The organism is Christiangramia portivictoriae DSM 23547 (assembly GCF_000423045.1).
GTDB classification, from domain to species: Bacteria; Bacteroidota; Bacteroidia; order Flavobacteriales; family Flavobacteriaceae; genus Christiangramia; species Christiangramia portivictoriae.
The window spans coordinates 288,356-346,026 of the sequence record NZ_AUHF01000007.1; the positions used below are offsets into that span (position 1 = coordinate 288,356).

48 protein-coding genes and 1 tRNA gene (2 of these 49 running past the window's edge) are annotated in these 57,671 nt (G+C 40.7%); 17 read left to right on the forward strand and 32 right to left on the reverse strand.

The window, feature by feature from the left end; translation table 11 throughout:
• Positions 1 to 786 carry the 5' portion of a DUF5689 domain-containing protein gene (locus G529_RS0106390; protein WP_026914755.1) on the reverse strand. 594 nt of this gene lie to the left of the window's left edge, so 786 of the gene's 1,380 nt are visible here — the first part of the coding sequence; it begins with the start codon at positions 784 to 786; its stop codon lies beyond the left edge, outside the window.
• Positions 787 to 789: 3 nt separating this feature from the next.
• On the reverse strand, positions 790 to 3,573 hold the full coding sequence (locus G529_RS0106395; RefSeq protein WP_026914756.1) for a TonB-dependent receptor plug domain-containing protein: 2,784 nt from the start codon (positions 3,571 to 3,573) through the stop codon (positions 790 to 792).
• A gap of 97 nt (positions 3,574 to 3,670) precedes the next feature.
• On the opposite strand from G529_RS0106395, the gene G529_RS0106400 reads away from it, so the two are divergent.
• Positions 3,671 to 4,726: an endonuclease/exonuclease/phosphatase family protein gene (locus tag G529_RS0106400; RefSeq protein ID WP_026914757.1), complete on the forward strand. Its 1,056-nt coding sequence runs from the start codon at positions 3,671 to 3,673 to the stop codon at positions 4,724 to 4,726.
• A 47-nt stretch (positions 4,727 to 4,773) separates the two neighbouring features.
• On the opposite strand, the gene G529_RS0106405 is transcribed toward G529_RS0106400, so the two are convergent.
• From G529_RS0106405 to uvrC, 12 genes are all read right to left on the reverse strand, one after another.
• Positions 4,774 to 5,208, reverse strand: a complete 435-nt coding sequence (locus G529_RS0106405) for a 50S ribosomal protein L27 (protein WP_026914758.1) — start codon at positions 5,206 to 5,208, stop codon at positions 4,774 to 4,776.
• Positions 5,209 to 5,240: 32 nt separating this feature from the next.
• Positions 5,241 to 6,878, reverse strand: coding sequence for an Ig-like domain-containing protein (locus G529_RS0106410; protein WP_035695692.1), 1,638 nt, complete (start codon positions 6,876 to 6,878; stop codon positions 5,241 to 5,243).
• A gap of 95 nt (positions 6,879 to 6,973) precedes the next feature.
• The gene (locus G529_RS0106415; RefSeq protein ID WP_026914760.1) at positions 6,974 to 8,692 is read right to left on the reverse strand and encodes a hypothetical protein; all 1,719 of its coding nucleotides are present in this window, start codon (positions 8,690 to 8,692) and stop codon (positions 6,974 to 6,976) included.
• Between the two features lie 10 nt (positions 8,693 to 8,702).
• On the reverse strand, positions 8,703 to 11,237 hold the full coding sequence (locus G529_RS0106420; RefSeq protein WP_026914761.1) for a TonB-dependent receptor: 2,535 nt from the start codon (positions 11,235 to 11,237) through the stop codon (positions 8,703 to 8,705).
• 434 nt (positions 11,238 to 11,671) lie between these two features.
• On the reverse strand, positions 11,672 to 13,303 hold the full coding sequence (gene pgi, locus G529_RS0106425) for a glucose-6-phosphate isomerase (protein ID WP_026914762.1): 1,632 nt from the start codon (positions 13,301 to 13,303) through the stop codon (positions 11,672 to 11,674).
• Complete coding sequence (locus G529_RS0106430; RefSeq protein ID WP_026914763.1) at positions 13,304 to 14,536, reverse strand: peptidoglycan DD-metalloendopeptidase family protein; 1,233 nt, start codon at positions 14,534 to 14,536, stop codon at positions 13,304 to 13,306.
• Between the two features lie 4 nt (positions 14,537 to 14,540).
• On the reverse strand, positions 14,541 to 15,509 hold the full coding sequence (locus tag G529_RS0106435; protein WP_026914764.1) for a tryptophan 2,3-dioxygenase family protein: 969 nt from the start codon (positions 15,507 to 15,509) through the stop codon (positions 14,541 to 14,543).
• A gap of 2 nt (positions 15,510 to 15,511) precedes the next feature.
• Positions 15,512 to 16,288, reverse strand: a complete 777-nt coding sequence (locus G529_RS0106440) for a DUF3108 domain-containing protein (protein WP_026914765.1) — start codon at positions 16,286 to 16,288, stop codon at positions 15,512 to 15,514.
• A 294-nt stretch (positions 16,289 to 16,582) separates the two neighbouring features.
• Positions 16,583 to 17,725: a 4-hydroxyphenylpyruvate dioxygenase gene (hppD, locus tag G529_RS0106445; RefSeq protein ID WP_026914766.1), complete on the reverse strand. Its 1,143-nt coding sequence runs from the start codon at positions 17,723 to 17,725 to the stop codon at positions 16,583 to 16,585.
• A gap of 103 nt (positions 17,726 to 17,828) precedes the next feature.
• Positions 17,829 to 18,995, reverse strand: a complete 1,167-nt coding sequence (locus G529_RS0106450; protein WP_026914767.1) for a homogentisate 1,2-dioxygenase — start codon at positions 18,993 to 18,995, stop codon at positions 17,829 to 17,831.
• Between the two features lie 169 nt (positions 18,996 to 19,164).
• Positions 19,165 to 21,393, reverse strand: coding sequence for a patatin-like phospholipase family protein (locus G529_RS0106460; RefSeq protein ID WP_026914768.1), 2,229 nt, complete (start codon positions 21,391 to 21,393; stop codon positions 19,165 to 19,167).
• Positions 21,386 to 23,185 carry an excinuclease ABC subunit UvrC gene (gene uvrC, locus G529_RS0106465; protein ID WP_026914769.1) on the reverse strand — a complete coding sequence of 600 codons (1,800 nt, stop codon included), beginning with the start codon at positions 23,183 to 23,185 and terminating at the stop codon, positions 21,386 to 21,388. Before uvrC ends, G529_RS0106460 begins: the two co-directional genes overlap by 8 nt.
• A gap of 153 nt (positions 23,186 to 23,338) precedes the next feature.
• Between uvrC and G529_RS0106470 the strand changes: the two genes are divergently transcribed.
• From G529_RS0106470 to G529_RS0106495, 6 genes are read left to right on the forward strand one after another with little or no spacing between them, the layout of a single operon-like run.
• On the forward strand, positions 23,339 to 23,770 hold the full coding sequence (locus tag G529_RS0106470) for an ATP-dependent zinc protease family protein (protein ID WP_026914770.1): 432 nt from the start codon (positions 23,339 to 23,341) through the stop codon (positions 23,768 to 23,770).
• Complete coding sequence (gene rimK / locus G529_RS0106475; protein WP_026914771.1) at positions 23,760 to 24,632, forward strand: 30S ribosomal protein S6--L-glutamate ligase; 873 nt, start codon at positions 23,760 to 23,762, stop codon at positions 24,630 to 24,632. Before G529_RS0106470 ends, rimK begins: the two co-directional genes overlap by 11 nt.
• A gap of 3 nt (positions 24,633 to 24,635) precedes the next feature.
• Complete coding sequence (locus G529_RS0106480) at positions 24,636 to 25,631, forward strand: succinylglutamate desuccinylase/aspartoacylase family protein (RefSeq protein WP_026914772.1); 996 nt, start codon at positions 24,636 to 24,638, stop codon at positions 25,629 to 25,631.
• A complete protein-coding gene (locus tag G529_RS0106485; RefSeq protein ID WP_026914773.1) occupies positions 25,618 to 26,190 on the forward strand; it encodes a 5-formyltetrahydrofolate cyclo-ligase in 573 nt (190 codons plus the stop codon). The genes G529_RS0106480 and G529_RS0106485 overlap by 14 nt, the downstream gene beginning before the upstream one ends.
• A gap of 53 nt (positions 26,191 to 26,243) precedes the next feature.
• Positions 26,244 to 27,698, forward strand: coding sequence for a sensor histidine kinase (locus G529_RS0106490; protein WP_026914774.1), 1,455 nt, complete (start codon positions 26,244 to 26,246; stop codon positions 27,696 to 27,698).
• Between the two features lie 9 nt (positions 27,699 to 27,707).
• Positions 27,708 to 28,124, forward strand: a complete 417-nt coding sequence (locus G529_RS0106495; protein WP_026914775.1) for a response regulator — start codon at positions 27,708 to 27,710, stop codon at positions 28,122 to 28,124.
• Positions 28,125 to 28,126: 2 nt separating this feature from the next.
• Here the strand turns inward: G529_RS0106495 and G529_RS0106500 are convergent, their stop codons facing one another.
• The 7 genes from G529_RS0106500 to gdhA all read right to left on the reverse strand — a co-directional run bounded on the left by G529_RS0106500 (position 28,127) and on the right by gdhA (position 37,909).
• Positions 28,127 to 28,735 (reverse strand): lipoprotein signal peptidase, encoded by a 609-nt coding sequence (locus G529_RS0106500; RefSeq protein WP_026914776.1) that lies wholly within the window; start codon positions 28,733 to 28,735, stop codon positions 28,127 to 28,129.
• 38 nt (positions 28,736 to 28,773) lie between these two features.
• On the reverse strand, positions 28,774 to 29,397 hold the full coding sequence (locus G529_RS0106505) for a DUF4097 family beta strand repeat-containing protein (protein WP_026914777.1): 624 nt from the start codon (positions 29,395 to 29,397) through the stop codon (positions 28,774 to 28,776).
• Between the two features lie 57 nt (positions 29,398 to 29,454).
• The gene (locus G529_RS0106510) at positions 29,455 to 29,838 is read right to left on the reverse strand and encodes a TraR/DksA family transcriptional regulator (RefSeq protein ID WP_026914778.1); all 384 of its coding nucleotides are present in this window, start codon (positions 29,836 to 29,838) and stop codon (positions 29,455 to 29,457) included.
• A 3-nt stretch (positions 29,839 to 29,841) separates the two neighbouring features.
• The gene (gene ileS / locus G529_RS0106515) at positions 29,842 to 33,243 is read right to left on the reverse strand and encodes an isoleucine--tRNA ligase (RefSeq protein WP_026914779.1); all 3,402 of its coding nucleotides are present in this window, start codon (positions 33,241 to 33,243) and stop codon (positions 29,842 to 29,844) included.
• A 124-nt stretch (positions 33,244 to 33,367) separates the two neighbouring features.
• Positions 33,368 to 35,770 carry a TonB-dependent receptor gene (locus G529_RS0106520; RefSeq protein ID WP_026914780.1) on the reverse strand — a complete coding sequence of 801 codons (2,403 nt, stop codon included), beginning with the start codon at positions 35,768 to 35,770 and terminating at the stop codon, positions 33,368 to 33,370.
• Positions 35,771 to 36,490 carry a DNA repair protein RecO gene (recO, locus tag G529_RS0106525; RefSeq protein ID WP_026914781.1) on the reverse strand — a complete coding sequence of 240 codons (720 nt, stop codon included), beginning with the start codon at positions 36,488 to 36,490 and terminating at the stop codon, positions 35,771 to 35,773.
• Between the two features lie 75 nt (positions 36,491 to 36,565).
• Positions 36,566 to 37,909, reverse strand: coding sequence for an NADP-specific glutamate dehydrogenase (gene gdhA, locus G529_RS0106530; RefSeq protein WP_026914782.1), 1,344 nt, complete (start codon positions 37,907 to 37,909; stop codon positions 36,566 to 36,568).
• A 201-nt stretch (positions 37,910 to 38,110) separates the two neighbouring features.
• Here gdhA and G529_RS0106535 point away from each other — a divergent pair, with 201 nt between their 5' ends.
• Positions 38,111 to 38,887, forward strand: coding sequence for a THC0290_0291 family protein (locus G529_RS0106535; protein WP_026914783.1), 777 nt, complete (start codon positions 38,111 to 38,113; stop codon positions 38,885 to 38,887).
• Here G529_RS0106535 and pncA read toward each other — a convergent pair.
• The 7 genes from pncA to rseP all read right to left on the reverse strand — a co-directional run bounded on the left by pncA (position 38,884) and on the right by rseP (position 47,334).
• Positions 38,884 to 39,495, reverse strand: a complete 612-nt coding sequence (pncA, locus tag G529_RS0106540) for a bifunctional nicotinamidase/pyrazinamidase (RefSeq protein WP_026914784.1) — start codon at positions 39,493 to 39,495, stop codon at positions 38,884 to 38,886. The two genes, G529_RS0106535 and pncA, sit on opposite strands and share 4 nt — an antisense overlap.
• Positions 39,495 to 40,904 carry a nicotinate phosphoribosyltransferase gene (locus G529_RS0106545; protein ID WP_026914785.1) on the reverse strand — a complete coding sequence of 470 codons (1,410 nt, stop codon included), beginning with the start codon at positions 40,902 to 40,904 and terminating at the stop codon, positions 39,495 to 39,497. Before G529_RS0106545 ends, pncA begins: the two co-directional genes overlap by 1 nt.
• A gap of 124 nt (positions 40,905 to 41,028) precedes the next feature.
• Positions 41,029 to 41,523, reverse strand: a complete 495-nt coding sequence (locus tag G529_RS0106550) for a hypothetical protein (protein ID WP_026914786.1) — start codon at positions 41,521 to 41,523, stop codon at positions 41,029 to 41,031.
• A 354-nt stretch (positions 41,524 to 41,877) separates the two neighbouring features.
• Positions 41,878 to 44,121, reverse strand: a complete 2,244-nt coding sequence (locus tag G529_RS0106555) for an inorganic phosphate transporter (RefSeq protein WP_026914787.1) — start codon at positions 44,119 to 44,121, stop codon at positions 41,878 to 41,880.
• A 70-nt stretch (positions 44,122 to 44,191) separates the two neighbouring features.
• On the reverse strand, positions 44,192 to 45,397 hold the full coding sequence (locus G529_RS0106560; protein WP_026914788.1) for a porin: 1,206 nt from the start codon (positions 45,395 to 45,397) through the stop codon (positions 44,192 to 44,194).
• Between the two features lie 313 nt (positions 45,398 to 45,710).
• Positions 45,711 to 45,784: transfer RNA gene (locus G529_RS0106565), tRNA-Asn, on the reverse strand.
• Positions 45,785 to 46,017: 233 nt separating this feature from the next.
• The gene (gene rseP, locus G529_RS0106575) at positions 46,018 to 47,334 is read right to left on the reverse strand and encodes an RIP metalloprotease RseP (protein WP_026914790.1); all 1,317 of its coding nucleotides are present in this window, start codon (positions 47,332 to 47,334) and stop codon (positions 46,018 to 46,020) included.
• Between the two features lie 150 nt (positions 47,335 to 47,484).
• Between rseP and G529_RS0106580 the strand changes: the two genes are divergently transcribed.
• The 4 genes from G529_RS0106580 to G529_RS16610 all read left to right on the forward strand — a co-directional run bounded on the left by G529_RS0106580 (position 47,485) and on the right by G529_RS16610 (position 50,754).
• Positions 47,485 to 48,156, forward strand: a complete 672-nt coding sequence (locus tag G529_RS0106580) for an SCO family protein (RefSeq protein WP_026914791.1) — start codon at positions 47,485 to 47,487, stop codon at positions 48,154 to 48,156.
• 73 nt (positions 48,157 to 48,229) lie between these two features.
• On the forward strand, positions 48,230 to 48,460 hold the full coding sequence (locus G529_RS0106585; protein ID WP_026914792.1) for a FeoA family protein: 231 nt from the start codon (positions 48,230 to 48,232) through the stop codon (positions 48,458 to 48,460).
• Position 48,461: 1 nt separating this feature from the next.
• A complete protein-coding gene (gene feoB, locus G529_RS0106590) occupies positions 48,462 to 50,564 on the forward strand; it encodes a ferrous iron transport protein B (protein WP_026914793.1) in 2,103 nt (700 codons plus the stop codon).
• Positions 50,565 to 50,598: 34 nt separating this feature from the next.
• A complete protein-coding gene (locus G529_RS16610) occupies positions 50,599 to 50,754 on the forward strand; it encodes a hypothetical protein (RefSeq protein WP_169513782.1) in 156 nt (51 codons plus the stop codon).
• On the opposite strand, the gene G529_RS0106600 is transcribed toward G529_RS16610, so the two are convergent.
• Genes G529_RS0106600 through G529_RS0106610 form a run of 3 tightly spaced genes read right to left on the reverse strand, consistent with a single transcriptional unit; the run spans position 50,755 to position 52,729 of the window.
• Positions 50,755 to 51,201: a hypothetical protein gene (locus G529_RS0106600; RefSeq protein WP_026914794.1), complete on the reverse strand. Its 447-nt coding sequence runs from the start codon at positions 51,199 to 51,201 to the stop codon at positions 50,755 to 50,757.
• A gap of 48 nt (positions 51,202 to 51,249) precedes the next feature.
• A complete protein-coding gene (locus G529_RS0106605; RefSeq protein WP_026914795.1) occupies positions 51,250 to 52,071 on the reverse strand; it encodes a ZIP family metal transporter in 822 nt (273 codons plus the stop codon).
• Between the two features lies 1 nt (position 52,072).
• Positions 52,073 to 52,729 (reverse strand): metal-dependent transcriptional regulator, encoded by a 657-nt coding sequence (locus G529_RS0106610; RefSeq protein ID WP_026914796.1) that lies wholly within the window; start codon positions 52,727 to 52,729, stop codon positions 52,073 to 52,075.
• 101 nt (positions 52,730 to 52,830) lie between these two features.
• On the opposite strand from G529_RS0106610, the gene G529_RS0106615 reads away from it, so the two are divergent.
• The gene (locus G529_RS0106615) at positions 52,831 to 55,128 is read left to right on the forward strand and encodes a TonB-dependent receptor (protein WP_026914797.1); all 2,298 of its coding nucleotides are present in this window, start codon (positions 52,831 to 52,833) and stop codon (positions 55,126 to 55,128) included.
• 1 nt (position 55,129) lies between these two features.
• On the forward strand, positions 55,130 to 55,603 hold the full coding sequence (locus G529_RS0106620) for a thioredoxin family protein (protein WP_026914798.1): 474 nt from the start codon (positions 55,130 to 55,132) through the stop codon (positions 55,601 to 55,603).
• Here G529_RS0106620 and G529_RS0106625 read toward each other — a convergent pair.
• On the reverse strand, positions 55,600 to 56,334 hold the full coding sequence (locus G529_RS0106625) for a TerB family tellurite resistance protein (protein WP_026914799.1): 735 nt from the start codon (positions 56,332 to 56,334) through the stop codon (positions 55,600 to 55,602). The two genes, G529_RS0106620 and G529_RS0106625, sit on opposite strands and share 4 nt — an antisense overlap.
• Before the next feature lie 182 nt (positions 56,335 to 56,516).
• On the opposite strand from G529_RS0106625, the gene G529_RS0106630 reads away from it, so the two are divergent.
• The 3 genes from G529_RS0106630 to G529_RS0106640 all read left to right on the forward strand — a co-directional run.
• Positions 56,517 to 56,927, forward strand: a complete 411-nt coding sequence (locus tag G529_RS0106630) for a BrxA/BrxB family bacilliredoxin (RefSeq protein WP_026914800.1) — start codon at positions 56,517 to 56,519, stop codon at positions 56,925 to 56,927.
• 93 nt (positions 56,928 to 57,020) lie between these two features.
• Positions 57,021 to 57,407: a hypothetical protein gene (locus G529_RS0106635; protein WP_026914801.1), complete on the forward strand. Its 387-nt coding sequence runs from the start codon at positions 57,021 to 57,023 to the stop codon at positions 57,405 to 57,407.
• A 50-nt stretch (positions 57,408 to 57,457) separates the two neighbouring features.
• Positions 57,458 to 57,671: the 5' end (the start) of a lysophospholipid acyltransferase family protein gene (locus G529_RS0106640; protein WP_026914802.1), read on the forward strand. The gene runs 518 nt beyond the window's last position; the window shows 214 of its 732 coding nt (coding positions 1–214); it begins with the start codon at positions 57,458 to 57,460; its stop codon lies off the right edge, out of view.

The following is a 57,671-nucleotide window of genomic DNA, read 5'->3' on the forward strand; positions in this document are numbered from 1 at the left end:
AAGCACAAAATGTTCATCATAATAATTGCGACTAAGAACCCCCTGAATTTTACCGGAGCCTGTGGGTAGCAATAAAGATCTAAAGTTTGCATAGGTACTTGTACTCAAAAATAGGGTCTCACCGCTTGTACAGCTTTCCAATTGTCTCTCACCATCATATTCATCATACCTGTGTGATGCAAATGAAAAGTTTTCTGTTTCTCTCACCAGATTAATATCGAATTGAATATCGTTCACTTCCACATATAAATTCTTGGTTTCTTCTGAGAATTCTGAAATGGCTAATCTCTTCGGAACAATTTCAGACGTTATTTCAGATCTAATGATAAAATCGTCGATCATAGAAGAGGGTATTGCCACCACATCTCCTCTATTCTGAATCCCTAGTTGCAAAACACCGTTATTAAATCCCAAACTGAGTCCGTCAAGCTTTACATAGACTTTTCTTCCGAAGTTATATGTCTGGTGCAGGGAATTATCGTCCACCAGAATTTGAATCCCAGCCTGAGGATTTTGAGGTTTATCCTGTACTACGAGCTTTTTGTAAAAATTTCCTCCAGCATCATCACTAATGACAAAAGCTTCAAACCAGGTATCGGTATCCCTGAAGTTATGAATTTCACCGGTTTCCATTTTGTAATTGCCTTTTACCGCCGCAATACTGGTAAAACTTCCATCTACAACGACAGGTTCTTCCAATAAACCGGGGATCTCGAAGTCATCTGTAGGCACGCAGGAAAGTAGACTAATAGTAAGAAGATAACTAAGAAAAAATGTTCTGTTCATCGATCAAAATCTAAGGTTTAAGTTTACAAAATAGCTGGTGCCGTTTCCATACCAGTATTTATTGCCGAAAATTGGAATCTCGCGATCCCTATCTTCCTTTAAAGTTCTATAATTGGCATTTCTAGCCTGTTCAAAACCACCGGTCCTGAAAGTAGTGTTCAAAGCATTATTGATACTAGCGAAGAAACCAAGATACTTGTCTCTAATTCTCCAGCTTTTACCTCCAATAATGTTGGTAAGAAAATAGGGATCAAACTGTTCCTGTTCCAGCAATTGCCTTGCGATCGTTGCGTCATATTCCACGAGCTCCAGACCGTCGTAGTCTTTTTGAAAGTTTGATGTTCTGGTTAATGGGCTCACATCTATGAATGCACCGGTAAAATAGTTTTGCGAAATCCCAAACCACCAGTATGCTGGATCTCTGTATTCAAAACCAAGCTGAAAAGCAGATTGTGAACCACCCGGCAAGCGATATCCTTTAAGAAAGGATCTTTCATAATCCAAATTATCGAAAGCGCCGGAGTAAAGACTTAGCGCCGGGTTGTTTTTATAAATAAACTGTCCGCTTCCACCAGCGAGCTTTACTTTAATAGTGGAAGTAACCTGGTATTCTGAACTTAATTCGACGCCAAGCAATTGTTTGTCAATATCTGAAAGCACTTCCTGAACAAATGCAGTGGAATTTTCTCTGCCAAGACCGGAAAGTCCATCGGTATAATAAAAAGAAACTTCGGTACTATTCGCAATTCGCTGAGCATAACCTGTGATCCTAAGGTTAAAAAGATTGGTGCGATAACGGTAACTAAGATCTGAAGCTTTAATAATCTCTTCGGAGATGCCTGGAGCAAGCAAATTATTCTGCCTTGGATTGATAAAGGTGTTTTTAAGGTGTGGTGCTTTGGAATAAGCGGCCAGGTTTAATTCCAGGCTTTGACGTCCTGAAAATTTGTGCAGCAAATGAGTTTTAAAGCCTGAAGTTAAAAAATCAACGTTCTGTGAGCTTCCGAATGAACTTACTGGAAACGCTTCATTCTGATAGTTTCCGAAACGTTGGTAGCCTGAGGCCGAGGCCTGTCCCGAAATACTCAGTTCCCAGCTTCGCCATTGCTTCTGTAGCTGAGCAAATACTTCAGCCTTTTGCGCAGTTAGATCATAATTATACTTATAGTCCTGTCCTTCAAAAACTTTTCGATCAGGATTTCTGAGGTCATTCTGAGAAAATCCAGTAAAAACTTCAACATCCAGGAAGCTGGATGCACCAAAAAGATCTTCGATCCTGGCGAAGTTCTGACTGTTCAGCGAAGAAATTTTGAAACTACTAATGAGCTGCAGACTGGAATCCAGTTGTAAGTTCAAAATACTACTCGCCACAAAATTTCGGTCTCTATTAACGTCTGCCGCGAGAGCGTACAATGCATCCGGACTAGTATTAGCTTTATAAATATCTGTCCAGTTAAGTTGTCCTTTATCAACTAATTCCTTTTCAGACAGATAAGCTTTCTGAAAATCTTCAAGGCCCTCAAATCTCAGGAAATATCCCGGCAACTTCTGGTAATAAACCGGATCTGGATTTGATGCTCCTCCAAGATAGGTACGTTGTGATTCAAAATCAACAAAACTAGTACCTCCATAATCTATGCGGGTATTCGAAACTTCACCGAACTGGTAGGAAAGGTTGGTATTCAAATGCAAATTTTTAGATGGATTCCAGAAATGGCTGAGCATGAAGATGGGTTCTTGAATGTTCTTCAACCGGCTATTCCGTATCTCATTCCCCTGCAATCCCCAGTATGGATTGTAACGACTTCCTTTAATTTCAACAACCTCTTGCGTAAGGGGAGCAGATTTTCCACGAAGCGTAGGCGTGTAGATCGCGGTTACATTTAATGAATGAGCAGGACTTATGATCTTTTCAAGTCCCAGGTAAACAGAATTTGCATCGAAAGGAGTTCCTTCCATATAGCCTTCCGTGGCATAACGGCGTCCTATGGAAAATGCGTAAAACCAGCCATTATTCTGTTCTCCGCTAGCATAGGTTGCCATTAATCTTCCAGTATAACTACGGTTGGAACCTGAGGCTGTTATTCTACCACCGCTGGCAAACCGTGAAGCTCGCATTATAATATTCGTCGTACCGCCAAGACCTCCAAAATCATATTCAGATGGAGAGATACCCGACGTAAACACCTGGTTTCTCTGGACATCGTTAAGGCCTCCCCAGTTGCTCCACTGAGGTCTGCCATTATAGGCCTTATTCATTTCAACACCGTTGATCATTAATGTTCCATATTCTGAACCGAGCCCACGCACTCTGTAAAACGTCTGACTAAAATCAAATGCGGCAGCGCTGAAATATGCATCACGGGTGGACTGAAGAATTCCTGAAATATTATCAAAACCAGCTTCGTCATCCACCATATCCTCTTCTGAAAGGCTTATGGTATTCTGAAATGATAGATCCTGGCTTGAATCTGGACTAAGCAAAATGGAGGAAAGGTCCAGTTCATCAACCCCAGTTAAATTAACGGATATTCTCTTCCCAAGATATCCCGATCTGCTGATGTGCAGAATAACCTCTTTAGATATAATACCATCAATCTCCAAAGAAAACTTTCCTTCAGGATCTGAGAATGTCTCTTCAAAAGAATTCTCTTTTGCAATTTTAACCTGGGGTAAGGGCACCTGGGTAATTGCATCTATAATCCGACCACTTATGATCGGAGTTTGGGCATATAAACTTTGATATAGCAAAGAAAACAGACACGCCCAAAAACAGGTTTTATTCATGCAGTGCCTCGTAGTCGAAATATGGGATAATTTTAAATCATTTTTCTGTAATATTCAAAAAACCAGTACTTTAATTGCGGTCTAAAATGATAAAAATTTGAAGAAATATATTACAGCGATTTATTTGGTAATTGGGCTATATCTGACGACTTCAGAAAACCTATATTGTCAGAATATGAGAGATTACCACATTGAAACCATTGCCTTCTACAATGTAGAGAACCTGTTCGACACCGTAGATGACACCCTCACGTTTGATGATGACAGGACTGCTCTAGGTAAAGACAACTGGACCGAGGAACGATATGCTGTCAAAATAGCCAATATTTCCCGCGTTCTCTCTGAGATAGGAACCCTGGAATCTAAAAAACCACCTTTGGTGATCGGTCTTTGTGAGATTGAAAATAAGAAGGTTTTAGAAGATTTGATCGGCCACCCTAACCTTGCGAAATTCAATTACAAGATCGTGCATTACGACTCTCCAGATGAGCGAGGTATTGATGTCGCCCTGCTGTATCGTTCGCAGTCTTTCGTAGTTACGAATTCACAGGCTCGTAAATTAATGATCTACGATAACGATAAGCGGGATTACACCCGGGATCAACTTGTCGTGAGCGGTATGGCCATGGGACAGGAAACTCATTTTATAGTAAACCACTGGCCTTCCAGGTCTGGTGGTGAAGCTAAAAGCAGTTACAAACGTGAAAAGGCGGCCATGCTAAATAAACGTATCATTGATTCTATTTACCAGGAAGACCCAAAGGCAAGAATTATAGGAATGGGAGATTTTAACGACGATCCTACTAATAAAAGCTTTAAAAAGTTCCTACAAACCAAAGCTGAAATCAAGAATTTGAAGGAAGGAGACCTGTATAATCCTATGGAAAACATGCTCAAAAGAGGTCGCGGAACACTGGCATATCGTGATTCCTGGAACCTGTTCGATCAATTTTATCTTTCTGAAAGCTTACTGAGTAGAACTTCTGAAGGATTTCAATACTATAAAGCAGGAATTTTCAATGCGCCCTACCTCATCACTCAGAGCGGGCAGTACCGTGGCTATCCTATGCGTACATATGGCAGCTCTGGCTACCAGCCTGGCTACAGCGATCATTTTCCTGTATATCTTTATTTGATTAAAGCTGTAGAATAAAAAAAGCCTGGTCTAATACCAGGCTTTTTTAACAGGATGTTCTTCTTCTAGAACCATGCGCTCCACGGAATTCTGGATAATACTACCAGAAAAGCGATTCCGTAGAAAATAGCCAGCATCTTGAATTTTGGCTTTGAAGTAAGTTTCTTTTTATGTTTGGAGTAACCAATAGTGATCAATGCGATCGCGATGATCATCATTAATGGATGCTCCACCAGGTACAGTCGGGTAGTATCGTTACCCATAACTTCTCCCATACCACCTTCCCATCTCGCCATATTACCAGAGGTAAAGTAAAGTACAATTCCTATAAGCAATTGTATATGCGAAACGATTAGCGTAAATAAGGCTATTCTAAAATTAGTTGCACTGTATTCCTTGTTCGCCGCAAAACCAATGATTGCATTAAAAGTTGCAATCAAGAGCATTATAAGAACCAGATAGGCCCAGTAAGAGTGTATAAATTGAACTGTTTGATACATATAATCTTTATATAAATGTTATAAGTTAAAGGCTATTCCCAACGATTTTCCGCAGCATCACCACCCCAGATTAGTGTAGCGAGGAATGGATTATCTATGAACGGGTTTCGATTTCCCTGAGCTGCTTCTATCACATCATTTCGCTGTAATTCGAAGGCTGAAACCGGATCTTCCCGATTCCATTTCAGAAAAAGTTCAAGATTCCCAACTTCGTCAAAGGAGTCTCCGTAGCTAAGGTTTACATACATTACCATTCTGGCAACATCACCTTTCCATTCATCTCCAGGAAACCAGCTATCACCGCCTACAAGCTTATATTCTCCACTTCCATCGGTAAATGGGTAATTAAGCCTTTCAGAATTAACATCTACATCTGCAACCCTCAGTAAATGCAGGTCACTTACAGATTCCTCAGTATTTAAAAGGGATTGGGGATAAATGTGTTCTGTATTAAAACTTTCATCTCCATCCAGGTCACCTAACTGGAATTCATCATCTGGTCTAAGTTCACCAGAATAAACCAGTACAACCATAGACTCGTCATCAAGAGCAGCATCGGCATCATATAAATAATCATGACGATCTGTGTAAGTCAGTCGGTTCGTATGTTGCGCATTCGTAAGATCTGAAAGCTCTGAATACAACAAGTCTGGATCTACCGTAAAGCTGGCATCTTGATAATACGATTTAAGATCATCAGGAACATTGAATTTAACAGCTTCTACGATGTTCACTGTGACTGTCGCAGTAGAACAAGTGGCATCTGCATCATCATCACAAATGGTGTAAGTGAAGCTATCCTCACCTAGAAAACCGGCCTGTGGAGTATAGGTTACAGTCCCATCATTATTCAAAACTATGCCTGCGTTACTTCCCGAATCATCTATGGAAGTTATGGTGGCATCATCAGTAAGATCATCATTATCCAGAAGTTTTGTGATCACTTCTTCGGAAGTTCCAATTTCTATAACCACGGTATCATCTGAAGCTACCGGTGAACCTTCATCTTCCACGGTCATGGTAACAGTAGCAGTAGAGCAATTTGGTGTATCATCATCATCACATAAGGTATACGTGAATGTATCCTGACCAGAAAAACTGGATTCTGGCACATAAAGAATGCTTCCGTCGTCCTGAAGTGTTACACTGGCGTTACCACTCGTGCTTTCTACTGAAGTGACTTGCGCATTATCTACCACCTGGTCATTATCAAGATGGTTGCTTATGGTGTAGGTCTTTCCTTCCTGGGTGGTATAGCTGTCATCGGCTGCTATTGGTTCCCCGGCATCACCTACGATAATGGTAACTACAGCACTGGAACACCTGTCTGAATCTCCAGGTACACAAATCGTATACGAGAAGGTATCATTTCCAGTAAAATCTAATGCAGGCTCATAGGTGTAGGTTTGATCACGATTATCTGTGATCGTTCCGCCTGCTTCAGTTTCAGCATCAATACTGGTGATGATCGCGTTATCCACGAGTTCATCGTTTTCCAGCAACATCGCTCTGTTGAAAGTGTAGGTTTCATTTTGAACAGCAGATAGTTCATCTGCCGTTGCTACTGGATTTTCTTCTTCAACTGGAGGAACGGGAGTTGGTGTAGCATCATCATCACCTGAACAACCCAACATGAGCGCCAGCAAAAAAAGTCCGGTATATTTTTTCATAATTGTAAATTATAGTTGCAAATATCTGACAATTTAAGTCAAAAAAAAACCTCTTATCGTGAAGATAAGAGGTTTATATAGATTGAGTTCTGAACCTACTGGTTTACTACCCACATTCCACCTTCTTTGATAAGGCTTAGGCTTTCTGTAGTATTCGATCCATTATAGATATCGAAAGTAAGTAAGTACTTCTGTCCTTCTTCAGCATTTGGAGCGATCTCATTTAAAAGCGCCTGCATTGCAAGAAGTAAGTTGGCATCATTCCAGTAAGCGCTGGCTCCCGGACGACGGTCAAAGTTACCGTAACGATCTACACTTGCAAGTTGCGTTGAAAGTTCAGCATTTCCTGATAAAGCATCGGCAATGATCGAGTAATCTGCAGAAGTAAGTGTATAGTTAATCGTGTTATCAGGCACCCACATTCCGTCTTCAAATCCAAACTGAAGAGCATCTGAAATTACACTAGGAATAGCCATCCATTTACCATTTTCGAAAGTAAAGTTAGCATACTCAGTCACAGTCGCTTCACCGTTATAGAAACGATATGCTACAGCTTTATATTCACCTTCTTCAGCATAAGGAAATTCTCTACCTAAGAAGATCGCGATTTTAGCAAGAGCTTCATCCTCGTCTCCAAAGTTGCTGAAACGCTGACCGAATTCTTCAGTATAAGAATTTTCAGGAAGCATGTAAGGCTCGTCCCAGTCTCCGTTAGTGTAAGCGAAAACTTTAGTTTCTTCAATAGTTGAAACTGAAGCATCCTCATCGATAGTGACAGCACCACCGTCAAGAACAAGGTTTACCACGATTGTAGCTACAGAACCATTATAAACTCTGTAAGTCAATACAAACTGGTCTCCATCCTGAGCTGCAGGAAATTGTTCGTTGATCACAAAAGCAAAAGCTTCTAAAAGCATAGCTTCGCTCCAGTAGTTGTCGCTGGTTTCTCTAACATCAAAACTTCCAAACTGAGCAGCATTTCCAGCTGGTCCAGGATATGCAGCAGCGAATTCATCACCAATTGCATCATAATCTTCACTGGAAATTTCGTAAGAAGTACCACCAACGGCTACATAGGTATTACCATCGAACTGAACAGTCATACTTTCAGTTCCAGAGCTACCATCATAGATTGCGTAAGTTACGTTGTATTGCTGACCGGCGATGTCACCAAATTCTTCTGAAATGGCCACACCAAGAGCTTCCACGATCATATCATTGCTCCAGTAAGCATCTCTGTCTGATCTTCTATCGAAGTTGCTGTATTGCGCAGCGCTAGATGCAGCATCTGGATATTTATCTCCAAGTTCGTCTCCAATTACATCAAAATCATCTGCAGTAAGCTCGTAAGCAATCTCTTCAGCAAGGATGTTGTAAGTAAGTCTAACATACTCTCCATCCTCTGCCTGTGGATACTTTGCGTCAAGGAAATCTGCAACATCACCCATTCCAGAGAAATAGTTTGTTGAAAGATCGATCATCCCGTAGTCTGAAGCAGATACTGAATAGTCCTGAACTCTAAGCGGATCGAAAAGATCAAATCCTACATTGATAATAGAACCTGCACCATAAGTTGGGTAAAGGTCTGAAAGTAAAGAAGGAATTAAAGTTCTTGCATCTTCTACTGAACCGAAGTTTGGAAAGCTCTGTCCAAGTTCCTCGTAATCATCTTCAGTAAGTACATAATCTCTCTCAGCAACAGCAAGCTGGCTATCCAGGTCGTTGTCGATCTCATCATGAATGTCTTCCATTGGCTCACAGCTCGTTAAAGCCAGACCTACAAAAGCCATTAGTACATAAAATGTCTTTTTCATCGTGTTGTGTTTAGAAGTTTAGTTTAGCTCCTACAGTGTAAGTTCTTCCGAAACCGTACCATACAAGTGCAGTACGTGCGTTGTTCTGAAGACCATTCTGTGCGTTAGCAATATATTCTGTATCTGTAATGTTATAAACGTTCGCATTCAAAGCAGCATCAAAACCAGCTACAGAGAAATCGTAAGATAGACCTACATCAAGTGTTCCGAAATCTGGAAGCTTCCAAGTTTCACCAGCATCAGGATTCGTACGGCTTACCGGATCAAAATCTGACCAGAAGTCACCAAAGTAGTTATAGTTAGCTCTTAATCTCATATCTGTTAGGAACTCATAGTCTACTCCAAGACCGGCAGTAGTTTGTGGCGTACCACCAACTTTAGTATCCTCAATGAAAAGGTTGATCTCATCAATTAGATTCTGCTCTTCGTCAAAGATCTGTACTCCTGTTACATCATCTTCCCATCTAAAATCACCAAAAGAAGCGAAACCTGTGATAGAAAGTTCCTCGAAAGGACGGTATTCAAAATCAAGTTCAAGACCCTGGTGAATTGCATTTACACCCAAGATGTTTGCAACTCCAAGAGATCCATCAGGATTGTTGTATGAGTAGATCAAAGATCTGTCTCTCCAGTTCGTTCTGTAAACGTTTACGTTAGCTCTCAATACAGAGCTTCTGTAAGTATATCCAAGTTCAGTACTAAAGATCTTTTGATTTTCAGCATCTGGGTTAAGGTCATTTACAAAGTTTAAGAATACAGCATCAAAGAAAGGTGCTCTTTCAAAGTACCCGATGTTTGCGAATACACCACTAGTTCTGGTGAAGTTATAGTTCGCTCCACCTTTCAGCTGGTATCCAAAGAAGTGTGCATAATCAGATTCCTGGTTAGGATCTGAATCAAGGTTGTTGAAATAATCAACACGCTTGTAAGAAGTGTTCGAAGCTGCAAGAGAAACGAAGATATCAAGATCATCTTTAGAATATTCTCCCTGAAGGAATCCACCTTCCCAAAGAACGATACCGTCGTTGTTGTAGCTAATCTTGTCTCCAACCTTTGCAAGGTTTACAGGATTGTTTACGTTAGAATCATCAAAGTAGTACTGTCCACCAAGAAGATCTGTAACTTCCTGGAAGTGCTCTCCTTTATAGTATCTTAAATCGATCCCTGCAAGAAGTTCGATATCATCTGTAAGATCTGTAGATAAAGTAGAAAGTGCTCCATACCAGTTGTGGTCGTTTCTGGAAGCTCTCAAGATAGTTTCTGAACCATCAGCTCCTCTTTCAATGTTCTCATCTACGATAAGATCAAGGTTTACCGGTTGAAGGTAACCATCTCTGTATTTAGAATCAAGACCAAACTTATTAGTTCCGGCCCATCCACCACCTCCGCCAGTTCCAAAGGAAGCGTAAAGTGCAGTAGATAATTCAGTATTCTCATTGATATCCCAGTAGTGATTCAGGGACATTTGTGGCTTATGGTAGAAGTTATCCTCGATATGAGTAACCTGACCATTTAAGTAACCCCAGTCTCCGTTAAATTTGATACCTCTCTCACTTTCTCTATAAGTTTCGATAGTGTATCTGTTTTGGCGTTGCCCGTGTCTTTGTGGCGCTCCAAAAGCAGTGAAAGAAAGTTCGTGATCTTCACCAAGTTCTTTTGCGATGTTTACGAAGTAGTTGTACCCAATAAATTCAGTACCGTCTACATAACCATCTCCAACTGTTCTGGAAGCAGATACTGTTGCAGCAAGTCCATTTTCAGACTTTCCAGTAGAAACTGTAGCACCAAATTTTGTGTAACCATCGTTACCAGTAGCCGCGTAGATATTTCCACCTTTCTCAGCATCTGTAGTTTTAGTTACGATGTTTACCGTACCAGCGATAGATGGAACAGCTACTTTAGCAGCACCCAAACCTCTTTGAGTTTGCATAGTTCTTGTAACATCAGAAAGACCAGCCCAGTTACTCCAGTAAACACGACCATTTTCCATGTCGTTTACAGGAACACCGTTAATCATTACTGCGATGTTTTCTCCTTCAAAACCTCTCATTCTAAGCTCAGCATCACCAAAACCACCACCGGCTTTGTTAGCGTATACACCAGGAGTAGATTTTAGCACTTCAGGAAATTCCTGGTTACCAATCTTGGTTTCGATCTCTGCAGCACTAATAGTTGAAACAGCTACTGGTGTTTTTCTGTCGATAGCAAGTGAGAAACTTGTTACCACGATCTCATCCAATGCGTTATCATCTGCACCCAATACGATCTGTCCAAGATCCTGAGTATCACCAGTTACATTGAATTTTACTTCCTTGGAAGTATAACCTACGAAGGTAATTTTGATAGTACCTTCAGAATCTGCAACGTTCAAAGTGAAGTTACCATCGAAATCTGTCATTGTACCATTGTTAGTACCAACTACCATCACATTAGCTCCTGGAAGTGGACCTGATGTTTGGGAATCCATTACCACACCGGTAACAGTTCCTTGAGCAAAAATCGTAGCAGACGTTAAGAACATCGCTAAGAGTAATAATTTCCTCATTTTTTTGTGTGTTTGAGTTTTGTTTAAAATTCGATGCAAAAGAAAACTAATTGTTCTTCTCTAACATTATCTCAATGTTAAAATATTTAACGTACAGAAGTTTAACATTTCAACAAATTTCGGCGCAATATACTGCTAATTAGAGTAAAACAAAATATTATGTTAAATGGAATGATTCAAAATAAGCTCCAACAATGTTAAAGACGTTAAATCGGGCAATAAATAGGAGATAAAATTTCAGATATATTAATTTTTACACCTATAAGAACAGATTTTTGTGGTATTCCTAATTGGGAATTATTAGCACTTCCATAGAATATATTTTTAGGTGGGCCGTAATTAATCATCAAACCAGGGAGCGGTTGAAATTTCCAAATAAAAAAGCCTGAAATGCAATACTCCAGGCTTTTTTTAATATATAACTCGTAAAGTTCTTAGCTCATATAAAACTTCAGCAGATTTTCTGTTGAAGAATCGTGACCTTCAGAGTTTTTAGCATCAAAATCTGAAAGAATTTTGTTTGCCAGTTGTTTTCCCAATTCGACTCCCCATTGATCATAACTAAAAATATTCCAGATTACACCCTGTACAAATATTTTATGCTCGTACATCGCGATTAGTTTACCAAGGCTTTCCGGAGTTAATTTTTGAACCAGTAAGGTATTCGTTGGATTGTTACCTTCAAATACTTTAAATGATTTGATCCTGTCAATTTCTTCCTGGTTAAACCTCATGGAGCGCAATTCCTCTTCCACTACTTCTTCAGTTTTACCATTAAGAAGAGCTTCAGTCTGAGCAAAATAATTCGCCATCAATTTATCGTGATGTCCCTGGTCTCCAAACAAACTTTCCTTAAAACCGATAAAATCTGCCGGGATAAGTTTGGTACCCTGGTGAATCAACTGGAAGAATGCATGTTGTGAATTCGTACCTGGCTCTCCCCAGATAATAGTACCGGTCTGGTAATTAACTTTCTCACCATTACGATCCACACTTTTCCCATTGCTTTCCATGATTGCCTGTTGCAGGTAAGATGGAAATTTATCCAGGTATTGAGAATAAGGGATCACCGCTTCACTTTCAGCACCAAAGAAATTATTATACCATATACTTATAAGTGCCAGCTGCACCGGAATATTCTTTTCAAAATCTGTACTTCTGAAATGATCATCCATTTTACGGGCTCCTTCCAGAAGAGATTCGAAATTGCTGTACCCAATTCCAAGTGCTACTGAAAGCCCTACAGCGCTCCATAATGAAAATCTACCGCCAACCCAGTCCCACATTGGGAAGATATTGTCGGGATCTATTCCGAAGCTTTTTACCTTTTCCAGATTGGTAGAAACTGCTACAAAATGCTTTGAAACTTCATCTTCTGAAGCCTTTTTCAAAAACCAGTTTCGCACCGTCGTGGCATTGCTTATGGTCTCCATCGTCGTAAACGTTTTGGAAACAATCACGAACAGGGTTGTTTCTGGATTCAGATCCTGAATAATATCATGTACATGATCTCCATCTACATTGGAAATAAAATGTAAATTCAGATGATTCTGATAGAATTTAAGACTATCCGCAACCATCACCGGTCCAAGATCAGACCCTCCAATCCCTATATTCACGATATCGGTAAAGTTCTTTCCGGTAAAACCTTTGCGCTTCCCTTCAATTACCTCATCAGTAAATGTCCTGATCTTTTCTTTTACTTCCTGTACTTCAGGAATTACGTTTTCGCCATGCACCTCAACATTGGCTGTTGTAGCAGCTCGTAAAGCAGTATGTAAAACCGGTCTTCCTTCTGTCTGGTTGATGGCCTCTCCCTGGAAATATGCATCCATGGCTTCTTTTAAACCACATTCCGCAGCAAGATTATTCAGAAGTTTTCCGGTAGTTTCATTCATCCTGTTCTTACTGTAATCAAGGTAAAAATCCTCCCATCTAATGGTGAATTTCTCAGCTCTTTCCTTATCATTATTGAACATATTCTTCATATGCTCAACCTGGATTTCTTTGAAATGATCTTCTAACTCCTTCCAGGCTTTGGTCGTGGTTGGATTGATATTTTTCATTTAAATTTCTTTATATGGAATTTGATCCAGTTCTGCCCGGATCGGTTCTATATGATTTAAATAATCGTCTTTTAGATTGTCGGTAATATGTTCTGCTGAAGGAAGATTCTGGCGGAAAGGATCCACCTGCTTGCCATTAACCCAAAAGCGGTAGCATACATGAGGTCCTGTGGCAAGACCCGTACTACCAACATAACCAATTACGTCTCCCTGCTTAACACTTTGCCCGTTTCTTACTGCGCGTTTACTCATGTGAAGATACTGCGTGGTATACTTTCCATTATGTCTCACTTTCACATAATTTCCGTTTCCAGAGGTATAGCTCGATGCGATTACCGTACCGTTGGCTGTACTTACGATGGGCGTGCCATGTGGAGCAGCATAATCTGTCCCCAGGTGTGCCTTCCATCTTTTTTGTACTGGATGAAAACGCCTTTTAGTGAACCGTGAAGAAATCCTGGAATAATTTAGCGGAGCTTTCAGAAAAAAGCTTTGCAATGCCTTGGCTTCTTCATCATAAAAACTGGGCTGTCCAGAAATACTATCGGTCATATAACTAAATGCGTAATAAGGTCTGTCTGAGTGTTTAAAGACTGCGGCATCTACCTTTTCAATCCCGGCGAAAATAGTATCGTCTATGTATTTCTCCTGATAAACCATTTTAAACTGATCTCCCTTCTGAAGTTTGAAAAAATCGATACTCCACTGGTAAATATTGGACAGCTCATAAACAAGCAGATTGCTTAAGCCCTGCGCCTGCATTGCTTCTGAAAGTGAAGAGGTGATCACACCGCTTACTTCCCGTTGTTTAATGGTTACCGGCCTTTTTTTCTTTTCAGCATAAATGGAATCACCTATAGATACCACCGTATAATTGATCTTGTCATTCTCATATATAAAATACTGCGGAGTCCTGGCCGAATCTTTTGCCTTCAGGATCATGTATTTTTTACCTGCAGTGATCCTTGCCGGGTTAAATGTATCTTTCACCTTTTCTGAAACTTCAAAGACCTTTCCATGACCCACGCCATTTTGATCCATGATGTATCCAAAACTATCGCCAGACCGTATGGTATCCCTAATCACCTCATAATTATTAAGGATAAAACCATACTGTTTCTCGATCTTAGGAATTTTTTTGGTCTCGACCTCATTTACGGCCTGTTCTTTCTCATCGTCATTGCAGGCAGTCATTGCCAGCATTAGCATTACTAATAAGCCTAATTTCTTCAAGTTTTTATGCTTTTTGATTTTCTGTATTAAAGGTATGATTTACCCATTGTTTTCCCCAGTCGTTTAATTCCTGCTCGCTCCATAATTCAGGGAAGAAAGAGACTCTTTGAAAACTCGGTGGCAGGAATTTTTTCCAATTCGTACCGCCAGTCGCTTTTATCGTTTCATCTTTCCTGCTCAAATATCGGTAAGCAGCGCCCATGTGCATGAGCAACCAGTTAATATTAACGTTCACGTCAAAATTACGTAATGCCTGTTTAAGATCTTCATTAGTACGATCATCCTGGTGCATGGCCTGGTAACGCTGGTATATGGTGTTTCCGTATACATTCTTCGCAATTCTTAGAAACCTGGGAGTGTATCTTTTTTCAAATTGCTTGAGCGTAAGAGTTTTCTCGCCTGTTTCCAGATCGATACCACCCTTTTTCCAGTAAATATTCTCAAAAAGTTCTTCGGAAGAGTTTTCTACTGTAAATTGATCTCTCAAATTGAAATCAACAAGATTTTCCAAAGGGGTCGAATATAGTTCGATCATCCTGAACTGGGCCGACTGGAAGCCGCTGGCAGGTAATAACGCCATTCTAAATTTCAGAAATTGCTCTCTTTCCATTCCCTTGATCATCACGTCAAAAGAATCTATAAGAATTCTAAAATACCTGTTCATCCTATTGAGTTTTTCAACGAAATAGGAAGTAGTCAAACTGGTGGTTTCTATGATCTGCTTTTGCTCATGAATAATGAGCTTAAAATATAATTCTGTGATCTGGTGATAAGTGATAAAGATCATCTCATCCGGGAAGTGCGTATTGGTTTTCTGTAAACTCAATAACGTATCTACACTTATATAATCCCAGTAGGAAAGATAACGGTCGTACAAAAGGCCATCCAGATAAGAACCCATATCCTGTCCCGAATTTTTGAACTTTTCTTCAAGCTTTCCAATTCGTTCCGCGATTTCGGGTTGTATCTCCATATTTAATCCATTTGTATACTAAATTGATGCTTTAAACCTTTATAAGCTTCAAGATCTGCATCCAGTGACCCGACAGCCAGATCTGCCTCAATTTTTACCGGAATTTTATTTTTATCATCACTAATCCAGAAAGTAAGACTTTCTTTCTCCTTAAATACTCTTCCGGCCAGTACATAAGGTCTGAATTTGAGCGTTGCAACCTTACCAAACTTGGTTTTGATCGTATCGCGGCCCAGAAAAACGAGTTTAAAATCAAGGTTTTCATCATCGATGAACATGTTCAAACGCATCTCATCCCCCGGCTTTAACTCATCATTTTTAATTTGGTTGCGAATATAGTAAAATGATGATAACATATCGTGCACATTATAAGGCACAGCATATGATTTTTTCTGATTGTTCTCCCTGTTAAGAACATGCGCTTTTTTATCATCATGATCAAAATCGATCACCAGGTCTTTAGTATAACCACCCTCATTGATATTCCGCACAAAACGATATGGTTTTCCGGTTCGCTTATCTATATAAGTTTGATAATCATCGTCAACCTTGAAAAATAAACCCAATAAACCTGTGGATCTTCCCCGCCCCTTGATATGATATACCGGCTTATCCTGAAATCTGGTCTCGTCTACCTTGAGTGTGGCGTAGCTTGCATTAAATAGTCCATAATGGATCCTGAATTTAAACCACTCACCTTCACCAAATGCTTCCTGCGAAAACACATTGCTGGTCATGAATACTAAAAAAAGGAAGGTAATTGCAATATAATTTCTCATAGGTTTAATGGTCTAAGTAACAGAATTTTCAGGCGTATGATGGATTACAATTACTATTCCAAAAGTATCAAAACAAAAAAACCCCATCAAATTAATGATGGGGAATTTTGTCTTATTAACCAACTAAAACTTAAATTATGAAAAAAAATTCAATTCTGGTAACCACTCCAGAAATGCGGTGCAAAAGTCTCATATTTCTCCCTTACCCGCAACTCTTAAATAAACTTTAACTAAACGTTTACCGAATTGTCATTTATTTCATTTGGACACTTAAATTTCGTTAAATAATTAATCTTAATTTAATGTACCTCGCAAATCCTGCTCTCTCTCAATTGCCTCAAACAGAGCCTTAAAGTTTCCTTTTCCGAAGGATTGAGCACCTTTTCTCTGGATGATCTCGAAGAACATGGTTGGCCTGTCCAGTACTGGCTTTGTAAAGATTTGAAGCAAATACCCTTCATCATCGCGATCTACCAGGACTCCGAGTTCTCTCAGTGGCTCCAGGTCTTCATCGATTTCCCCAACACGATCCAGAAGATCATCATAATAAGTTTCCGGTACGTATAAGAATTCTACTCCGCGATCCCTTAACGCCGTTACTGTTTCGATAATGTTATCTGTCGCCAGGGCGATATGCTGCACTCCCGCACCATTGTAAAAATCGATATACTCCTCGATCTGAGATTTCTTTTTCCCTTCCGCTGGTTCGTTGATTGGAAATTTGATCCTACCATTCCCGTTGCTCATCACTTTGCTCATGAGCGCAGTATAATCTGTAGAAATGTCCTTATCATCAAAAGAAACCAACTGTGCAAAACCCATTACTTTTCCGTAGAACTCAACCCACTTGTTCATCTCATTCCAGCCTACATTTCCAACCATATGGTCGATAAATTTTAAGCCTGTATCTGGTACCTGTGTTTTGGTATTGTAAATCCTGTATCCAGGTAGAAACGGACCGGTATAATCCTTTCTTTCCACAAATAAATGAATGGTCTCCCCGTAAGTATGAATACCAGAGATTACAGCTTTCCCGTTTTCATCCTCCATTACATAGGGTTCTACATAAGATTTCGCTCCTCTTTTTGTAGTTTCCTCATAGCTCTTTCTCGCATCGTCTACCCATAAAGCAACGAATTTCACCCCGTCACCATGTTTGTCGATATGCGCATTGATATCTCCTTCGGGCTGCAATGGCGATGTAAGTACAATTCTGATCTTTCCCTGTTGCAATACATAAGAGACGCTGTCCTTACGTCCAGTTTCCAATCCAGAATAGGCGATTGGCTGGAATCCCCACGCATGCTGGTAATAATAGGCCGCCTGCTTGGCATTTCCTACGTATAATTCTACAAAGTCTGTTCCCAGGATTGGCAGGAAGTCTTCTGCTTCAGGAACTACTTTTTCTAAATTTAATGATGTATTATCTGTTGACATTAGTTGTTATTTTAAAAGATGTAAATATGATATAAATTCGAAATCAAATTTCAAATTGTTACCACATCGCCCTGTCCTGTGCTGATAAATCTTCTTTCATTTTTTAATGTTCTCCATCTAACCACGACCTGTAATAGGTCTCATCGGCAATTTTCATCGCTTCTTCTGTAAGTTTCAACGGCTTAAAGGTATCTACCATTACGGCCAGCTCTTCAGTTTCCACCTGTCCTATACTTCTCTCAACTGCTCCTGGGTGCGGCCCGTGAGGGATTCCTGCCGGATGTAATGATATATGACCAGCTTCAATATCGTTTCTGCTCATAAAATCACCATCTACATAGTAGAGCACCTCATCACTATCTATATTGCTGTGACTATAAGGAGCTGGAATACTTTCCGGATGATAATCATATTTACGCGGACAAAAACTACAGACTACAAAGGCATCTGTCTCGAAAGTTTGATGCACCGGTGGCGGTTGATGTATTCTTCCTGTTATGGGCTCAAAATCATGAATGGAAAAAGCATACGGGTAGTTATAACCGTCATAGCCTACAACATCAAATGGATGGGTGGCATAGACCATATCGAAAATTTCTCCCTGCTTCTTGATCTTGATTAAAAAATCTCCCTTTTCGTCATTGGTTTCCAGTTCATGCGGCTGGCGCAAATCTCTTTCACAAAATGGAGAATGCTCTAGCAGTTGCCCGAACCAGTTCCGGTATCGCTTCGGAGTATAGATCGGTCTACGGGACTCAACAATAAAAAGCCTGTTGTTCTCATCATCAAAATCCATTTTATAAATGGTTCCGCGAGGAATCAACAGGTAATCTCCATATTTGAAATCAATATTTCCAAGATGGGTCCTCAATTTTCCAGATCCTTTATGAACAAAGATCAACTCATCTGCATCAGAATTTTTGTAGAAATAATCTTCCTTAGAACCCTGAGGAGATGCGAGAATAATATCACAATCTGCATTGGTTAGCACTGCTTTTCTACTTTGCAGGTAATCTGGGTGCGGAGTGATTTGAAAACCTTTTAACCGGTATGATTTAAGGTTATTTTCGATCGCGATCTTGGGTCGCACATCATAACTTCCTTTGATCTCTTTCACTTGGGTTGGCCTGTGCTCGTGGTATAGATTAGAAGACATCCCGTCGAAGCCAATCGTTCCAAAAAGCTGTTCATAATAAAGGCTTCCATCAGGTTTCCTGAAAATCGTATGACGCTTATGCGGGATCTTGCCGAGTTTATGATAAAAAGGCATGTGACTATATTTTAAAATCGATCAAAAATGAATTCATTCATTGAAAGATTGTTATTATTTCCAGTATTTATTTCGATTTACACAAATATCAAGAAAATTTACCGAAACAATCTTAAATCTAGTGTAAAAACCGGGCTCAAAAATGATAATTTAATGATACCCGTACAGCTTAGAACCAGAATCCAAGACTAAAGAACCAGTAACTTTCTTTCGTTTCTGGAGAATAGGAATATTTCGCTTCCAGTGGCCCCATAAAAGTCTCGATCCCATAACCAATTCCGTAGCCATTATAATCGGGCATGCTTAGCCAGTTTCCGGTCGTGTACAGGTCATCTTCCACATTAGCAATGTTGGCGCTGGCGATAATGTGGTTTTTTCTGAAGAGCTCATAGTCAAATTCCAGCTGCGCTTTAATATAACTATCTGCGGAAAGGCTTAAAAAATCATAACCCAGGAAAGGTTTGAAATTATTGATAAAATCATTCCCATAACCTCCCAGAAAGAAATCCAGCACCTGGCTTTCGTCATTTCCAATTTTAAAACCTGTTCCTGTACTAATACGGGTCGTGAATTTGGGAAAAGGCTGCACGGCATATCCCAAAGTTCCCTTGGCAATGGAAAACTCTGAAAAATCATTATTATAGTCTGAAGAATACAGGTAAATATGAAAATCTCCATCAAATAGAACTCCCTTGGTGGGGAAATATTTGTTATCGTAGGAGTCGAATCTTACATACCCGAATGCTCCGGCATAATGATCGTTCGCGAGAACAAGTTCCTGACTTTGGTTAATGGCATCGTTAAATGTGTTACTGCTATATTTGAGATATTTGTGTTCCAGTCCTGCGCCTATGGAGAACACCTGTTGAAATAGTGTTTCCACATAAACCTGATTTGTAAAATCCTTTACCGTAACCTCAAGTTCCCTGATATCCTGAAATTCACTGAGACCTTCCGTATCCCTGATGCCATTTAAGAGCAAGCCTTTATCGAAAGTATTATAGCGTGAATTTATTCCAAAACTCCAGTAAAAACCTTTATCCAGGTAATAATTGAAATTATAACGCAGGTTATCCCCAACAATAAGATCCAGAGAGGCAACATCATTGGTGAATAACAAACTCTTGCGGGTAAGATTCACCAAAGCACCGCTTTTATAGAGTTCGTCATAATGTAATCCCAGGCGTAGCAGCATCTTGTTCTCGCTCTCCTCGATCTGCATGGCCAGCGCATAATTGCCATTTTCATCCTCAGGAACCAGCTGGTAATTGATCCTTTCAAAATTCCCGGTAGCAGACAGGTTATTGATGCCGATGCTTAGATCTTCAAAATTGTAAGTTTCATCATAATCAAGTTTCAGCTTACCCTGTACGTAAGCTTTTGGATAGGTATTATTCCCTTTTACCGTAAGAGCACTGATATTGAAACTATCGATCCTGGGAACCGGCTTTCGGATTATCAAGCTATCGGCTGGCTTACTAAGAAAGCTGAGCTTTTCTATCATGTTATTAGCAGCTACTGCACCAGAATCTATGATTGCCTGGCCCTTGTCAAAAGCCATCACCGAGAAGGAATTAACGTTTGGTTTAATATAGATATCTGTTTTCGGCGCCTTCTCCTTCATGTCGTTGATCGTACGGAAATTTGAGATCTGGCTCATGATCTCAAAGACACTGCGCAGCTTATCTCTTTTCACCAGACTATCCTGTACATCCACCCCAATGATCACCTCGGCACCACGGCGCCGCAATTCCTCGATTGGGTAATTGTTGGCAACCCCACCATCTGTAAGCAATTGTCCATCAATTTTAATGGGACTTAGAAGCGTTGGAATCGCGCCACTGGCTGAAATGGCTTTCGCCAGGGAACCGCCATCCAGTATCACTTCCTCACCGGTTTCCACATTCGCGGCGATACAGAAAAATGGAATAGGCAATTCGCTGAAATCCTCTACATCGCTTACGTGGATGGTAAGTCTTGATAATAAATTGTAAATATTCTGACCTTTAAATAGTCCGCTGGGAAATGAAATGTCGAAATTATCAAAAGGAAGCGTGATCGCATATTTTTCTGAATCCTCCTTTTCGTAGAACGTTTTAGCCCGCCTTGGCAGGTCATCCTGGATAAGAACATCGAACTGAGTGTTTTTAAAAATAGAATCAAGTTCACTGGCTGAATATCCAGACGCATAGAGCCCGCCAATAATTGCTCCCATGCTGGTCCCTCCAATATAATCGATCTTAATTCCTTGTTCCTCCAGTGTTTTTAATACACCAATATGCGCAAGACCTTTAGCGCCACCCCCGCTTAATACCAGTCCAACCCTCGGCCTATCCTCTTCCTGGCAAATTGCTCCAAAGGAAATGATAAGACCAAGGATGAAAAGATATTTACGCATTCTCTGTATGATAATGTTGATAGACGATGCTCGCCCGCGAAGCTCCAATCACTTCAGCAAGTTCCTTCTCACTTGCTTCCTTAACTCGTTTTAAGGATCTGAAATTTTTCAGCAATTCCACAACCGTTTTTTCCCCTATTCCGCTGATGGATTCCAGTTCAGTATTTAACGCAGACTTACTTCTTTTATTCCGGTGAAATGTAATTCCGAAGCGATGCGCCTCATTTCGCAGCTGCTGGATGATCTTTAAAGATTCAGATTTTTTATCAAGATATAAAGGTATGGAATCGCCGGGATAATAAATCTCTTCCAGTCGTTTTGCGATTCCTATAATGGCGATCTTTCCGCGTAAACCTAAGGTATCCAGCGCTTTTACACCGCTGGAAAGCTGTCCTTTTCCTCCATCTACGATAATTAATTGTGGAAGTGGCTCCTCTTCGTTGAGCAATCTTCGATAACGACGAAAGACCACCTCTTCCATAGAAGCAAAATCATCTGGACCTTCCACGGTCTTGATATTGAATTTTCGATAATCTTTCTTACTTGGTTTCCCGTCTTTAAAAACCACACAGGCAGCAACCGGGTTGGTTCCCTGTATATTCGAGTTATCGAAACATTCTATATGTCGAGGTTCTTCGCTAAGTCTAAGATCTTCTTTCATCTGCGCCATGATGCGGTTCACATGTCGATCTGGATCTATGATCTTCATCTGCTTGAATCGCTCCTGCCTGAAATATTTGGCATTTCGCTGTGACAACTCCACGATCTTCTTTTTATCGCCCAGCTTTGGAACCGTGATCTTCAGGTCCTCCCCTACATCTACTTTAAATGGAACATAGATTTCGCTGGACTTTGAGTCAAAGCGCTGCCTGATCTCCACTATGGCCAGTTCCAGCAACTCCAAATCACTCTCATCCAGCTTCTTCTTCATCTCGATGGTATGGGAGCGTATGATCGCACCGTGAGATAACTGAAGAAAGTTGACATAACCATAACCCTCATCGCTTACTACTGAAAATACATCCACATTATTGATACGTGGATTTACCACTGTAGATTTGGATTGATAATTTTCCAGCACATCGATCTTGATCTTGATACGCTGAGCATCTTCAAATTCCATATTTTCAGCATGTACTTTCATTTGATTACGAAACTGCTGAAGGGAATCCTTAAAATTACCTTTTACGATCTGGCGTATCGCTTCAATATTGCGATTATATTCTTCTTCTGGCTGCAAGGATTCACAGGGACCTTCACAGTTCCCTAGGTGATATTCCAGGCAAACTTTGTATTTATCGTTCTGGATCTTGTCCTCGGCGAGATCGTAATTACAGGTTCTAAGTTTGTATAAACCTTTGATTAGATCGAGCAAAGTGTTTACCGTCTTGAAACTGGTAAATGGTCCATAGTATTCACTCCCATCCCGAATAAGCTTCCTGGTTGGAAAAACACGTGGAAAACGCTCATTTTTAATACAGATCCAGGGATAGGTTTTGTCATCCTTCAGCATTACGTTGAAACGAGGCTGGTGTTTCTTGATGAGGTTATTTTCCAGCAGCAATGCATCGGTTTCCGAAGCAACCACGATGTGTTTGATTTCCCGAATCTTCTTGACCATAACCCCAATCCGATGGCTATCATGTCGCTTGGTAAAATACGAAGTCACCCTTTTCTTCAAATTCTTGGCTTTCCCTACATAAAGGATCCTTCCGTTCTTGTCGAAATATTGATAAACACCCGGGCTGTTGGGTAAGGTTTTTAACTGTACTTCCAGAGCTGGCTTTTCCATTACCTCAAAAATAAACATTAAAATAAGCTCACTAAACCTTTTTTGATTTCCGAAGTGAATTTTAAGAATATAAGTACAGGTATCCGGAAAATGCATAATCTTTCGCTTACTTTGCATGGCGCCGGGACTTAGGGCATTTTAGTATATTGCATCATGGAAAAGATTGTGATAGGAAGATTTGACAAGGCAGATTTTCCTGCTTTGCACCTCAACGATATCGCCATTAAAATTGATACGGGAGCTTACAGCTCTTCGATACATTGCGAGAATATCAAGGAAGTTGAAGATGAATTACATTGTACCTTTCTGGATGCCGAGCATCCTCTGTACAATGGCAGAGCTTTTGTTTTTAAGGATTACGACATTGTATTTGTGAGAAGCAGCAACGGTATTATTCAGCAACGATATCTGGTGCGCACCAATATCAGGCTCTTCGGAAAAGTATATAAGATATCTTTATCGCTATCAGACAGACAGGAAATGCGATATCCGGTGTTGATTGGAAGAAAGTTTTTAACTAAAAAATTTATAGTGGACACCGAGCTTATCGATGTCTCGTTTAACCTGAAGCAATATGAAGATTAGAATATTATCCAGAAATCCACGACTCTATTCTACAAGCAGATTGGTAGAAGCTGCAAAAAAGCGGCACCACGAAGTAGAAGTGATTGATCCTACCAAGTGTGACCTGGTTATTGAAAAAAAGAAACCTAGCATCTATTATAAGAATCATTTTCTGGATGATACAGATGCCGTTATCCCAAGAATTGGAGCTTCAGTAACTTTTTACGGTACAGCCGTTGTAAGACAGTTCGAGATGATGGGAACTTTTACCACGACAGAATCTCAGGCGCTGGTAAGAAGCAGGGATAAATTGAGAAGTCTACAGATATTATCGAGAGCCAGGCTTGGTTTGCCCAAAACGGTATTCACGAACTACTCCAAGGATGTTACAGAAATTCTCGATCATGTTGGCGGAGCCCCGGTAATCATCAAACTTCTGGAAGGAACACAGGGACTGGGAGTGGTACTTGCCGAAACTCAGAATGCAGCAGAATCTGTTATCGAAGCCTTTAACGGCTTGCAGGCCAGGGTGATCGTCCAGGAATTCATTAAGGAAGCCGGCGGAGCCGATATTCGGGCTTTTGTAGTAGATGGGCAGGTTGTAGGCGCCATGAAAAGACAGGGAAAAGAAGGTGAATTTAGATCCAATCTTCACCGTGGTGGTTCAGCTTCCATCATACAGTTATCAGATGAAGAGGAAAACGCGGCGATCAAGGCAGCGAAGGCAATGGCACTGGGTGTAGCCGGTGTGGATATGCTGCAAAGTAGCCGTGGCCCTTTGATCCTGGAAGTGAACAGTTCACCTGGACTGGAAGGAATTGAGGCAGCTACCGGAAAAGATATCGCTAAAACGATTATTAGATATATAGAACGAAACGTCTAACCTATGCCGCGAATAGACAAGAACAATGTTCTTGAGATCCTGGGTGAAAAAGTGCTACCGGGCAAAAGAGCGACCATCAATTTTAATATGGCCAAATTGTACACTACCACCTCTGTAGAAGTACCAGTCATCATTGAACGCTCTAAAAAACCAGGCCCTGTAGTACTGCTAACTGCGGGAATTCATGGTGATGAGATCAATGGAGTCGAGATCGTAAGACAGATCATCTCCAAAGGAATCAATAAACCAAAGATTGGTACTATCATTTGTATCCCGATCGTAAATATCTTCGGATTTCTGAATATGGCACGTGAGTTTCCCGATGGACGTGATCTTAACCGCGTTTTTCCCGGGACGAAACATGGTTCACTGGCAAGCAGATTCGCATTTCAATTCGTAAAAAAAATACTGCCCATTGCAGATTTTTGCCTGGACTTCCATACCGGAGGAGCGGCCAGGTTCAATGCTCCGCAAATACGGGTTAAAAAAGGTGATGAACAAAGCATCAAATATGCGAGGATCTTTAATGCGCCGTTCACTATACATTCCAAGACCATCACTAAATCCTATCGTGAAACCTGTGCGAAATTAGGTATTCCGGTGTTGCTTTTTGAAGGTGGAAAATCATTAGATTCCAATAAGGACGTAGCCAAGGTTGGTGTTGAGGGCGCCATGCGAATTTTGAGTCATCTGGAAATGCTCAGCGATAAATTCGAATATCCCGAAGTAAAGAAAGATACCGTGCTTATTGAGAATAGTTCCTGGTTACGGGCGAAGTACAGCGGACTTTTACATGTAAAAATTCCCTGTGGCAAGCATGTTGAAAAAGGAGAATATATCGCTACCATTACAGATCCTTATGGTAAATTTCGGCATAAAATCAAGAGCAATAGCGAAGGTTATGTGATCAACATCAATGAATCCCCGATCGTGTATCAGGGTGATGCGATCTTTCATATTTCCATGCAATCTAAAGTAGCAGTAGATGAAGAAAGCTGAGATAAGGAAGAAATTCAAGCTTTTACGAAGTCAGCTTGCTGAAGAAGATATCGAGAACATGAGCATCGATATTGCAAACAAATGTCTTGAACTTAAGATCTGGGACGCCAGCTATTTCCATATTTTCCTTAGCATTACTGAACAGAAAGAAGTGAATACAGAATATTTACTTCATGTCCTGCAGGGAAAGGACAAGGAAATCATCGTTCCCAAGTCCAACTTTGAAACTGGTGAAATGATCAATTATCTCCTAACCGATCAAACAAGGATCACCAGGAATGAATGGAATATTCCAGAACCTGCAGATGGGATCCAGATTGCTGCAAAGCAGCTTGACGCTGTATTTATACCTCTTCTTGCTTTTGATAAAAGCGGCCACAGGGTTGGTTATGGAAAAGGTTTTTATGACCGGTTTCTTAGCCAGTGCAAAAAGAATATCATCAAAATTGGAGTTTCATTTTATGGCCCTGTAGAAAATATAACAGATACATTTAGCAGTGACATTCCTCTGGATTATTGCGTGACGCCAAACAGAATCTACGATTTCAGAAAGAAATAATTTTTGCTACAACTAGCTTAAAAATGTACATTTAACATTGACAAAAGACCCTAATGCTTAGCGACCTTCAGTTAAACAGCATACTTCAGGATTTCGATATCGCCTATTGGAAGATCAATCTGTTTTCCAGAGAGATTAGCTGGTCTGATCATTTCAGCAACCTTGTTGGTGATCCAGAGATAGAAGAAGATCGTTTTGAATTCTTTATCAATCATATCCTTCATCCCGATTATCGTTATGATTTCAGAATACATTTCGATAAACTCGTTTCAGAGGATGAGACCTTCAAATTCGAAATCAAGTTAAAACTTGGGAATGGAAAATATCGATGGTTCGAATGTAAGAATCTAAACAGCAAAGGGAATTCTTTCAGGGAAACAGCAGTTCTGTTGTTTGTGAATATTCACCAGACCAAGCGAGACCAGTATACGATCGAAGAAAACTTCTTCTACTATCGCGAAACCGCAGAAATGACTTCTACCGGAGGCTGGTACGTAGATACCATCAACAAAAATCTTTACTGGGATGATGTAACCAAGAAAATTCTCGATTGCCCCCGGGATTTTCAACCTGCTTATGACAAGCGGGAAAGCTTTTATGCTGAAGAGCATCATAACCGGATGAGGGCTGCGTTCGATAAGTGTGAAAACTTCGGGATTCCATTTAAGCTGGAATTGAAAATGATTTCATTTCAGAATAGAGAATACTGGGTACGCCTTACCGGAAAACCAGTATATGACGACGATCAGCAGGTTATTGGAATCAGGGGAGTTTTACAGAATATCGATGAAAATAAAAACAATGAGCTTAACCTTCAGAATTCCCTGGATATCATCGCTTCGCAAAATTCCCGACTTTTTAATTTTGCACACATTGTTTCGCATCATTTAAGATCCCATAGCAGTAACCTAAGTCTTATCGTGGAACTTTTGCGCGAAGCTAAAACAGATCGGGACAAGCTGGATCTGCTTGCCAATGTGGATGATGTTGCCGGTAACCTGGACGCAGCAATTTCAAGATTAAACAATATCGTTAGCGTTCAAAGTTCGCTGAAAAAGGAACGGGTGAAGATTAAATTCGAGGAGGCTCTGGAGATCGTTCTGGCATCAATTTCCTCTCTTATTAATCGGGAAAATGCAAAAATCGTCGCTGAGTTTCAGGATTTGAAAGAAATTAGCTATATACCTGAGTATCTAGAAAGTATTTTGCTAAATTTAATCACAAATGCGATAAGATATAAACAACCTGGTCGCAAACCGGTGATCTTTATACAGACTTATATCGAGAACGAAAAAGAGTTTCTTGAGATTAGTGATAATGGAATGGGGATCGATCTTGACGAATATGGCGATAAAATGTTTGGAATGTACCGAACCTTTCATCAAACCAGTCAGGAAGCCAAAGGTATTGGATTATTCATTACCAAGAATCAGGTGGAAGCTCTGGGGGGAGCCATATCTGTAAGTAGTACTCTTGATATAGGGACTACCTTTAAAATAAAATTCTAGATCTATACAATGGGGCAGAAAGTAGAACTAGCGTGTATCATCGATGATGATAAGATATACGTGAACTTGGTTAAAAAGATCATAGAGATCAAAAAATTATCAGAGAATCTTCTTATTTATAAGAATGGCAAGGAAGCCCTGGATTATTTCAAGGACTCCATGTCTTCTGCGACAGATGAAGATCTTATTCCAGACATTATTTTTCTGGATCTCAACATGCCTGTAATGGATGGCTGGGAATTTTTAAATGAATTCCTCAAAATCAAGAACAACCTGAACAAGAAGATTACCCTTTATGTGGTGAGTTCGTCTATAGATCCTCGCGATCTGGAGAGAGTGAAATCCTTCAATATGGTTACAGATTATCTTATCAAACCAATTGAGCTTAAGAAGTTCCAGAAGATTTTTGATAAAACTGCCGCCTGATATTATTCTTCCTCTACCTTAGGAAATGCTTTTTTATTGAAGATCAAGAGCAAAGCCACTCCTACACTAATGGCTGAATCTGCTATATTAAAAACCGGTTCGAAGAACGTAAAGTATTCACCACCCCAGAAAGGGATCCATTCAGGTAAATAACCTTTCCATAAAGGGAAATAAAGCATGTCTACTACCTTCCCGTAGAAAACTGAACTGTAACCACCGGCTTCAGGTAAAAAACTGGCTACATGCCCGTAACTGTCATCAAAGATGATTCCGTAGAATACTGAATCAATAATGTTCCCAAAAGCACCAGCAAAAATCAGGGCTATGGAGACAATTAGAATTCTTGATCCATTCTTTCTAACCGCATCCCATAACCAGTATCCAATTCCAACGATAGCTGCCAGCCTGAAAAGCGTTAGCGCAAGTTTACCATACTGGCCAGGAATTTTGGTTCCCCAGGCCATTCCCTCATTTTCCACGAAAAGAATGCTAAACCAGTCGAAAACCTCGATCTCTTCACCCAGCGCAAAATTTGTTTTGATATAAAATTTAGAGATCTGATCTATTAACAGGATCAGGATAATGATGATTCCGGCTTTTTTAAGCGACATGGTAATTTTTTAATTGAAACGCACCAAAAATACTAATATTATTTAGTTTTTAGTACCAATATATTCCCGTCTATGGACTTAAGTTTTATAGGGTTTCTACCTGCCAGATGTTCCGGGATCTCTACCGTTCCATTTCTGCTTGCTGCATCTACAATACCAGAAGCTGTTTCCATACGAATATTACCATCATAAGTATTAATAGTGGCATTTCCGGAGAAATCCTTTAAATTGCAATAGCCATCTTTCAGGTTCGCGGTAAGTTGTTTGAAGCCACCAGAAGTAATTAAAGAAGCTATATTGGAATCTACAGAGATTTCAAGATCTTCCGGAACCTCCAGTTCCAGCTCCAGCGAAAAGACCTTATGGGCACTTAGTTTGTCAAACCCACCGGTGAGTTCCTGCGGATAGCTGTTCGTAATACTCAAATTACCCTGGTCCACTTCAGTGAGCACAAGGATCTGGTTGTAGTATTCTCCTTCTGAATGAGTCAACAGTCTGATCCTGTCTGTATTCGTGGCGATAATCTTAATGCTGAAAACTTCGTTGGTGAGAATATCAATGGATTTAATCCCGGCAGCATTGAAGATTTCGCGGGTGTCACGCTGGGCATGCAAAGACATGTTCATACAGAAAAGAACCAGCAGACAAAACTTCTTCAACATCTTTCTTCAGTAAAAATAAAACGTCCGGAAATTGTTCCGGACGTTTGTTTGTATTGCTTAGCGCTGCATATTTTTTGCTTCAATGCTTAAAGTTGCATGCGGCACCAATAACAGTCTTTCTTTGGCAATAAGCTTCCCGGTAACTCTGCAAATACCGTACGTCTTGTTTTCGATCCTGTTCAGGGCGTTCTTAAGATCCCGAATGAACTTCTCCTGCCTGATGGCTAATTGAGAGTTAGCCTCCTTGCTCATAGTTTCACTTCCTTCTTCGAAAGCTTTGAATGTTGGAGAGGTATCATCTGTTCCGTTATTCCCGTCATTCTTATAAGCAGACTGGTAGTTGGACAACTGCTCCTGTGCTTTTTCGATCTTGGATTTGATCAAAGCCTTGAACTCGGCTAGATCTGCATCGCTGTAGCGTTCTTTTACGTCTGTAGACATGGCTTAATGTTTTTTAATGAACATTTTAGTGGCGACATCATCAAATTCAACATCTGCACCTTCTTCAACCACCTCTGCAAAATCGAGGTTTGCAGTTAATGTTTCGGTTTTAATATAGGTTATATTATCGTTCACGGCATCCTCGATCATGCCGTCCTTTTGTAGGGTCACATCTATTGTATCAGTCACTTCAAAGCCTGAATCTTTTCGGAGGTTCTGGATCCTGTTTACCAGTTCCCTGGCAACACCTTCCCTTTTCAACTCCTCACTGATACTAACATCCAGTGCCACAGTTAGATTGCCACTGCTGGCCACTAACCATCCTTCAATATCCTGAGAGCTAATTTCCACCTCAGAAAGGGACAAATTAACCATTTTTTCGTTAATTTTTAATTCGATCTCTCCTTCTCTCTCGATCTTTGCGATGTCCTCTGCCGTAAAATTATTTACTGCATTGACAATCAGATTTATATCCTTACCAAATCTTGGGCCAAGAACTCTAAAGTTGGGTTTTACCTGCTTTACCAGCAGCCCTGAAGCATCATCTATAAGCTCGATCTCCTTTACATTTACCTCCGACTTTATCAGGTCTGCAACCGCTTCAATTTCATGCTTCTGAGTATCGTCAAGTACTGGAATCATTACTCTTTGAAGAGGTTGGCGTACTTTGATCATTTCCTTCTTACGCAGCGAAAGTACCAGGGAAGAGATCGTCTGCGCTTTCTCCATCTTGTGCTCCAGGGATTTATCAACAAATTCTGGTTGATAAACCGGGAATTCTGCAATATGAATTGATTCTGAAGTATCCTTTCCTGTCGCGTTATTTAAATCTTTGAAAAGCCTGTCCATAAAGAATGGTGCTACCGGCGCTCCCAGCTTGGCTACAGTCTCCATACAGGTATACAAAGTCTGGTAAGCTGAAATCTTATCCTGCTCGTAATCACCTTTCCAGAAGCGTCTTCTGCTCAAACGCACAAACCAGTTGCTCAGGTTCTCCTGAACGAATTCTGAAATGGCCCGCGTTGCTTTTGTTGGCTCATATTCAGCATAGAACTTATCCACTTTCTGAATAAGTGTGTGCAGTTCTGATAAAATCCAGCGATCTATTTCAGGTCTTTTGTCAAGGTCTACGTCTGCTTCAGCATACGTAAATTTATCTATATTGGCATAGAGTGTAAAGAACGAATAGGTGTTATATAAGGTTCCGAAGAATTTACGCTGAACTTCGCCAATCCCTTCTATATCAAATTTTAAGTTGTCCCATGGATTTGCATTGGAGATCATGTACCATCTCGTGGCATCCGGGCCGTAAACCGCCAGGGTCTCGAATGGATCTGCTGCATTTCCAAGACGCTTGGACATTTTCTGCCCGTTCTTATCAAGTACAAGTCCGTTAGAAACAACATTCTTATAAGCAACATCATCAAAGATCATGGTTGCGATCGCATGCAGCGTATAGAACCATCCACGTGTCTGGTCCACTCCTTCCGCAATAAAATCTGCCTTACGCCATTCATCTTCCACTTTTTCCTTATTCTCGAATGGATAATGCCATTGAGAGTAAGGCATGGAACCAGAATCAAACCAAACATCGATAAGGTCTGCTTCCCGCTTCATAGGTTTTCCTGAATCTGAAACCAACGAGATGGTATCAACCACGTTTTTATGAAGATCAACCTTCTCGTAGTTCTCTTCACTCATGTCACCAGCCTCAAAATCTGAAAATATATCCTTTTCCAGCACTCCGGCCTCAACAGCTTTCGCCATCTCCTCCTTTAATTGCGCTACAGATCCTATAACCTTCACATCCCTGCCATCATCGGTTCTCCAGATTGGTAATGGAATTCCCCAGTAGCGGCTACGGCTAAGGTTCCAGTCATTTGCATTGGCCAGCCAGTTTCCAAATCTTCCTTCCCCGGTAGACTTTGGTTTCCAGTTAATATTCTGGTTAAGCTCATACATTCTGTCCTTGAACTCGGTCACTTTAATAAACCATGAGTCCAGTGGATAGTATAATATAGGCTTATCTGTTCTCCAGCAATTTGGGTAGCTGTGAACATATTTTTCAACTTTAAAAGCCCGGTTCTCTTCTTTTAGTTTGATGGCCAGCTCTACGTCTACAGATTTCTCTGGTGCCTGCCCATCATCATAATATTCATTTTTTACATACTTCCCGGCAAATTCACCTAACTCAGGTCTGAATTTACCCTGAAGGTCTACCAATGGTACCAGGTTGCCATTGTCATCCTTCACAAGAAGTGGCGGCACCTCCGGAGAAGCCTGTTTTGCTACCAGCGCATCGTCTGCCCCAAAAGTTGGAGAAGTGTGTACGATTCCCGTACCATCTTCAGTCGTTACGAAATCTCCTGCAATGACTCTGAATGCGTTTTCAGGGTTGTCATTAGGCTGGGCATAATCCAGTAATTGCTCGTATTTAATTTCAACCAGGTCTTTCCCAACAAATTCTTCACCCATTAAATACGGGATCTTTTTGTCGCCCTCAGCATAAGCCTTAAGTTCTTCTTCCGAAGAAACCTTTGTGAATTTTTTATCAAATTGTTTTTCAGCCAGATCTTTTGCCACGATAATGGTGATTGGCTCAAACGTATATTGATTATATGTCTTTACGCTTACGTACTGGATCTTAGGTCCAACGGTAAGTGCAGTATTCGATGGTAAAGTCCAGGGTGTCGTGGTCCATGCGATAAGGAAAGCTCCTTCCAGACCAGCGCCAACCGGTGCAGCAGAGGAGTCTGTGATCTTAAACATCGCCGTTACCGTAGTATCAGTCACATCCTGGTAAGTTCCCGGCTGGTTCAGTTCATGAGAACTTAAACCTGTTCCAGCTTTTGGAGAATATGGCTGAATGGTATAGCCCTTGTAAATAAGATCTTTCTTGTATATTTCTGAAAGTAACCACCATACAGTTTCCATGTATTTGGACTTGTATGTGATATACGGATCTTCCATATCCACCCAGTAACCCATCTTTCTGGTAAGATCGTTCCAGACATCGGTATAACGCATCACGGCATTTTTACATGCCTCGTTATACTTCTCAACACTAATCTTAGTACCAATATCCTCTTTGGTGATTCCAAGTTCTTTTTCCACACCAAGCTCGATAGGAAGACCATGAGTATCCCAACCTGCTTTACGTTTAACCTGAAAACCTTTTTGAGTTTTGTATCTACAGAAAATATCCTTGATAGAACGGGCCATGACATGGTGAATACCAGGTAAGCCGTTTGCAGATGGAGGTCCTTCAAAAAAGATATAAGATTCCTTGCCTTCGCGTGAACTTATACTCTTTTCAAAAATATCATTCTCTTCCCAGTAATGAAGAATTTCTTCAGCCACTTTAGGCAGGTCAAGACCTTTATATTCAGGGAATTTTGCACTCATTTTCTCCTATTTTCAAATGATGTGCGAAAATAAGGATTTTTAACAAAAGATGATATGATTCCTCGCTAAAAAACGACCGCTTTTCAGCATCAGATAATTCTGAATTGGGAAAGTAATGAAGTTGCTAAAAATTGTATTTCAGGGCAATGATCAAATTTCTACCTGCCGCAGCAATTCCGGAAGAATAGGTACGATAACGCTGATCTGTAATATTTTCCAGAGAAACTGTAGCCAGCCAATTTGGATTGAACCTGTATTGTCCCGTTAAGTTGAGCGTATACCATGCCGGTGAATATGGATTTCCATTGGCATCTGTTGCATATAAATAGGCTTTATCCTGCTCTCCCGGAGCCAGATCTTCAAAGTCAAATTCACCATTGTACTCTGCAAAAAGATCGAGTTTTAACTTTCGCTTGTTCCAGACCAGATGGGTACTTCCAAACATAGGCGCCGCATGTCTTAACGGAACATATTCACCACCTTCATTTTCTTCTCCATAGTTATAACTGAATTGAGAGTTTAAACGTAAGGCTACCGAAAAGTCTATTTCTATTCCGGCTTCCAGTCCATAAACATAAGCGTTGGCCGCATTTTGTATCGCCTGCACCCTACTGGATTCGCCCTGATAATCGATCTCGGTAACGCCATTAAGATCAAAATCTCTTCGCACCATCGCATCATCGAGATACGTATAGTAGGCGGTGACTCCAAGACGAAGATTATCGCTAAAATTAAAGTCGGCACCAAGTTCTGCATTATAGGCATATTCCGACTTCAGGTTTGGATTTGGGACGACAACAGACCCAGGTTCAGAATCAAATATTTTACCAATATCATCAATATTCGGTGCACGAAAAGCGGTAGAGAGTCCCAGTCGCCATCCTACAAAATGATTTTGACGCCAGTTAAGCCCAAGACTTCCGGTAAGTGCTCCCGTGCTGATATTCGCTTCCTCAAATGGAAAATCATAAAATCTGTTCTCAAAATTCGCGTCTACCAGAATATGATTGTAGCGCAAACCCGACTGCAATGACAGAACCTGATTTATTTTCCACTGGTAACTCGAGTAAACCGCCATAGATTGCCATTCTGAGCCATCAGGATACCTGCTCGCCGTATCTCCGGTTTCTCCATTCTGAATATTTCTGAAGTCTCCTTCAGAAGCAACCGAATTAAATACATATTCAAAACCGTAGAACAACTTGCTCTCAGACAACGACTTTTCAAAATCCAGATTTGCTGAATAAGCATCTACATTTTCTTCCGTTGAAAAAAGTATAGGCTCTCCAAAATCACGATCATTTCTGCTCTCACCAAAATACTGATAAGCCCCTGTGAACTGAACTTTATCATAGAATTCTGAACGGCTGCGGTGGTTGATTTTTACATTTCCAAGAAACCAGGTTTGCGGACCATAATACCACTCTGCGGCACGCAAAAGGCCATCTTTTTTACGATAGAGTCGGTCGTACCTTGGAAAATCTGAAGTTTGAGAATACACGAGTCCAAGATTAAAATCCCAGTCCCTGGACGGCATATACTTCACCTTTTGCAAGAGATTGATCTGGTCATAACCTGTAGGTCTCTGAACTAGCGGTTCTGGGTTTTCCAACATTACATCGATCCCGTTCTGTCTTTCCGCGTATTCAGGACGCAGATAGTCATCAGGGCCGTGCTTACCCATTTTGAGGTCACCAAAATCTGAATACGTGATCCCAGTCCTGAAAGCCCAGTTTTCCCGACCTACATTCACATCTGCATGTACGGTATTTTCATTATTGGCCGTAGCGAAACGAGTATAAATGGAACCTGAAACTGAAGTACCTCCGGTAAAACTAAAATCTGGCTGCAGGGTATAAAAATTCATCACCCCGCCAACAGCATCGCTCCCATAGACCACAGATCCCGGACCAAGAATAACTTCGGCATTCTCTACCATTAGAGGATCTACCGAGATCACATTTTGAAGATTTCCGCTTCGGAATATGGCAGAATTCATACGCACTCCGTCCACGGTGAGTAAAAGCCTGTTGGTTGAAAAACCTCTTATCATGGGGCTTCCACCGCCTAACTGACTCTTTTGCACAAAGACCTGTCCCGTACTTTCCAGAAGATCTGCTGAAGTTTGAGGATTCGCCATTAAAATTTCAGAAGGAACGATGCTCACAATCTTCTGCGGAATTTCATCTTTTTTCAGTTTAAACCGCGCGGCAGACAAGGTGATCTGCTCCAACTGATTTTCACCCGGCTCCAGAACAACGATATTATTGTTCTGAAGGATCTCTCTTTTCCTGCGATATACTTGTTTATAGGAAACCGACTTAAAAATAATGACTTCGGTATCTGAAAAATCAGTAATGATCGCCACTCCTTCAATATCTGAAATGGTATATTTTGACTGATCCTGATTGTAAATGGCCACCCCGGGAACAGGTTCGCCGGTATCACTATCCAGGATCCTGATCTCCTGTGCAGCGAGATGTAAATAAGAAAAGAAGAAAAGTAGTACTAAGAGCCCTGCCCGCATTTATCCAAAAATTTCATTTAATACTCCCAGAGACTTCGGTTTGCGAAAACCTTCAATATGCAATTCGAAATAAAGAAGAAGCATTTTCAGGAAATCTGTGCGTGAAGCCTGGTTCAATTTTATATTCGCTAAGGCATCAAATTCGGTGCCCAATAGCATTTTCAGCAAAACTACATTATTACCTTCTATGCAATAGTCATTTGTGGGAATTTCCTGAAAAACTCCGTCGAGCAAATTGAAATACTCAGCCTCTGAAGTAGAGTTTTGTGGTTGAAACCCAAGATACCTGGTAAGCTGCAGCAGAAATAATAAATGGAAATTCGCTATTTTCTCAGCAGCATCAAGATATTGCAGGCTATATTCAAGGTAGTGAAACAGGGCCTCATTATTCTCCTCTTCTTTGATACTGTTCTTAAGAACTTCAGCAAGGAACATGACCAGCGCCTGTTTGACGGGGTGCGTATGCAGGCTTAAATAACTGGCAAGTACCTTCGCTTCCTTCAAATACTCCAGCTTCCCGGTGTTTTTATGATTTGCCACGATATCCAGTTGCGTGAGACTCTGGAACATGGAGGCTTTGAATTTTCCACGCCTGCTTTTCAACACCCCTTTTAGCATATAGGTTCTTAGCCCATCAGACAGCGTGTAAAGCTTTACGATAAGATCTGCCTCCCCGTATTTTAATGCACTGATTACGATCGCTTTGGTATGCACCAGCATCCTGAAAAAATTTGGCGGCAATGTATAAAAAAAGCCGCTTTTCAGCGGCTTTAGTTTTATATTTTGAGGGTTTGATTATACAACACCCTGTGCTAGCATGGCATCTGCTACTTTTACAAATCCAGCGATATTCGCTCCTTTTACGTAGTCGATATATCCATCTTCAGTAGTACCATATTCCACACATTTCTCATGAATATCATTCATGATCTCGTGAAGTTTCTTGTCTACTTCTTCTGAAGTCCAGTTGTAACGCATAGAGTTCTGAGACATTTCCAAACCTGAAGTTGCAACACCACCGGCATTGGAAGCCTTTCCTGGTGAGAACAAGATCTTTTCATTATGGAAAACCTCGATTGCCTCAGGAGTACACGGCATATTCGCCCCTTCTCCTACGCACATACAGCCATTCTTCACTAGTGCTTCAGCGTCTTCCTTGTCCAGTTCATTCTGAGTTGCACAAGGCAAAGCGATATCACATTTGATGTTCCATGGCGTTTTACCTTCATGATATTCAGCTCCAGAATACTGCTCTACATATTCGCTAATTCTGCCACGTTTCTCATTCTTCAATTCCATGATAAACTGAAGTTTCTCTGCATCGATACCATCTTTATCGTAAATGAATCCGCCGGAGTCAGACATGGTAACAACCTTAGCTCCCAACTGAGTAGCTTTTTCCGCAGCATATTGCGCTACGTTACCAGCACCTGAGATTACAATCGTCTTCCCTTCCAGTTTCTCTCCTTTGGTTTTCAGCATATTTTGAGCGAAGTAAACGTTCCCGTATCCTGTAGCTTCAGGTCTAATCAAAGAGCCACCGTAACTAAGGCCTTTACCGGTCAAGATTCCTGTAAACTCATTCTGAATTCTTTTGTACTGGCCAAACATGAAACCTATCTCACGAGCACCAACCCCAATATCACCAGCTGGTACATCAGCATTAGCACCAATGTGCCTTTGAAGCTCGGTCATAAAGCTCTGGCAGAAACGCATCACTTCATTATCAGATTTTCCTTTCGGGTCAAAGTCTGAACCACCTTTACCACCACCCATAGGCAGTGTTGTAAGGCTATTTTTAAAAGTCTGCTCAAACGCAAGAAACTTAAGAATACTAAGGTTTACCGATGGATGAAAACGCAAACCTCCTTTGTATGGTCCAATTGCTGAGTTCATCTGGATTCTGAATCCACGATTCACCTGTATATCCCCGTTATCATCAAGCCAAGGCACTCTAAACATCACAACCCTTTCTGGCTCCACCATACGCTCCAGAAGCATTTTGTTCTGGTATTTTTTATTCTTTTCAATAAAAGGAATTACGGTTTCAGCCACCTCGTGAACAGCCTGCATAAATTCTGGCTCGTTCTGGTTTCTGGTTGACACCTTTTCCAGGAAATTTTTGATATTTTTTTCCATAATGACTGGCGCTATTATTAAATTATAAATTTTTTGTCCAAATTATGCAGCAAATATAAATATTCTATAAGGATTACTGGATTCATTCTGTCATTTCATATAAAATTAACTTTTACTTTCCACCCCTTTGTTCGCAGGCAGTTTATAAATATTGTGTTAACGTAGTTTTGCTATATTTGCTAACGTTGCAAGCTGCATTCAATGAATATCAATAAGGTTTTTCTTCTTTTCTTCATTATTATCCTGGGCTATTCTGAAAATGCTTCGGGACAGCTTAGTTTTTCGAATGAAGTTGGGGTGATCGCCGGGCCTGCCGGATTTTTTACCGATTACGGGGAACGCTGGAATGTTAAAAATAATCTGGATAATGGTGGTTTTGGTGTTGGCCTGGTTCATTATATGAATTTTGCCTTTAAACCTGAATGCAGCTGCCGTCCAAGCAGTTTGTGGTTTACAAAGTATTTCAGAATTAGAAATGAAATCGATTACTTAAGATCTAACCTCGATCATTATGGCCCCGTAGCTGAGAAAAACAGCCTGGGAGGACAGCAGCTTCGGGCAATGCATGGAGAAACCGAAGTCATTGAAGCCGGAACCTCGCTTGAATACCATTTTCTGGGAATAAAAAAAGCCAGGGATTTTGGATACCTGTTTGCACCTTATATCTCGCTGGGAGTTCACTTTGTGCATTATAGACCAACTGCATATTCAGATCTTGGTCCGTTAGATAGTCCCAAAGTGCTTTTTGATACTTTTGAGGATGGACTGTTTCTGGAACCTGGAAATACCTTTGCCATTCTCGGAAGTGCAGGACTGCGTTACAGGCTGAGCAGGTTCAGCGATCTGCAGCTTGAAGCCAGGGCAACCTATTATGATACCGACAAGCTTGAAGGCCTGGACGTGCAGGGACCGCAAAACAAATTCAATGATTTTGTACTCTGGTTCAATGTAGGTTATATCTATTACCTGGACTTCTAAAAAACCAGATCTGCAGCCTTCAGGATAGTCCCGCCCTTTCTAAGGATCTCCAGTTTCATTTTCTCAAAACCTTTTTGATCTATAGACCTGGTCGCATCTTCGATAAGAGTAGTTTCAAAACCTTCCGAGATACTGTCAAGGACCGAATAAGCTACACAGTAATCTCCGGCAAGACCAGCGAAATATACCTGATGTACCCCTTTTTCTTTGAGGTACCCGGAAAGTCCTGTTGACTTTAAATGCATATTATCATAAAAACCACTATAGCTGTCGATCGCCAGGTCTGTGCCTTTTCTGAAAATCGTTTCGATGCGATTGGTATCCAGCTCTGGATGAAATTCCGCGCCAGGTGTATTTTGAACGCAATGATCTGGCCATAGCACCTGGTTGAGTCCGTTAAGCTTAATGACATCAAAAGCACTGGCATCCTGATGAGCTGAAGCAAAACTGGAATGACCTTTCGCATGCCAGTCCTGGGTGGCAATCACCAGATCAAATTTTTGTTGTAGCTCATTTATGAGAGGAATGATTTCATCGCCATTTTTAACAGCAAGTGCACCACCAGGCATAAAATCGTTTTGAATATCTATAAGAACAAGCGTTTTCATTATAATTTGTTTTTCTGCATTTTAATCAACCCGTCCCGTTCCTCTTTCAAGGTCTCACTAATTCCTATTTTGTAGATATGCGGATTGTTGAAGCGCTTGTATTCAATAGGTAATTCGGACAGCCTTGAGATGCTGTATTCCGAAATTTCACTGAGACTTCTTTTTTCCTGAAGTACCTTTCCTTCGTTCATAACCAGTTCCAGCAAAGCTTCCTGCTCGTAATGTTTCAGGCTCATCGATTTATAAGGCTCGAATGGATGGTGCATTTCCTCGATGCTGTTCTCATGATATAATCCAATGGCATCTGCACCAATGCACTTTCCGTTTTCATCCTTGATCCTGAAAACCTGCTTTTTATGTGGCAAGGTGATCTTAATGATACTTTCTGAAATCTTTATTCTAGGTTTCCCTGCTGAAAATGCCAGTTTATAAACTCCATCCAGAGCGCCATCAGGATCTCCAGTCACCAGGTTTGTTCCCACTCCAAAAATATCAATGGGAGCCTGTTGTTCCAGCAAGCTTTTGATAACATACTCATCAAGCTGATTGGAAGCCGCTATCTTCACATATTCCAGGCCGGCTGCATCCAGCATTTTCCTGCTTTCCTTGGCAAAATAGCTTAGGTCTCCACTATCCAGCCTTACGGCCAGTAACTTTTCACCACGCTTCTCCATTTCTTTGGCAACCTTGATCGCGTTGGGAATTCCACTTTTCAAGGTATTATAAGTATCTACAAGAAGCACGCAATTCTCTGGACGACCTTCAGCAAAATCTCTAAAGGCAGTTAGCTCATCATCGTAGCTTTGCACAAAAGAATGCGCCATTGTTCCAGAAACAGGAATATCAAAATCTTTTCCAGCGACTACGTTACTTGTCCCGTTAAAACCTCCAATGATTGCGGCGCGGGTAGCAAAATATCCTCCGCTAGCCTGGGCACGCCTTAATCCAAAATCCAGCAAAGTCGCATCTCCAGCCACTAATCGCATTCGACTTGCCTTCGTAGCAATAAGGGTTTGGAAGTTGAGTAAATTAAGAAGAATCGTTTCTATGATCTGCGCTTCGATAATGCTCGCTTCTACCTGCAGGATGGGCCGGGTTGGAAATACCACATCACCTTCTTTCACTGAATAGATTTTTCCTTTGAACTGGAAATCCTTTAAATATTCCAGGAAATCCTTTTCAAAACCCTGTTCTTTTAAAAACTGAAGATCATTTTCTGAAAATCGAAGTCTGGCCAATATATCCAGAAGATCTTCCAGACCCGAGAAGATGGCGTAACCACTTTTAAATGGAAGCTTTCTAAAATAATAATCAAAAACTGCCTGCTGGTCTTTCTGTCCTTTCTTGAAATAGACCTGCGCCATAGCTAACTGGTACTGGTCTGTATACGTCGCGGTAAATTGATTCATAGTAAATTCTTGAGTGCACTCGAATATTTAAAGAGCGGCATACACAAATTTACCGAAATTAAGATTTCACGCCCGGCATATCCATAAAGAATCTATTGCTGGAAGTATCTGCTTCCTACCGCCTTTAATTCTTCAAATCATCAGACAGCGAAATGCGATATCTTCCGTTTTCTGAAGGGAGAAGTTTTTCACTTACCAGTTCAAGGGTATTACCCTCCTGTACCCATGGAATCTCTTCGGAATTGTTCTCGGCATCGTAACCATCGAACCAGGCGAAGTCGATATCCTGGTAATATGAAGTGATCTTTAGCTCATAAACCTCCCCTTTTTTACTCCATTCTATAAGATAGTCGGAATCATTTGGAACAGGCAAAGCTGTTTCAGGATCTCCCTTTCCGGAGACGTAAATAGTACTAAGATCTGAAGGTGAGAACCACACATAGGTATTTTCCCATTTCTCACTATAACTATCAGGATTTACAAGTGCAACGGGATTACAGCTTGACAATAAAGTCAACACAAACGCGATTACTGGGAGTAAAATAGCTCGGGAATCCTTAAACTTTAAAAAAGTTGGGGTGCTGACGTATTTTGGGAATACATCCTTTAAAAATTTCATATTGGTGGTTCGATTACAGCAAGCTGAAGCCGAAGTAGTTTGGGGTTTGGTGAAATTAGAAAATTATAACAGCTCTTCCGAAGGAAAGTAAAACGCTAACTTAAGTTTGTGAATTAAAGCTCTGAGAAACCGGCTAAATACTAAAATTGACCGATGAAAAACCAGCGTTTGTACGGTTTTCCATGAGCAGCGTTTAAATGCCCATTTCCGCAGTTTAACGTACTATAATCCAGCAAAAATAGATAGTAAACTAGAAACCAGGTTTTTATAACGTTTAAGCCTGTAAATAGGTTTTTACTACAAAAAAAAGCCACATTTAGAAAATGTGGCTTTTTTAGCGGTAAAACGTTATGTTTAAACCTTTTTGTAACTGGAATTGTATTCTTCCATAAGACTCATGATCGCTTTCATTAAGTCTTTGGTCTCCAATAATAAGTTGAAGTACAAGGTTGTGTTTTTTGGACTGGATTCTTCAGTTCTTGTTCTAGACACTTGCTTTTCGATCTTTTCAGAAATCCTCTGTAGCACCACATCTTTCTTTGCAACAATTCGACTTATATCCTGGAACTCCCTGTTATTAAAGATCACTTCGATCTCTGTGAGCAATTCGCTTAAGATATCATCAATCTCTTTAAGATCTAGAAGCTGATTATATCGAAGCGGTTTGTGATTATTATTCACATGCTTGTAACTTTTCTTGGAAATATATTCCAGGGATTGAGCAATATCGGTAAGGTGCCCAAGAATAGAGATATAAAAACTACTTCCACGTACACTGGTTTCATCCAGACTTTTAATAAAGAAGAAAATCTGGTCTCTTAGATCTTCGATTTCAGACTCCAGTTTTTCCACACCTTTCTTACTCTTCTTCAGCTTCTTCTTATCCTGTTTGGACAAACCAGCAAAGGTATCAGAGAAGATCTTATTGGATCTGCTAACTACATTAGAAATATTATCAGCACTTTCAAGGATGATTCCCTGAACAGTTTTACTTTCAGATTTCTTCAGGCCAGATTTATCGGCTTTTGCGGTTTCCTTGTTCTTGTGTGAGATATAGTTTCTCACAAGCAAACCTATCGCTGCCAGAAGTAGAATGGCGATTGCAGGCCCTTTTCCGAGGAAAATAATATAGGTTAAAATTCCTGCTGCTGAAAAGGCGCTAAAGGCAGTGAAGAACCATCCCCCAATTACTTTTAAAACTCCGGCAACACGATATACAGCACTTTCTCTACCCCAGGCTTTATCTGCAAGAGAAGTTCCCATGGCCACCATGAATGTTACATAGGTAGTAGATAAAGGTAATTTATAGGAAGTCGCGATAGAGATCAATACACCGGCAACGGTAAGATTAATCGCTGCTCGAATCATATCGAATGCTGGCTGCTCTTCCGCTTTATCTCCAATGAGGATATCATCAGGTTTGCTAAAACTACGGCCTATCTTTCTACGCATCCCTCCCGGAACAATTAGCCGAATGGAATCAGCCAGTTTGGTCGTTCCTGTTACCAGAGCACGGGAAAGCATATTTGGATCGAACTTTTCAGTTCCATGTCCCTGTCGGGAAAGTCCAATTTCAGTTTCAGCTACGGTCTTTGCTTTCTTCGAAAACCAAAGTGTAAGCACCATAATAGCACCTGAGATAAATAATAATATTGGTTCTGCCGGTACTTTATCACGTAATACCTCCATAGAGAATTCTGTAGAAATCTGGCCAGATGCTGCCCAGGCTTCATAAGAGTGGTAAGCTGCCATTGGAACCCCAATAAAGTTTACCAGGTCATTTCCAGAGAAGGCAAGCGCAAGACCAAATGTCCCTACTGCGATCACGAAGATGAGGATACTTTTCTTAAATATCTTCATAAAGAGATAGCTGAAAAGTGTCCAGAATAGGAAACTAGCCAGGATTACGGTATATACCTGAGTAGAAAGCACATCTTTAAAGCTGTCGTAATACGGAGTTCCTTTCATCCCTTTGAAAATGATGAAATAACTGATGGCTGCAAGACAAATTCCTCCGAAAATAGAACCAAAATTCTTGATTTTCTTTTCGTATTCAAACGTGAACACTAGGCGGGACAACCACTGCACCAATGCTCCTATGGTAAATGCGATGACTACAGATAGGAATATTCCGGATATGATCTCGGTTGCTTTATCTGTATTGATGTAAGAGGAAAGATCTGCCAGCGTTTGAGTATCTGAAGCTCCAATTTTGATAAGCGCCATTACTACCGCTGCTCCAAGTAATTCGAATACAATGGATACTGTTGTTGAAGTTGGCATTCCCAGTGTGTTGAAAAAATCCAGCAGGAGAATGTCTGTGATCATAACAGCCATAAATATGATCATGATCTCATCAAAATAGAACTGACCGGGCATAAAAATACCTTTTCTGGCTACCTCCATCATTCCGCTGGAAAAAACAGCACCAATAAAGATCCCTACACTGGCCACGATCATGATCGTTTTGAATGAGATCGCTTTGGAACCAATCGCAGAGTTCAGGAAGTTCACGGCGTCATTACTAACTCCAACCACTAAATCGGCAATGGCAAGAACCACTAATGCAACCAGCATCAACAAGTAAATATTTTCCATTTTATTGTGTTTAAAAAGCGGTGCAAGTATCCAACCAAATCGTGGATTTACTGTTACCTAATTGTTAATTTTAAAAGTGAAATTCGAAGCCTGTTCTAAATGATATAAAATCCTCTATTCCAGCTTGTTTCGAATAATTGATATCTGCCTGTATCTTTAGCTTATGTCCTACAATATATTTGGATCCTCCCAGAGTGTATTGTTCGACATCATCCACTTCGATAATATCGGAATAGTCGTTTCTTGAGTATCTAGCAGCAATTTCATAATTACTTTTGAAAAGGTACGCAGTTTGAAAGTTTATTCCCTGCCCTTCCAGCACCCTGTACTCAGCTGCCTGATTTTCTCCCTGAATCCTGGCAATAGGATCTTCTGCATCGCGATAGGCATATTCTGCCATTACTGAAAGTCCGCGGTATTTAAAAACTGCATCCAGGAAAAACGTTTGGATATCGGTTTTATAAAGTGTTCCATCTTCCAACAGCATAAAACTTCCCAGGTTACTTCTCGTTCTTACGGCATCATTATTAATATCGTAAACTGCTCCCAGCATTAGTTTAGGAGAGGGCTCTCGTTCAAGATCTGCCTGGAAATAATCTCCTTTTTCAAGAAATTCTCCGAATGGCAGAAGCTCAATTCTTCCTGTGTATTCCATTCCTCCCTGGCTACCACTAGTTATATTTCGTCCTTCTCCCTGCGAAAACGCCAGCTTCTCTTTGATCACAAATTTTTCTCCCAGTTTGAATTTATGATGTAGCTGAAGTCCAATATCTCTATCTAGATTGAACCTGCTGTTTACAATAGATCGGTCTATAAGCTGTAAACTCGCTGAAGAAATAACCCTTTCCACATTTCCAGGAAGTTTGGTCTGCCCCGCCCATAGTTCGAAGTTCTTATGAAAATGCCATTTAAGAACTGCGTCGAGAATATACCGTGGTGAATTGGACGTAAACTGATTGGCTCCGGAAATGTCATTATTCGAAAGACCAAGTTCAATCTTATAAACCAGTTTCGGCGTAAGAGCGAATCCATCAAATTTTAGCCTTGCTCTTCTAATCAGGAAATTTTGCTCTGGATCCATGTACTCTTCTCCATCGTGATTCCATGTAGTAAGAGATCTGAACTGGAACCTTGGCGCAAATTTCACGCTAAAGGAACTATCTTTTGCGGTAAAATTAAGCAGGCCTTTTCCAAATTTTGTGTCACTTATTTCCTGAGCTCCAAGTCCCAATGTGACGAACAGGCACAAAACGAGTGTGCTGAATCTAGTCTTCATAAAATCGTATTATAAGTTTTTGTCGGCGACAAAGAAACAGACTTTATGTTAACTGAATGTTTCCCAAGAGTTAAACCTGAGGTTGGTCTAAGTTAATAAAAAAAGGCTGCCCTGTTTTTACAGGACAGCCTCGCACACTATTATGTAGAGTCGACAAAAACTTAATACGATTTTCGTGTGCTTTTGTACACACAAAGAAAGTACAGCGATGTCTCTTTAAGGTCACGCTTATATTAAATTAAGTTTAAAAATGGGATTAGAGAGGAAAGTACTAAAAACAAGAAAGCCACTCGAAAAACGAATGGCTTTGCTGCTCCTCCTCTTGGGCTCGAACCAAGGACCCTCTGATTAACAGTCAGATGCTCTAACCAACTGAGCTAAGGAGGAATGTTTTGCTTTGAAAGCGGTTGCAAATATAAATCAATTTTTAAATGCTGTCAAAACAAATTTCAGATTTTTTTCGAAGAATTTTACTTCGATTACGAATCCTTCAGAAAGTCAATTAATTACAGATTGATAAAATTTTCAGTAATGATGGATTTTATATTTCTACAGATACTACTAAACAAAAAAAACAGCCCAAAAGGACTGTTTTATATCTATAAATTCTTCCGCAGAGATTATTCAAATAACCAGCGGTAGATATCATTTCCATTTGCATAAAGCACCAGCGCTATCAACAAGAAGAAACCAGCCATCTGGGCGATCTCCATAAACTTATCATTTGGCTTTCTACCTGTAACCATTTCATACAACAGAAACATCACATGTCCACCATCCAGTGCCGGGATAGGCAGAATATTCATGAATGCCAGGATAATGGAAAGCAGGGCCGTGGTGTTCCAGAACCCGAACCAGTTCCAGGAATCAGGGAACAAGCCTCCAATCGCCCCGAAGCCTCCAAGTTGCGTAGCTCCTTTTTTGGTAAATACATATTTGAACTGGTACACATAATCTCTTAGCGTCCAGTAACCGTAATCGAATCCTTTGCTGATGCTTTCACTGAATCCGTATTTATTGCGTTTGATCTCGATCTCTGAAGCTGGACCAACACCCAGGTATCCATCTTCATCTGGAGTGATCTCACTGCTCATGATCTTTCCATTCCTGTCAAATACAACTTCAATAGTCTTTTCCTTATTTTCCATGGATGCAGGAGCGATCTCATGCCAGTAACCTATCTCCACATCATTCAGACTAATAATGCTGTCGCCTTTCTTAAGACCGGCTTTTGATGCAGCATGTTCAGCGATGACCGTATCCAGTACTGCCGACTGTATAGGCACAAATGGCTGCATAATTCCTTTTTCAAACATCTGGGTTCCTATCTCTGCCGGTACTTCAATGGTTTCTTCTGAACCATCCTGATGTAAAACCGTAATATTCTGCACATCTCTCATAAAAAGATGCTTGTTGATGTCAAGACTATTCTGAAACTCATCTCCATTTACTTCAAGAATCCTGTCTCCATCCTCAAAACCATATTCCTTAAAATCATCGATCACCGCAAATCCATCTGGCATTTCATCTGGGCCCACATAAGCAGATCCCCAAACGAACATGATCATCATGTAAATCAGAAAACCAAGAACCAGGTTTACCGTTACTCCACCAAGCATGATGATTAATCGCTGCCATGCCGGCTTGCTTCTAAATTCCCAGGGCTGTGGCGGTTTGGACATTTGTTCCTTGTCCATGCTTTCATCGATCATCCCCGCGATCTTCACATAGCCTCCAAGCGGCAACCAACCAATTCCATAGGTGGTTTCACCAATCTTTTTCTTAAGTAATGAAAATTTTACATCAAAGAACAGATAGAACTTTTCAACTCTGGTCTTAAATAATTTGGCCGGAATAAAATGACCCAATTCGTGGAGAACTATAAGTAGGGAAAGGCTTAATATTAATTGTATGGCTTTTACTAGAAATGGATCCATCAGCTAACTTCAAATTTTAAATCGCACAAAAGTAAGTTTTTAAAAGCTTCTAGAAAAGTTTAGTTTGATCGAGTGAGCAACACGAAAAATTCCACAGAAGAAATTGGACTAATTGAGCCTCAGGCCATAACTTTGTAAAAAATTGCGCCAATGCTCAAGTTCTTTGCCCGATATAAACCTTTTGCCATTGTACTGGCGATACTTTCGGTCATCATCATGTATTTTATCTATACATTGCTGAAACCAAAGGAACGATTGCCTGTTTATCAACCCGATATGGTCAATGCAGAACTGGTCGATACTACCGTACAGTTTGTTAGAAAATACCACAAGATCGCAGATTTTAAACTTTTAAATCAAAACGGGGATACCATTACCCAGGATTTTTATGAGGATAAGATCTATGTAGCCGACTTTTTTTTTACCACCTGTCTTACCATTTGCCCGATCATGACAGACCATATGATCGAGATCCAGGAGAAGATCAAGGATGACAAGGATGTTTTGCTGCTCTCTCATACCGTATTTCCTGTAGCCGACAGTGTTCCTGTCCTTAAAGAGTATGCCGATGAAAAAGGGGTGATGGATGAAAAATGGAACCTGGTAACCGGGGACAAAAAACAGATCTATGATCTAGCTCGCAAGTCTTACCTGGCTACAAAATCCACCGGCGATGGCGGTAAATATGATATGATCCACACAGAAAATTTCGTGCTGATAGATAAAAAGAAGCAAATTAGGGGGTTTTACGACGGTACTCAGCCAGAAGCCATTGAAGATCTCATGCACGATATAGAGATCCTAAGGCAGGAGGATCGCTAATTAATTAAAGCTAATCTTTTGTATTGGACCAAATTCCATTACTTTTGCCTTGTTTAAAATCAATCTAAATAAAATGAAGGTGACCGTTGCAAATCTTAGGCGAGGCCAACGCGGAATCATTAAAGAGTTTTCTGCAGATATGGTTCCCTTAAAATTGCTGGAAATGGGTTGCCTTCCTGGAAACGAAGTAGAACTAGTTCAAACTGCGCCATTCCATGACCCTATGTATTTAAATATAAACGGGAGTCATTTGGCCATTAGAAAAGAAACTGCTTTGCTTATAGAAATCGAATTAATAGGCTAATATGGGAAAGCAAATTAATGTTGCTTTAATTGGAAATCCCAATACTGGAAAGACCTCTGTTTTTAATCAGCTTACCGGACTCAACCAGAAGGTTGGGAATTATCCCGGGATCACCGTTGAGAAAAAGGAAGGGATCTGTAAACTTCCACGTGGATTAAAAGCTCATATTCTTGACCTTCCAGGTACTTATAGTTTAAACGCCAGTTCTGTAGATGAAAATGTCGTTATAGAACTGCTTCTCAATAAAAACGATAAAGATTATCCAGATGTTGCCGTTGTAGTGAGTGACGTCGAAAATCTTAAGCGGAATTTACTGTTGTTCACCCAGATCAAAGACCTTGGAATTCCTACCATTCTTGCGATTAACATGGCAGACAGGATGGATCGAAAGGGGATTAGCCTGGATTTAAAATTGCTGGAGGAGCGTTTAAAAACAAAGATCGCACTGGTTAGCGCCCGAAAAAGCATGGGTATTGACGCCTTAAAGGAATTAATCCTGAATTACCGACATATGACGGTAGATCCCTGCGTAAATGCCTCTGTGATCGATCCTGAATACTTCGGAAACTTACGCAAAACATTTCCTAATCAATCTCTATACAAGCTCTGGCTGGTAATCACCCAGGATGTGAACTTCGGAAATATAAACCGGGGCGAGATTAACAGAAGTTCAGATTTTAATACGAAGTCTGTAAGTGATCTCAAGAGGCTTCAGCAAAAAGAAACAATTTTAAGGTACCAGTTTATTAACGGGGTACTGAAGGAGACGTTGACCATAGACAAGAATGCAGCGACAGATCTTCGTTCTCGTTTTGATCGTATTCTAACCCATAAGGTTTGGGGATATGTTATTTTCTTCGCAATTCTACTCTTGATCTTCCAGGCGATCTACAGCTGGTCGAGCTATCCAATGGATATGATCGACGCCGCGTTTGCCTCACTAAGCGAATGGACCAAAAACGCGCTCCCCGCAGGATCCTTTACCAATTTAATTTCAGAAGGCATAGTGCCAGGTCTTGGAGGTATCGTCATCTTTATACCGCAGATCGCTTTTCTATTCTTCTTTATCTCCATTCTGGAAGAATCTGGCTATATGAGCAGGGTAGTCTTTTTGATGGACCGCATCATGAGACGTTTTGGTCTCAGTGGGAAAAGCGTGGTACCACTGGTATCGGGAACGGCCTGTGCAATCCCCGCAGTAATGGCAACCAGGAATATCGAAAACTGGAAAGAACGATTGATCACTATCCTGGTAGTTCCATTTACCACCTGTTCAGCAAGATTGCCGGTTTACCTTATCATTATAGCCCTTGTAATTCCCAATGAAAGCTTCTTTGGATTTAATTACCAGGGATTAACCCTGATGATCCTTTATTTGCTAGGATTTGGAATGGCTATTTTCTCTTCCTGGTTACTGAATAAAATTCTGAAAACCAGAACAAAATCATACTTCGTCATAGAAATGCCTAATTATAAGCTTCCTATGGCTAAGAACGTGGCGATCAACGTGGTTGAAAAGACAAAATCTTTTGTTTTTGGCGCCGGAAAGATCATTTTGGCGATTTCGGTAATTCTATGGGTGCTGGCAAGCTATGGTCCCGGGGATGATTTCAACAAAGCTGAAGAGATCGTGACTGCTCAGTATGAGAACAACGAGAATGTAGAAGATGAAAGTGTGGAGGAAGCCATTGCTTCCTATAAACTGAAGAATTCTTACATAGGAATCATGGGACGTGGAATAGAGCCTGCCGTTGCTCCGTTAGGTTACGACTGGAAGATCGGGATCGCGATCATAAGTTCCTTTGCCGCAAGAGAGGTGTTTGTAGGTACACTGGCAACCATTTATAGTGTGGGAAGCGACGAAGAGGAAACCATTAAAAATCGAATGGCTGCAGAAACAAATCCTGTCCTTGGCGGACCCTTATTCACATTTGCCAGCGGGATAAGCTTATTGCTATTTTATGCTTTTGCAATGCAGTGTATGAGTACACTGGCGATCGTAAAACGGGAAACCAATACCTGGAAATGGCCTGTTTTGCAGTTGGTAATTATGACCGCATTTGCTTATGTGGTCGCACTTATCGCATTCCAGGTACTTAAATAAAGTAAGTTTAGAATTATAAATCGACTTAATAACTATGGAAATACTTCAGGAAATACTGGTTTTAATTACCTTTCTGATAGCTCTGGGCTATATGGTCACGCGTTTTATCTGGAAACCATCTTTCGCCGGCGGTTCTAAAAAGAAGGACAAAACTGCCTGTGGAGTTTCCGGTTGTGGTTGTAGCGATTAATTATAATACTTCCGTAATACGCAAATTGACCATATAATCTTCTGATGGAATCTTCCCGGGATTTACCGGATATGGTTTGACATTAACCAGGCTTATTTTCAACTCCTTCGAATCAGGAAAAAGATGGTTTATAGATTTAGAACCTGAAAATTCCACATTTCCAATCAACTTTCGTTTTTCAAAGACTTCAACCTTCACCCGTACCTGCCCTGCCCATATACAGGTCACAATAGGATTGCTGGGACAGCGCGAATCTGAAATAATTTCCTTTAGTTTGATGCTGCGTTCTCCAAAATGCAGCTCATCACCAAGACATAAAGAAGCTGAGGAAACATTCAGTTTTACAACAGTTTTCATCCCTTCAGGTTCAGAAATTGAAGGTGCTGGTTGCTTTTCCGTTGATTGAAAGGAAATATATAGGGCCAGGAAAATGATGAGTGATCGCATATTGAGTTTTTCAAAAAGACGATCGCTATTTACCTGTGTTGCAAAATGCTACCCAAGACCAACGTCCAGGGTCATCATAATCATAAATCCTCCTATGAAGCCCATCGTGGAAATATCTGTAAAATTACCCTGCTGTGCTTCAGGAACCACCTCCTCTACCACGACAAAGATCATCGCTCCGGCTGCAAAACATAAAGCGTATGGTAAGATAGGCTCAAAAGTTAAAACTGCCCAGGCTCCCAGGACCGCGGCAAATGGCTCTACGATGGCAGAAAGCTGCCCATAATTAAAACTTTTCCACCGGCTCAAACCCTGTCTTCGCAATGGCATCGCTACCGCAAAACCTTCAGGAAAGTTTTGCAATCCTATACCAATGGCCAGAGCAACGGCACCACCAATACTGGCACCTTCAAATCCAGCAGCTACTCCGCCAAACAACACACCCACCGCTAGACCTTCTGGAATATTATGCAGAGTAATGGCCAGGGTTAATAGTACAGACTTATGCCAGGGAGTTTTAACCCCTTCCGCTTCACTCATTTTAAAATTTACGTGTAAATGGGGAAGTACCTTATCCAAACCAAAGATGAACAGTGCTCCCAATCCAAATCCTACCAGCGCAGGAATCGTTTTCTCAAATCCTTCACCCGGACTCATTTCAATTCCAGGTGCCAGTAAACTCCAGAAACTTGCCGCTACCATAACGCCACCTGTAAACCCGAGCATTCCATCAAAGAATGCGCGGTTCATTCCTTTAAACAGGAAAACCAGCGACGCACCCAATGCCGTAAGCCCCCAGGTAAACAAGGTAGCATATAACGCGGCCAATACCGGATCCAATTGTTCAAAATAGCTAATAACTGCTTCCATTCTAAGGTGTTTTAATGTATAAATTGGTCGATATCTGGTTAGAAATCATCAAGGTATTTCCATCCATTTCAATCAACATTGATTGATCAAAATCTTCTTTTTGTTTCACTTTTACGCTTGCACCCAGCGAAATGTTGTTTTTATCAAGGTATTGCAGGAACTCTACGCTCGAATCCTTTACTCCTACACAAATCCCGGTCTCCCCTATTTTAAGTTCAGAGAGCAAAACCCGGTTGGCCACAGAAAAATTTCCTTTGGAATCTGGAATTGGGTCTCCATGTGGATCTCTTTGTGGGAATCCCAAGAACCTGTCAAGCTCTGCCGTAAGTTTTTCAGACTTTATATGCTCAAGCTGCTCTGCCACTTCATGCACCTCATCCCAGTTGAAATCCAGTTTTTCTACCAGAAATACTTCCCATAACCTGTGCTTTCTGATAACCTCTATGGCGGCCGCTCTCCCCGCTTCACTAAGCTTCACTCCCTGGTATTTCCTGTAAATAACCAGACTTTTTTCTGAAAGCTTTTTAATCATATCGGTTACTGAAGATGCTTTGGTCTGCATTTCTTCAGCAAGAGCATTGGTACTTACCCCGTTCTTGTAAGAATTTTGCAGATGAAAAATGGCTTTGAGATAATTTTCTTCAGAAAAACTGAACATAGAACATAATTTAACAAGACCAAAAATACATTTTTAATTCAATAAATCTAAATTTTAGTCTTGTCTAATTTTATTTTATATCTTCGTGAAAATTATTTTCAATGCGTTGTATATTTTTTATTTTCATTGTTTTTGGTTCATTGAATCTCCTTGCACAGAATTACCAGGTATCTGGAACCATCAATTCACCAGAAGGAGCAGTCGCCTTCGCCAGTATCTATACAGAAAGCGGAGCATATGGTACCAGCGCTGATGAAAATGGATCTTACGAGCTGGAAATTCCGGCCGGGGACTATAAGCTCGTTGTAAAGTCCCAGGGTTTTAAAACGGTGTACAGAAATATAAAGATGGATGAGTCCAGAATCCTGAACATTGAAATGGAAATTGATCCCAATGGTTTGGACGAGATTGTGGTCACCGGGACCAGGACAGCAAAAAGACGTACAGATTCTCCGGTAATTGTAAATCTCATCAACAGTGAAACCCTGGAACAGGTCGTGGCGACAGATCTTTCAGACGGGTTGCGCTTCCAGCCGGGACTACGAATTGAAAAAGATTGCCAGACCTGTAATTATACGCAACTTCGCATGAATGGTTTGCAGGGTGGTTATTCCCAGATTCTTGTAAATGGCCGACCTATTTTTAGTCCGCTAACAGGTTTATATGGTTTGGAGCAAATTCCGGTGAATATGATCGAGCGTATTGAGGTGGTTCGTGGAGGTGTTTCCGCTCTGTATGGTTCCAGCGCTATTGGAGGGACCGTGAATGTGATCACCAAAATTCCGAAGCAAAACTCCTATAGCCTCAGCTACACCCTGGAGAATATTGATGGTGAAGCCAACCAGGATGTTCTAAATGGAAACGCGACGGTAGTTTCAAAGGATTATAAAGCGGGAGCCAACTTTTTCGTGAATCGAAGAACTCGTGAAATGTATGATGCCAATGGAGATAATTTTTCTGAATTGCCCGAACTCAAGGACAATGCGTTCGGTGTAAATGCTTTTTATCTTCCAACTGAAGATTCCAAGATCAATTTAAGCCTGAGCAGTTTATACGAATACAGATATGGCGGAGAGATGGTAGATGGTCCCGCTTACCTGGCACAGCAAAGTGAAGAGCGAACTCACAACGTGCTTATGGGAAGTCTTGATTACCAGGTAAATTTCAATGATGACAAAAGTTCGATCATTCTTTATTATGGTGGTCAATCAACCAAACGTGATCATTATACCGGAATCATTCCAGATGACGAATTTGAAAAACAGCAGTTCTTCGCAAATCCTCCTTACGGAACTTCTGAAGTGGAAACACACCAGGGAGGCGGACAATTTAACCAGCGAATCGACAATTTTCTGGGTGGAACCACTACGCTTACTACGGGAGCAGAATTCGTCTATGATGATGTATATGATATCATCCCTTCTTACAACTACCTTATCGACCAGACTACCAGAAATTTTGGAGCTTTCTTTCAAAATGACTGGGATGTCACAGAGAACCTTAATTTTCTATCGGGTTTCAGGGTCGATAAACATAATCTGGTGGATGATGCGATTGTGAGTCCGCGTCTTTCTCTGTTATATAAACTAAAAGAAACCACGCAGTTCAGACTAGGCTGGGGAACGGGATTCCGTGCTCCACAGGCTTTTGATACAGATCTGCACATCGCGTTTGCCGGCGGCGGAATTTCAAGAATTTCCCTCGCAGAAGACCTGTTTGAAGAACGAAGTAACAGTTTTACCGCCTCCATCAATTATGACCGGGCTACCGAGCATTTTATCTGGGGATACACGCTGGAAGGTTTTTATACAAAACTGAACGATGCTTTTTATTTATTCCCTTTGGGAGAAGATCAATTTGGAGAACGATTTGAAAAACGCAATGGATCTGGAGCTACGGTAAAAGGATTTACGCTGGAAACCAGGGCAAATTTTGATTATTTATTTGAACTGGAAGCCGGATTTACCTTACAATCCAGCAAGTTTGAAGAACCTGTTGAAAACATTGAAGGCCTGGAAGCAAAAAGAGATTTTCTACGCACTCCAAACGATTATGGCTATGCAACGCTAACCTATACTCCCGGAAAACGTTTTAATGCCAGCGCGAACCTGGTCTATACCGGGAAAATGGATATCTTACATTTTGCGGGTGAAGGGACAGGGCAAGACGTGGATGAGTATGATGTGACACCAAATTTTGCAGAATTAAGTTTGCGACTGGGCTATAAAATTCCGCTGGACAGGGTGAATTCAAATATGGAAATTTTTGGTGGAGTTAAGAATGTGACCAACGCCTATCAGGATGATTTTGATCTCGGCAAGAATCGTGACAGTAACTATATTTATGGTCCCGGGAATCCGCGTTCTGTTTTTGTAGGTTTAAAGATCGAATCCCTGTAGTATGAAATTTTCGGTAATTTTCGCGGTACTTCTTTTGATTCTTTCTACGGAAGCTTCCGCACAAAAAACGTTTGAAGTACAATGGCTCACTTTTGAGCAATTGTATGATTCCCTTCAGCAGAAACCAAAAAAGGTTTTTATAGACTTTTATGCCGACTGGTGTGCGCCCTGCAAAAAAATGGATGAAGAGGTTTTTACTTCAGAAGCTATTCAGAAGAAATTGAAAAAGGATTTTTATGCGGTGAAATTTGATGTGGAAAGCACAGATACAGTTCGCTTTGGAAAACAACAGTTTACAAACGAAAGATTAAACCGAAGAAACCCGGTTCACCAGATCGCCCTGCTTATGGCCAGGCGTAAAAACAGGCCATTTTCGCTACCGGCAATAGTCTTTCTGGATCAGGATTTTAAAGCCACGGCCAGATATTTCCAGTATCTAAACAAAGAACAACTTTTGGCAATACTGGAGAATTAAAGTCCGCGTTCCTTCTGGATCTGCTCGTAAGCTTCCTGGACTTTTCTAAATTTCTCTTCAGCGCCCTTTCTATAGGCTTCATCCATATCTCCCAGTTTATCCGGATGGTATTTTTTCGCCATGGTACGGTATGCCTTTTTCACTTCGGCATCTGTCGCAGTTTTCTCAATTTCCAGGATCGTGTAAGCGCTAGTAGTGCTCTTAAAGAACATTGCCTTGATACTTTCGAAATCCCTGGCTCCAATTTGAAGATGACCGGCAATTTCCCTGATGACGTTTGCTTCAGCTTCACTCACATGACCATCGGCCTGGGCTATTCCGAAGAGAAAATGAATAATTTGCAGCCTGGTAGGATATTTTGTCCTCGCAGCAAGATACCTGGAAATATTGTAGGCTGAAACCTGCCTGTTCTTAACAACTTCATTGAAGGTACGAAAGGTCGCATTGGCACGCTCCTTTCCATAAGCCTGGATGAAATATGCACGAACGTAATCGAGTTCCTGCTGGGAGACATTCCCATCGGCCTTGATGACAATGGAACTTAAAGAGAGTAAATTGAGCTCGAAATCTCCGGGAGAAACCGATTGCTTCTGTCCTCCTGCCATGGATTTAAATAGTCCGCCAGAAGTGCGCACATAATTATCCAGCAGGGAACCTACTATAAATCCTATAATAGCACCGGGAAACCTGAAGTACATATATCCCAGAACTGCGGCAAGCCATTTGATCATTGAGCAATTTTCTTTAGCCGCTAAGATAACATTTTCGATTTGTAATCTATCATAAGCATGGCGAGTTCCCAGGTCTTTGGTTATAAACTGAACCTATTAGTACATAGGATTTTGAGATATGTAAGCTGAACTTAATTTGGTATCTTTGTGACTTAATAAAGTTTCATAAAAAGAATTGATATATGTATCCAGCAGATTTAGTAAAACCAATGAGAGAAGATCTTACCAGTATTGGTTTTGAAGAATTACATACGGTAGAAGATGTAGAGCAGGCAATGGAAAAGAAAGGAACTACTTTGGTAGTTGTGAATTCTGTTTGTGGTTGTGCTGCAGCAAATGCGAGACCAGGAGCAAGAATGTCTTTACAGAACAGCAAAAAACCAGATAACCTGGTAACTGTTTTTGCAGGTGTAGACAGAGAAGCTACAGAGAAAGCGAGAGATCTTATGGTACCGTTTCCTCCTTCTTCTCCATCTATGGCTTTGTTCAAAGATGGTGAATTAGTACATATGCTAGAGCGTCACCATATTGAAGGTCGCCCGGCAGATATGATCGCTGAAAACCTTATTGGAGCTTATAACGAGTTCTGCTAGGAAGCATTTCATCATAAATTAAAAGGCTGAAAATTTTTCAGCCTTTTTTTGTTTTACCACGCAACCATTCCAGTGAAATTCCATCTGAATACCATGAAAGTTTTCTCGGGATATTTTTTACTCGCGATCTGGTTACTATCCTGTTCTGTAAGCAAGCCGGAATCACAACAGGATTACCAGCAGGAACTGCATGAACAGCTTCAGAAAATAGAAGCTTTGGTGGGTGAATCTCACTGCGATGATTCTGAAGATTGTGATTATCTGGCTCTGGGCGCCAAACCCTGTGGAGGTCCACAGGCTTATGTCATTTTTTCCAATGATATTGACAGGCAGCCATTGCAAAGGCTGGTTGAAGATTATACGAATCTGGAGAAAGAGTATAACGAAAAGTTTGGCATTACTTCAGATTGTGCCCTGGTAAGCCCACCGCAAAACATTGGATGCGTGAATACTACATGTACGCAGACAATCAACGAATAGAATTTGTGGGGCATTTTCTTTAAAAGGCTATTTTTGTATTTTTATAGCCTATGGAAAAAATTCTTGCTTACCCGCTTACGGTAATTTTCTATTTCTTCTTTTTTCTGAATTTACTCCTGTTTCATCCTATCCAGTGGATATGCCTGAAACTTGGAGGGTATGAAGCACATAAGAAAAGTGTGGATATTTTCAATTTTTTCCTGCTAAGATGTCTTAACCTTCTGGGAACTACTTTTGATATTCAGAAACCTGCAAATATACCAA

What these genes read in the sequence shown, in the direction of transcription:
- G529_RS0106395 (WP_026914756.1), bottom strand. Translation starts at nt 3,573, where the DNA reads ATGAATAAAACCTGTTTTTGGGCGTGTCTGTTTTCTTTGCTATATCAA.
- G529_RS0106405 (WP_026914758.1), bottom strand. Translation starts at nt 5,208, where the DNA reads ATGTATCAAACAGTTCAATTTATACACTCTTACTGGGCCTATCTGGTT.
- G529_RS0106410 (WP_035695692.1), bottom strand. Translation starts at nt 6,878, where the DNA reads ATGAAAAAATATACCGGACTTTTTTTGCTGGCGCTCATGTTGGGTTGT.
- G529_RS0106415 (WP_026914760.1), bottom strand. Translation starts at nt 8,692, where the DNA reads ATGAAAAAGACATTTTATGTACTAATGGCTTTTGTAGGTCTGGCTTTA.
- G529_RS0106420 (WP_026914761.1), bottom strand. Translation starts at nt 11,237, where the DNA reads ATGAGGAAATTATTACTCTTAGCGATGTTCTTAACGTCTGCTACGATT.
- pgi (WP_026914762.1), bottom strand. Translation starts at nt 13,303, where the DNA reads ATGAAAAATATCAATCCAACCACGACCAAAGCCTGGAAGGAGTTAGAA.
- G529_RS0106435 (WP_026914764.1), bottom strand. Translation starts at nt 15,509, where the DNA reads ATGGAGATACAACCCGAAATCGCGGAACGAATTGGAAAGCTTGAAGAA.
- G529_RS0106440 (WP_026914765.1), bottom strand. Translation starts at nt 16,288, where the DNA reads ATGAGAAATTATATTGCAATTACCTTCCTTTTTTTAGTATTCATGACC.
- hppD (WP_026914766.1), bottom strand. Translation starts at nt 17,725, where the DNA reads ATGTCAACAGATAATACATCATTAAATTTAGAAAAAGTAGTTCCTGAA.
- G529_RS0106450 (WP_026914767.1), bottom strand. Translation starts at nt 18,995, where the DNA reads ATGCCTTTTTATCATAAACTCGGCAAGATCCCGCATAAGCGTCATACG.
- G529_RS0106460 (WP_026914768.1), bottom strand. Translation starts at nt 21,393, where the DNA reads ATGCGTAAATATCTTTTCATCCTTGGTCTTATCATTTCCTTTGGAGCA.
- uvrC (WP_026914769.1), bottom strand. Translation starts at nt 23,185, where the DNA reads ATGGAAAAGCCAGCTCTGGAAGTACAGTTAAAAACCTTACCCAACAGC.
- G529_RS0106470 (WP_026914770.1), top strand. Translation starts at nt 23,339, where the DNA reads ATGGAAAAGATTGTGATAGGAAGATTTGACAAGGCAGATTTTCCTGCT.
- rimK (WP_026914771.1), top strand. Translation starts at nt 23,760, where the DNA reads ATGAAGATTAGAATATTATCCAGAAATCCACGACTCTATTCTACAAGC.
- G529_RS0106480 (WP_026914772.1), top strand. Translation starts at nt 24,636, where the DNA reads ATGCCGCGAATAGACAAGAACAATGTTCTTGAGATCCTGGGTGAAAAA.
- G529_RS0106485 (WP_026914773.1), top strand. Translation starts at nt 25,618, where the DNA reads ATGAAGAAAGCTGAGATAAGGAAGAAATTCAAGCTTTTACGAAGTCAG.
- G529_RS0106490 (WP_026914774.1), top strand. Translation starts at nt 26,244, where the DNA reads ATGCTTAGCGACCTTCAGTTAAACAGCATACTTCAGGATTTCGATATC.
- G529_RS0106495 (WP_026914775.1), top strand. Translation starts at nt 27,708, where the DNA reads ATGGGGCAGAAAGTAGAACTAGCGTGTATCATCGATGATGATAAGATA.
- G529_RS0106500 (WP_026914776.1), bottom strand. Translation starts at nt 28,735, where the DNA reads ATGTCGCTTAAAAAAGCCGGAATCATCATTATCCTGATCCTGTTAATA.
- G529_RS0106505 (WP_026914777.1), bottom strand. Translation starts at nt 29,397, where the DNA reads ATGTTGAAGAAGTTTTGTCTGCTGGTTCTTTTCTGTATGAACATGTCT.
- G529_RS0106510 (WP_026914778.1), bottom strand. Translation starts at nt 29,838, where the DNA reads ATGTCTACAGACGTAAAAGAACGCTACAGCGATGCAGATCTAGCCGAG.
- ileS (WP_026914779.1), bottom strand. Translation starts at nt 33,243, where the DNA reads ATGAGTGCAAAATTCCCTGAATATAAAGGTCTTGACCTGCCTAAAGTG.
- G529_RS0106520 (WP_026914780.1), bottom strand. Translation starts at nt 35,770, where the DNA reads ATGCGGGCAGGGCTCTTAGTACTACTTTTCTTCTTTTCTTATTTACAT.
- recO (WP_026914781.1), bottom strand. Translation starts at nt 36,490, where the DNA reads ATGCTGGTGCATACCAAAGCGATCGTAATCAGTGCATTAAAATACGGG.
- gdhA (WP_026914782.1), bottom strand. Translation starts at nt 37,909, where the DNA reads ATGGAAAAAAATATCAAAAATTTCCTGGAAAAGGTGTCAACCAGAAAC.
- G529_RS0106535 (WP_026914783.1), top strand. Translation starts at nt 38,111, where the DNA reads ATGAATATCAATAAGGTTTTTCTTCTTTTCTTCATTATTATCCTGGGC.
- pncA (WP_026914784.1), bottom strand. Translation starts at nt 39,495, where the DNA reads ATGAAAACGCTTGTTCTTATAGATATTCAAAACGATTTTATGCCTGGT.
- G529_RS0106545 (WP_026914785.1), bottom strand. Translation starts at nt 40,904, where the DNA reads ATGAATCAATTTACCGCGACGTATACAGACCAGTACCAGTTAGCTATG.
- G529_RS0106550 (WP_026914786.1), bottom strand. Translation starts at nt 41,523, where the DNA reads ATGAAATTTTTAAAGGATGTATTCCCAAAATACGTCAGCACCCCAACT.
- G529_RS0106555 (WP_026914787.1), bottom strand. Translation starts at nt 44,121, where the DNA reads ATGGAAAATATTTACTTGTTGATGCTGGTTGCATTAGTGGTTCTTGCC.
- G529_RS0106560 (WP_026914788.1), bottom strand. Translation starts at nt 45,397, where the DNA reads ATGAAGACTAGATTCAGCACACTCGTTTTGTGCCTGTTCGTCACATTG.
- rseP (WP_026914790.1), bottom strand. Translation starts at nt 47,334, where the DNA reads ATGGATCCATTTCTAGTAAAAGCCATACAATTAATATTAAGCCTTTCC.
- G529_RS0106580 (WP_026914791.1), top strand. Translation starts at nt 47,485, where the DNA reads ATGCTCAAGTTCTTTGCCCGATATAAACCTTTTGCCATTGTACTGGCG.
- G529_RS0106585 (WP_026914792.1), top strand. Translation starts at nt 48,230, where the DNA reads ATGAAGGTGACCGTTGCAAATCTTAGGCGAGGCCAACGCGGAATCATT.
- feoB (WP_026914793.1), top strand. Translation starts at nt 48,462, where the DNA reads ATGGGAAAGCAAATTAATGTTGCTTTAATTGGAAATCCCAATACTGGA.
- G529_RS16610 (WP_169513782.1), top strand. Translation starts at nt 50,599, where the DNA reads ATGGAAATACTTCAGGAAATACTGGTTTTAATTACCTTTCTGATAGCT.
- G529_RS0106600 (WP_026914794.1), bottom strand. Translation starts at nt 51,201, where the DNA reads ATGCGATCACTCATCATTTTCCTGGCCCTATATATTTCCTTTCAATCA.
- G529_RS0106605 (WP_026914795.1), bottom strand. Translation starts at nt 52,071, where the DNA reads ATGGAAGCAGTTATTAGCTATTTTGAACAATTGGATCCGGTATTGGCC.
- G529_RS0106610 (WP_026914796.1), bottom strand. Translation starts at nt 52,729, where the DNA reads ATGTTCAGTTTTTCTGAAGAAAATTATCTCAAAGCCATTTTTCATCTG.
- G529_RS0106615 (WP_026914797.1), top strand. Translation starts at nt 52,831, where the DNA reads ATGCGTTGTATATTTTTTATTTTCATTGTTTTTGGTTCATTGAATCTC.
- G529_RS0106620 (WP_026914798.1), top strand. Translation starts at nt 55,130, where the DNA reads ATGAAATTTTCGGTAATTTTCGCGGTACTTCTTTTGATTCTTTCTACG.
- G529_RS0106625 (WP_026914799.1), bottom strand. Translation starts at nt 56,334, where the DNA reads ATGATCAAATGGCTTGCCGCAGTTCTGGGATATATGTACTTCAGGTTT.
- G529_RS0106630 (WP_026914800.1), top strand. Translation starts at nt 56,517, where the DNA reads ATGTATCCAGCAGATTTAGTAAAACCAATGAGAGAAGATCTTACCAGT.
- G529_RS0106635 (WP_026914801.1), top strand. Translation starts at nt 57,021, where the DNA reads ATGAAAGTTTTCTCGGGATATTTTTTACTCGCGATCTGGTTACTATCC.